Here is a 56120-nt window from a genome sequence, read left to right as displayed (position 1 = left end):
ATGCGCAGCGTAAAGTCAGATTGCAAATCGCCCGTAGAGGCAGAAACAACTTGACCGATCCCCAGCATATTTTCTAACAGAGTTGCGCCTTGGAGATCGCCACGCTGCACGATAATCTGGGTCTGAGGCTGGCGATCGGGCCAATCTTCCACGACGTAAACATTGCTAAATCCCTGAGACTGAAGATATGCCGCAGCACGACCGCCCAATTCGGGATCGCTGGAGGCGTTTTGAATTGCAATCCGGGTGTTGGTGAAGTTACTTTGCTGACCCACATCCGCAATCGAGCTGATGCTGAAGAATTCATTCATGACCTGATCTTTGGCGGTTTCATCCATCAACCAGTAGCTGGCGACAAATTCATCAGGTGTACTGAAGCGACCGGGCAGCATTACCATCCGCAGATTGTCTTTTTGCAACCCCAGCCCAAAGCTAGCGAGAGACAGCATTTCCTCTGGCGATAAGTTCGTGTCAATGTATTTCTGAAATAGCGCGATCGCCTGAGGCAAACGAGTCACCATCGCCGGACTGGCTAGATTCTCCCGCAAGGCACGAATCAGCTGCTGCTGCCGCTGCACCCGTCCAATATCGCCTTTATCATCCTGGCGGAAACGGGCAAATTGCTCAGCCTGCTTGCCATCTAGCGTTTGCCATCCTTGTTTCAAATCGATATAAAGACGCTGGGTTTCGTCAGTGTATTTCATGTCTTCTGGGACAAATACCCGCACGCCCCCTAACAAATCAACCAGCCCTCGGAATGCCTCTGTACTTACCCGCACATAGCGATCGATGGTCACACCGCTCAGATTTTGGCTAACCACTTGAGCCGCCAGCTTAGAACCTCCCACCACGTTGGCGTAATTAATTTTCTCAACGCCCTCTCCTGGAATGGACACCTGTGTATCGCGGGGAATCGATAGAACGCTCACCGTTTGACTTGCCGGATCGACGTGTAGCAGCAGCATGGTGTCGCTCCGTCCTGCAAAGACATCGCTTGAAACTGCATTGTCTGGCAGGTCTAGTGGTAGATCGATGCCCATGACCAAAATGTTGATGGGGCGATCGATGCGATATCCCCCCAGACCCTGCTGCCAGATATTTTCTAGGGATACAGGCTTGCTGCTCTGAGGCTCGATCGCCGCTGGCAAGGGCGTAGTCAGTGCTAACAGCCCTCCCACAGCTGCTGAAAGCACGGCTGTTCCGCCCAGCATCAGACTGCGCAATAGCCAAGGCATAAAGCCAAATCGTGGATTTGGGGATACAGCGGGAGGAACAAAAACTGTGACACGGTTGCCGCTTGTCTGACTAGAACTGGTCTGACTAGAAATCGTTTGACTAGAAACAGCCTGACCAGGGACTTTAACCGAGCTTTGCTGCGAACCAGCTTTGTTTTCCAACTTTAGATTCTCCCACTCACTTAGGCTGCGAAACCTCAGATTCCGCATCTGTAATGCAAACTACCTGACTAAAAGTTCAAAAATAGTGAACGTTTATACTTTCAGGCTCTCAAAACTACAGGCTCTCAAAACTACAGGTTCTTAAAGCTACAGGTTCCTAAAACTACAAGGCACTACAGCTTATTCCGCCCAAGAGAATATAGATGCAGCTTTACACCTATATGTAGTTTTGTGTTTAACATTCCGAGATTATAGCTTGCTGATGAGCATATCCTTATCTTTCCTTGGAGACAAAAGCATTCCACTTCAGATTGACGGTCTTTAGAGTGCAAAATTTATGTTCTCCCATATGCGAAACCCTGACTAGCATCTGTCTGACTAGCATCTGTCTGACTAGCATCTGTCTGACTAGCATTCTGGACTGAGGCGATCGTCCCGGAGTTCCATCATCCGCAGGCTTTGAATGTTCATAATCCCTTAGCTAAGCTTAAAGATGCCATAAAAAGCCGCTTTTTTAGGCAGGGAAGCGAGAAAAACCCTGATAGGATGGGGCGGAATTCTAAAAAACGGTTGAAGACAGCTATGATCCCTGTAATCCTTGCTGGTGGGAAAGGAGAGCGCTTTTGGCCCCTCAGCCGCAAACAGCGCCCGAAGCAATTTTTGAGTCTGGATGGTAGCGGCAAGAGCTTACTCCAGGCAACTGCCGATCGCCTTCTAGATTTAGCAGGAGGCTGGCAAGGATTATGGGTGATCACCGCTAGCCATTTAGAAAACGGCGTTCAAGAACAGCTGCCCCAGTTGCCGACCGAGAATCTGCTGGTGGAGATTGAAGGGCGGGACACTGCGCCTGCTGTAGCCTGGGCAACGCTAGAGATCGCCCGTCGCCACGGGGAAGATGCCATGATTGGCTTTTTCCCGGCTGATGCCTGGATTGACGATGAAGCGGCTTTTCGTGAAACGCTGGCGGCGGCTTCGGAGCTGGCAAAAACAGAGGGGGCGATCGCCACACTCGGCATTGCGCCCACCTATCCTTCGACAGGCTACGGCTACATTGAGCAGGGTGAGAAGGTGGGCTTGTATGGCGCAGAGGCACAGCCCTTCCCAGGCTATAAAGTCAGTCGCTTCACCGAAAAGCCGGATCTGGCTACTGCCGAGCAGTTTCTCACCACAGGTCGGTTTAGCTGGAATGGCGGGATGTTCATTTTTCCAGCCGGGGTGATGCTTGCCGAATTGCGCGCTTACGCACCCGAAATTCTCTTGCCTTTAGAAGAGCAGGGCGCGGCTTGCTATCCCAAGTTACCCAAGCTCAGCATTGACTATGCAGTCATGGAGAAAACCCAGAAAGCCTATGTTCTGCCTGTCTCCTTTGGCTGGGACGATTTGGGCGATTGGAATGCGATCGATCGCCTGCTAAAGGATGGGAAACCCAACGTAGAGCTAGCCCAGCATATCGGACTCGATACTCAGGGAGCTTTGCTTTACTCTTCTGATGAAGAAGATCTGATTGTGACGATCGGACTGGAAGACACCGTTATTGTCCGAGATGGCAAGGTGACACTGATTGTTAAGAAAGACCGCACTCAAGATATCAAACAGGTGCTGAAGCAAATCCAGGCGAATCCTAAATTGACAGACTTGCTCTAGAGATTGCCACTAGAGATTGCCATTTGTAAAGACAGAGCGCTGTAAAGACTAAGAGAATTGGAAGCTATTAATTGCGGTTAAATGCCCAAAGTCTAGGCAATGAAGGACTTTGGGCATTTGACCATGTGAAAATGCGGTAAAGACAAAGAGCTATATTGTCAAGCAGCGTGTCTTACCTGGTATGAAATCACTACAAAGCTATGTCTTGGTTTTAAGCCAAGACTTTGACTCTCTTCAAGGGCTAGAGTTTTTGCTCACTCAATTGAGATACACCTGGGTTGCGGTTCATTCAACCGCTCAGGCGATCGCGAAAATGAGTCAGGCTTCCCCCTATTTGATTATCCTGGCAGGAAATCAGCCAAGCTGGTCGAACCCGGTTCATGAGCTGCGACGGCGATCGGATGTTCGTAAAACCACGATCGTTGCGTTGACCGATTCCTATGCGCCGAGCTGGCTATACCAGGAGGAAAATCCAGGGTTAGACGGGTTTCTGGTCAAACCCTTGAATCGAGATGTCTTGACTTCAGTGGTACAGTCGGCCTGGGCGAGGCAAACTTACGGAATTGCTACGAGCTACAGCGTCACCCACAGGACGATGGACTGCTGTGGCGCTAGCAACGCTACTCATGCTTACAGCACCAGAAGCGAAGCATGATTTCGTAGCTATATGATTTTGAGCTGAGCTATGGCTGAGCAGTCAGCTTAGTAAGTTTTGCTCCTTGCAATCAGTACAATAGTATTTATGCAGTTTGCACCGATTTATCCCTTCATCCATAAGTTCCTTAAGCCTACTTTCCCAGGCTGTCTCTGGGCAGGCAGGGGCAATGCCAAGACGATCGCCCTCACCTTTGACGATGGGCCTCATCCGCAATTTACGCCGCAGCTTCTAGAAGTGCTAGCGCAATATCAGGTTCGAGCCAGCTTTTTTTGGCTGGGCGCTTGTGTGGAGCGATCGCCAGAGGTAGCCCTGGCGACCTGGCAGCAGGATCACTGGATTGGTTTACATGGCTATCGCCACACCTCATTTCCGCTGCTGTCAGAGCAGGAACTGAAACAATCTCTAGAGGCAACCCAGAGGGCGATCGCTCAAGCCTGTCAGATCGACCTAACCTACGTGCGGCAAAATATTCGAGATGTGCGTCCGCCCAACGGCGTGTTTACGCCCCAGACGTTGAATTATTTAGCTCAATGGCACTATCGCCCGGTGATGTGGAGCGTCGTGCCAGAGGACTGGGTGCGACCTGGAATAGATGTGACAGTTGCACGAGTGGTTCAGCAGATACAGAACGGTTCGTTGGTTGTGCTGCATGATGGCTCCTGTGGTGGTGAAGATGTTGCCGCTTCAGTCGCGCAGTTGATTCCACGATTGCAGCAGCAGGGCTATAGCTTTGTGACGATCGATCAACTGTGGCAAGAGCGATCGCCTTCTCAAAAGGCAGGGTAAAGATCAGGAGAGACAGTTGCAAGATTCGTTGCAAGATTCACACATTACGCTAGCTATCCGCCACCTCAGATGTTGAGGAACTCACACAGATCATTTTGAAGCCTTAGTTTTTGAAGCCTTAGTTTTTGAAGCCTTAGTTACAGTCGTCCCTCTATCCTGTTCGCAGGCACACCATGATAGTCACGTCGTCTGATTGCGCCCACCTTGAAACAAATCTTGTGGAACCCATTGTCCGAGCGGCTTTGGAGTTTGGCGAACTAACTCCCGGTGCAGAAGCTCAGGTGCGGTGGCTGTTGATATGTGGAAAATTGGGAGCGCGCGATCGCTCCTTGCTCTGCCTACTGCAAGACGCGATTCAAGACGGCTGCGTACGCCGAATCAGCTTAGGTGAAGATGCTTTTCTTGATGAAAAAACTCTATAGTCGATCGCAGTGCTGAGCTTACCTAAAGGAGTAGAATTCTGGCTCTAAAAGTGATTTCTATTGCCGCAAAAAGCGTCCAGCCCAAAGGACTGCTGGTGATGCTGCATGGCTGGGGAGCCAATGCTCAAGACGTAGCAACTCTGGCAAACTATCTGGATTTGCCCGACTATCAGTTTCTCTTTCCAGAAGCGCCGTTTCCCCATCCTTACTCATCTGAGGGAAGAATGTGGTATGGACTGCCCAATGACTACAGCTTTTTCAGTCGCCCGGAGTTTCGGCAGCAGCCGGAGCTGCAAAAAAGCCGTTTGGAGCTGATGGAATGGCTGCGATCGCTAGAGTCAACTACAGGAGTTCCCCTAAGCCGAACAATCCTGGGCGGATTTTCTCAAGGCGGAGCGATGACTCTGGATATTGGCTTGCAGTTGCCCTTTGCCGCGCTCATGATTCTCAGTGGCTATCTCCATGCTCCTCTAGAAGTGGACAAGCTTGCGGCACCCATTTCTCCGGTTTTAATCGTTCATGGTCGTCAAGATCAGGTAGTGCCGTTAAGGGCAGCTCAACAAGTGCATGAGATCTTGGTGAAGCTGGGGGTCAGGGTGCAATATTACGAGCAAGACATGGGGCATGAAATTCAGCCGATTGTGTTAAGCCATATGCAAAGTTTCGTGGAAGAAATCGGGACACGAACCGAATAACCACGGAGTAGCGAGTAGGATGTAGAGAGGTAGCTCTGTACAGCAGTGATACCGATCCGCAAAACTGAGGGGGTTAGCGATGAAAACGTTGCATATTTCAGAAGAGCATGTCGTCAGTATTACTGAACAAGAGATTGCAGATCTGGCTATACGGCTAGAGCAAGACGAATACAGCAATGCTTTTGAAGGATTAAACGATTGGCATCTGCTTCGAGCGATCGCGTTTCACCGTCCAGAAATGGTAGAGTCCTACATCTATTTGCTTGATCTAGAAGCCTATGACGAAGCCTAGCGCTCTGCTAGATTTCAGATTTTGGTGCCAGAACAATTGGATGCAAAAGGCTGAGTAAATTGCTCAGCCTTTTGTTTGCTCAGCCTTTTGTTTGAACTCTATTCTGTGATAGCCGCCTTAAGCGTGCGGCAGAAATTCTCGATCGCCTGTAGTCCCTGCTCAGGAGAGCCTTCAGCTAACCGCTTAACGAAGGCGCTACCTACAATTACGGCATCTGCGCCCCATTCCATCACCTGCTTAGCTTGACTCGCCTGAGAAATGCCAAACCCCACGCCGATCGCCTTGTCGGTTACGCCATGTAGTTCGGTGAGCAAATCTTGTACTCGCGACTGAATCTCGGTGCGGATGCCCGTTACGCCCGTGACGCTGACCAGATAGATAAAGCCCTGAGACTGAGCGGCGATCGCTTCAATCCGCGCCTTGGGTGAAGTAGGAGCCACCAGCAAGATGATCTCAATCTCGGCTTTAGCAGCGGCTTTTGACAGACTTTCCACCTCTTCTAGAGGCAGATCTGGTACCACTAGACCACTAACTCCTGCTGCTGCCACATCTTGCAGAAATGCCTCTATGCCCCGGTTAAGGATGGGATTGTAGTAGGTGAAGAGAATGATCGGCGACTTGAGCCTGGGGCTAAGCGCCGTCAGCATTTTCAGCACATCCTCTAGACGCGTGCCCTGCTGAAGAGCGCGTGTCGCTGCCGCTTGGATTACGGGCCCGTCTGCCAAGGGATCAGAGTAGGGCACGCCCAACTCAATCAGATCTGCGCCACTGCGATCGAGTAATTCTAGAGCTTTTGCCGTGGTTGCCAGGTCAGGATCGCCTGCCGTAATGAAGGGAATCAGCGCACATTGACCGCGATCACGGAGCGCATTGATGCAGCTAGAAACAGAAGCCATATCTAGAATGTTTTAATGCTGAGATCTTTAACCGTCCCCTATTTTACGGGACTTCGGTTAGGAAAGGGGAATTGCCCTTGAATCTCAGCAGCTCTCATTGTGGATTCTTTGTTGGGGGAGTTCGCGCCCTCAGAGCGCGAACTCCCCCAACAAAGAATTGCTGCTCGAATCTCGCAGATCTCGCTGTGGCAGATCTCACTGTGGCAGATCTCACTGTGGCAGATTCAGCTTCGTTAGAAAGTATTTAGAATCCTTGTTTATAATCTTTACAGGAATCTTTGTATTTCTACTGCTTTTTAGGCTATAAATCGTATCAATTTTAAATTTAGTGATGCCTCGTATTCTCGTCATTGATGATGATCCAGCAATCTCAGAATTAGTTGCCGTAAATTTGGAAATGGCGGGCTACGATGTCAGCCAAGCCCCAGACGGCATCAAGGGTCAGGCTTTGGCGCTTCAGCTTTTGCCCGATCTGGTTATGCTTGACTTAATGCTGCCTAAAGTGGATGGATTTACAGTCTGCCAGCGTCTGCGGCGCGATGAGCGCACTGCCGACATCCCCGTGCTGATGCTGACGGCTCTGGGTCAAACCCACGATAAGGTAGAGGGCTTTAATGCAGGGGCAGATGACTACATGACCAAGCCCTTCGAGCTAGAGGAAATGCTGGCTAGGGTTCGGGCATTGCTGCGGCGCACCGATCGCATTCCTCAAGCCGCCAAGCATACTGAAATCCTGAATTTTGGATCTCTAACGCTGGTGCCAGAGCGCTTGGAAGCCATCTGGTTTGAGAAAACCGTCAAGCTGACGCATTTAGAATTTGAGTTGCTGCACTGCTTGCTGCAACGGCATGGTCAAACGGTTTCGCCCAGCGAGATTCTTAAGGAAGTCTGGGGGTATGACCCTAATGACGATATTGAAACGATTCGGGTGCATGTGCGTCACCTGAGAACCAAGCTAGAGCCAGATCCACGCCATCCGTGCTATATCAAAACCGTCTACGGCGCGGGCTATTGCCTGGAGCTACCTGCAACGGCTCAAAACCTGATGCCCTCAGTAGAGATGCAGCCTCCTGAAGCCGTCTGAGGGCGATCGCTCCAGCCCATTTCAGCTCAGAACAAATCGATCTCTGCCTTGAGATCGCGATCCATCAGCGCTGCCAGCGCCCTTTGCGGCGTGGTTTTGCCGTTGAGCACTTGATAAACCTGCCAGGAGACAGGCACCGGAATCCCCTCACGCTGAGCTAAGTCAACCAAGACATTGCTGGTGCTCACGCCCTCAGCCGTACTTTGCAATTCCTGCAAGATCTGCTCTAGGGATTTGCCTTGAGCCAAGCCATAGCCTACGCGGTAGTTGCGGCTAAGCGGACTGCTGCAAGTCGCCATCAGATCCCCCAGACCCGACAGCCCAAAGAAAGTTTCGGGTTGTGCTCCTAAATGCGTGCCGATGCGAATCACCTCAGCAAGCGATCGCGTTATCAGAGCCGATCGCGCATTAATGCCCAAATGTAGACCGTCACAGACTCCGGCAGCGATCGCAATCACATTCTTCAAGGTTCCGCCTAGCTCTGTGCCGATCGGATCGGTATTGGTGTAAACCCGGAAGCGATCGGAGGCAAATGCTGCTTGCACCTGCTCGGCAGCCGCCATGTCCTGACTGGCAACCACCGTTGCCGTGGGCAAGCCCTGCCGAATCTCTTCAGACAGGTTAGGGCCTGAGAGTACCACCACCGAATTCTGAGGAAATTCGGCTTGCCATATTTGGGCAGGTGTTCGTCGCGTTGCCGGATCTAAGCCCTTGGTAGCGCTAACCAGAATGGCGGTTTCGGCTAGCCCCACCGACTGGAGCCGCAAAACCGTATCAGACACACCCCGCATCGATACCGCAGACACAATGATTTGCGCTCCTGCGATCGCCTCTCCCAGCATTTGTTCACTCTGTCGCGACCACAGCCGCACTGGATGACCACCGATCGCCGCCAGAGATGCCAATGCCGAACCCCAGGCACCTGCCCCTAGAATGGCGATCGTCGCTTCAGCTTTTACCTGTCCTGCCTGATCTGTAGACGCTACACTCACGAAAACCCGCCCCTACAACTTGCCGATGCGACTCGCCAATTGTAGAGCCTGGATGCGCTATGCCGCCAGACCGTTGTGGCGCAGGAGAGCCGCTGTATTGGGTTCGCGTCCTCGGAAAGCTTTGAACACCTCCATCGGATGCTGGCTACCTCCCGCCGCCAAAACCGTATTGCGGTAGCGCCGACCCACTTGAGCGATCGCCATTTCATCCTCTAGTCCAGCTTCTTCAAAGGCAGCAAAGGCATCGGCGCTGAGAACCTCCGCCCACTTATAGCTGTAGTATCCTGCCGCATAGCCTCCGGCAAAGATATGTCCGAACGCGCAAAGGAAGGCATCTTCCGGCAGGGGTGGCATCACGGTCGTGTTTTGGGCAATCCGCTGGCGCACATCTGCTGCCGTCTCACCCTGACCCGGACGGTAGCGGTGGTGCAGCTCTAGATCGACCCAGCTAAAGTGAATCTGTCGCAGGGTGGCGCTACCGCTCATGAAGGTACGAGCCGCCCAGAGCTTCTGATAGTATTCTTCTGGCAAAGATTCCCCCGTCTGGTAGTGCTTGCCCAAGCTGAGCAGAGTAGCGCGATCGTAGCACCAGTTTTCCATGAATTGGCTGGGTAGCTCGACCGCATCCCATTCCACATTTCGCGTCCCGGCGGCTTTAGCATCGTCCACTTGAGTCAGCATATGGTGCAGCCCATGCCCGAACTCATGGAACAGCGTTTCCACTTCGCCAAAGGTCATCAGGCTAGGCTTGTCGTCTACGGGCGGCGTTTGGTTGCAGACCAGGTAAGCAACGGGCAGCCGCAGCGATGCCGAATCGCCCTTCAATACCTTGGAACGGCTCATGCAGTCCCCCATCCAGGCTCCGCCCCGCTTTTCTGCCGGACGGCTGTAGGGATCAAGATAGAAATGGGCGATCGCTTCTCCCTGCTCATCTGCAACCTGGAAATAGCGCACGTCGGGATGCCACACCGGAGCTTCGCCATCGGCGGGGATAATGGTCACGCCAAAGATGCGATGGGAGAGGGCAAACAGTCCGTCTAGAACCTGAGCCAGCGGAAAGTAGGGGCGCAGCTCTTCGGCATTGAAGGCAAACTTTTCTTCTCGCAAGCGTTCTGCCCAGAAGGTGACATCCCAGGGCTGCAACTCGGCGGTTTCGCCCTTAGCGATCGCAAATTGGCGCAGTTCTTCCAGCTCTTTCTGAGCTGCCTCATAGCTGGCGCTGCGTAGCTCCTCCAACAGCTTTTCGACAGCCTCAACGCTGGGAGCCATCTTTGCCGCCAGACTAACCTCGGCAAAACTGTTGTAGCCCAGCAGCTTCGATTCCTCTAGGCGTAGCTCCAGAATGCGGTCGATCAAAGGCTGGTTGTTCAACTCGCCGCTAGAGGCACGGCTAATGAAAGCCCGGTAGACTTTCTCTCGCAAGTCGCGGCGCTGGCTGTGCTGCATTATGGGCAGGTAGCTGGGGAAGTCGAGGGTCAATCGCCAGGGACCTGACTCAGGGGTTGCCGTTTCGTCTCCGGCGGCACGGGCAGATTGGGCGGCAAGAGATGTCCAGCTGGGCGGCAGTCCAGCAATTTCTTCGGGCTGGGTTAGGGTCAGGCTAAAGGCTTTAGTTGCATCTAGGACGTGATTGGAAAAACGGGTCGAGAGTTCGGCAAGCTCCAGCTGAATCGCATTAAATCGGTTCTTAGCTTCGCCCTCCAATCCGACTCCCGAAAGCTGGGCATCGCGTAGCGCCGACTCCACAATGCGCTGCTGACTTGCGGATAGGGTTTGCCACTCGGCACTCTGCTTCAGGGCTTTGAACGCCTGGTAGAGGGGCTGACTCTGGCTGAGGCGATTCCAGAATTTGATGACTTCCGGCTGCATCGTTTCATACGCCTGTCGTAGCTCTGGACTATTTTTCACGCCCATCAGGTGCGCGACAATACCCCAACTCCAGCCGATGCGCTCCTCAAGCTGCTCTAGGGGCTGCACCAAGCCTTCCCAGGTCGGCACCGCATGGGCTTCCAGGTCAGTCAACTGGGTATCTAGTTCTGCCAAAAGCTGCGTAATGGCAGGAACCACCTGTTCAGGCTGGATAACCTCAAACGGAGGAAGTCCTTTGCCGACGAGAAGGGGATTTTCAGGAGTTGTGGCGATCGCGTTCATATGTAACGTAGGCTCTTTCAAGATGGCACTGAGCGCAGGTTGGGGCGCTTTCTTCACTTTAGCACTGGGGGCATGGAGTAGGTTTTACCTGTGCAACTGTGGAGGCAAAGACTATTTGCGTACAACATCGCCTTGTGTGAAACGTCGCCTGGGAGTTTTAATTCACTCTTCAGCACCCACAAGCTGATCTTTGCCGCCATCCTGAATTTCCTGCCCCGATCGCACTCGCCACCAGGCTAACAGCGTACTAGCAATAAAAATACTGGAGTAGGCTCCCATTAAGAAGCCAATAATCAAGGCTAGGGCAAAATACTTAAGGGTTTCGCCCCCCAGAAAGAAGATGGCAACGAGGGGCAAAAGCACCGTCAGCGTTGTGTTGATCGATCGCGCTAAGGTCTGGTTGACGGCAGCATCGACAATGTCGTTGATGGAGCGATCGCCGCTGGTCTGAACCGTTTCTCGGATGCGATCGTAGATCACGACCGTGTCATTTACCGAGAAGCCAACAATCGTCAGCAGCGCCACGATAAACAGGTTATCAACTTCAATGCCCAGCGCCAGCCCCAACATTGAGAAAATGCCCACCGTAACCAGAACATCATGCAAGAGAGCAACGATCGCGAAAACAGCGTAATCGAGCTGGAAGCGGAAGCTCAGGTAAAGCCCGATGCCTACGAAAGACAGCAGCAATGCCAAGAGGCCAGAGGTGAAAAGCTGTCTACCCAGCGTTGGCCCCACCGTATCAATCTGAGTTTTCTGAGGATCGAATGCGCCAATTCTTTCTGTGAGCGTCTTTTCAAGCTGAGTCCGCTGATCGACGCTGAGCGCCGAAGTGCGGATAGACAGCGCCTGCTTTTCATCGCCCAAAACCTGAATTGTGCTGCCTTCTAGCCCTTGAGCTGCCAGTACTTCTCGTACCAATGCCGGATCGATTGGCTTAGCACAGTTGCTAGGCACAGCACAGTCCAGTTCGATTTGAAGCCGGGTACCGCCCACAAAGTCAAGACCAGGGCGAAGGGGTGCGCCGAGCTGACTCCAGGAGATGATCATGGCAACAATGCCGCTGAGGATAATCGCTGAGGAAAGAGTCCACCAGAGCGATCGCTGGCGGATAATTTGCAGTTTCATGATGCTTTCTCTGGCTGGATTTTATTGGGCTGAGTTTTGCTGGAGGGGGGAACATTGGGGCTGAAGAGTTCGGGCTTCTGCCTGAGAGCCGGGTAGCTAAGCACCAACAGCATCAGGAAAGTGCGGCTGCAAGTCAGCGCCGTAAACATACTCACCCCAATCCCCAGAGCCAGGGTCAGCGCAAAGCCTTTGACTAAGCCTGTACCCAGCACAAACAGCGCTAGACAGGAAATCAGTGAAGTGACGTTGCTATCCAGAATGCTGGAAAAAGCGCGATAGAATCCGGACTCCACAGAGCGATAGAGCGTCTTGCCAGCTTGCAGCTCCTCGCGGGTGCGTTCAAAAATCAGCACGTTAGCATCTACTGCCATACCGATACTCAAGATGAATCCCGCGATTCCAGGCAGGGTCAGCGTTACGCCCAGCATATTAAACAACGCCAGCGTAAACAGCGAATACAGGAGCAGCGCCAGATCGGCAATTAAACCGGGCAGGCGATAATAGACCACCATGAAAACCAGGACCAATGCCAGACCCAAGACGGCAGCATAAATGCTGCTCTGGATGCTGTCTTGTCCGAGGGTTGCCCCGACGGTGCGGTTCTCCACGATTTCGACGGGCACGGGTAGCGCCCCGCCGCGAAGCTGAATGGCGAGTCCGCTGGCTTCTTTCGTGTCAAAGCCGCCAGTAATTGTGGCTGTGCCGCCCGAAATTCCAGTTTCGGCGTACTGAGCGGCGACTGTGGGTGCGCTAAGAAGCTGATTGTCTAGGAAAATTCCCAAACTGCGCCCGGTACCTGCAACATTTTTAGTGAGTTGTGCGAACTGTTCGCCGCCCTGATCGCTGAAATTCAGCACCACCTCCCAGCGATCGCCCCCTACAGGCTGAGGAAAGGCGTTCCTTAGCCCTTCGCCTGTGAGTCCCGATGGCTTAAACAACTCGGCAAGCACCTTAGCACTACTATCTACTTCGGCTTTCTTGGCATCAATTTGGGCTTTGTCGGCTTTGCTGTCCTGAAGCGCTTTCAGCTCATCTTCTTTCTGCTTTTGCACCTGAAACTCAATTGGCAAACGAGCTTCGGTTCCCGGAATCTGCTCCCGGAAATCGAGCTGAGCCGTGCCGCCTAGCACCCGCTCTGCCTGAGCCGGATCGCTGACTCCCGGAAGCTGAACGACGAGCTTGTCCGGTAAGACGGTTTGAACGATCGACTCAGAGACTCCTAGACCGTTAATACGGTTTTCGACGACGCGCTTGACGGCATCAAGCTTGTCTGGAGTAATTTCTGTAACGGTTTCGGTGGTTTGCACCTGAAGCGTGAGCTGAGAGCCGCCTTGCAAATCTAAGCCCAGCCGCACGGGGACTTTGACCAGGACGACGATCGCAGCGATCGCCAAAACCAAAATAAGCGCCAAAATTGAACGTTGTCTGCCCATAGCTGTAGCCGATGCGACAATCGCTATGATAGCCGGATTTCGATGCTCAAGGGGTAGGTTCGTACCTAAAAGATGTTTTGAGATAGGATATACAAAGAAGCATTTGCTCAGTCAATGTACTGAAGCCGATGCACCGATTTGAACCCAGACTTTGAAGGTGCTGGGGTTAAGTTCTTCACTCCAGCTCTTTCCAGGTAGGGGCTTCGTTTGACCGACACACGAGAGGAACGAAACACCATGGCATTTGAACAAGCCCCACTTCCCTACGATCCCGGCGCTCTAGAGCCACATGGCATGTCTGCCAAAACTTTCGAGTTCCACTACGGCAAGCACCACGCTGCCTATGTTGCCAACCTCAACAACTTGGTCAAAGATACTGAACTCGCAGATAAATCCTTGGAGGAAGTGATCAAAATTTCTGCCAAAGACCCTGCTAAGGCTGGTATTTTCAACAATGCGGCTCAGGCTTGGAACCACACCTTTTTCTGGAACAGCATGAAGCCCAACGGCGGCGGCGCTCCCACAGGCGACTTGGCGGCTAAAATCGATAGCGATTTGGGTGGGTTTGACAAGTTGAAGGAATCTTTCAAAACTGCGGCAGCTACGCAGTTCGGTAGCGGCTGGGCATGGCTTGTGTTAGACAATGGCGCACTGAAGGTGATCAAAACCCCCAACGCAGAAGACCCGATTCCTCTGAACCAGGTTCCTCTGCTGACTTTAGATGTCTGGGAGCACGCTTACTACATTGATTATCAAAACAAGCGCCCTGACTTTATCCAAAACTTTTTGGATCAGTTAGTGAACTGGGACTTTGCCGCCGCGAATCTAGCCGCAGCTTAATCTCTCTTCTTCTTGGCAGCTTCGTATTGCTGAACTCACATATCGGTGACCATTTAGCAAGTTCGCTTGCGAACATCGCAATTTCCTAATCTGATGCGAGACTACGGACAGCTATTTTCTAGCTGTCCGTTACATTTTGGAGAATATCTATCAAGACGGTTCCTCTGAAGCCATAACCTATCGTGAAATTAGTGGTAATGTAGATGACTCACTAAAACCTGAGGTCAGAGTCAGGTGCTAACCTCTATGGCTATGGACTAGAGATAGCTGTGGACTAGAGTACGATCGAGCGCCGATAGCGCGAAAATCTCATCCCAGGGCAAAGTTTTTTATTTCTGTATGAATAGTCACGACCTAGCTCAATACATTGAATCGACCAATGGCATCTCTAAGCCCTGGCTTCTGGCACAGCTACGGCTGAAAAAACTGCAGGAACGCAAGTCTCAGCTCTCTGATGAAGAATATGCCAAGGCTTTAGCAGATATTCATCAGGATGTGATGAACTTGGGCGAATGGTGGATTGGTATTGAGCAAGAAGAGTTTTGATGCAACCTCTTTCATCGTTCAGCCGTATAGTTCAGCCGTATAGTTCAGCAGTATGTTGCGGCTGTGCCTGAGTCCAAGCTGTACCTAACTTCATAAGCTCTGCCTAGTTCAAATTATGCCTAAGCGCAAAAAAGTCACGCCAGAACTGAGGCTAGCCGATCCTCAGCTTTACTTTAATCAGGAGCTGAGCTGGTTAGACTTTAATTCTCGCGTTTTACAAAATGCCATTGATCCTCGAACTCCCCTTTTAGAGCGCTTGCGGCTAATCGCAACATTTAGCTCTAACCTAGACGAGTTCTTTATGGTGCGGGTGGCGGCTTTGAAGCAGCAGGTGGAAGCTCAGGTGAGCCAGCACTCGCCTGATGGGCTGACTCCCTTAGAACAGCTCCGGGTGATCGCTCAGCGGTTGCAGCCTGTCCTAAGCCATTGTCAGCAGTATTTTGAGCAGTCTCTTCATCCTCAGCTGGCGGCAAAAGGGATTTACCTGTTGAATTATGCCGAGCTGAATCCTGACCAGCAGCTTTACCTCCAGGGGCATTTTGAGAAGCAAATTTTGCCTGTCCTGACGCCAGTGGTCTTGGGTCAGAGCCGTGCTTTTCCCAATATTTCCAACCTCAGTCTGAATCTGGCAGTAACCGTCAAAAATATGGAGACGGGAGTCAGAGAATTTGTCGGGGTGCAGTTGCCTGCTGTCCTGTCTCGATTTATTGCCTTGCCGCGATCGCTCTGGTATCGGCGCAAAGGTCGGCTCACCGTCTGGACAGGCTTGCCGCTAGAGCAGGTGATAGCCCATAACTTGGCGGCGCTTTTTCCAGGCATGAAAATTATGGGCTATTCCTTATTTCGTGTGACGCGAAACACTGACCTAGAGCTGGTTGAGGAAGAGGCCGATGACTTACTGCTGGCGATCGAGCAGGAGTTGCGTAACCGCAATCGGGGTGGCGTGGCGGTGCGCCTGGAGGTGCAGGCTTCTATGCCGCGCAATCTGCGGAAAACCTTGATGCAAGAGCTAGATCTTTGCGAGCGCGATGTCTATGACTTAGAGGGTTTGATGGGGCTTAGCGACCTGATGAGCTTGGCTTCATTGCCGATCCCCCGGCTCAAAAATCTTCACTGGGCACCCCTTACCCCTGCTCCTTTGCAAAAGGTGAAAGGGCTGAACCCCGAAGAGTCTGTCACTAAGAACAGGCACCGAGAAGATATTTTTTCTGTGATTCGGCGGCAGGACATTTTACTGCATCATCCCTACCACTCTTTCAGTACGTCAGTGCAGCTTTTCGTTGCTCAGGCTGCCATCGACCCCGATGTTCTAGCGATCAAGATGACGCTCTACCGTACGGCTGGGGATTCATCGATCGTTACTTCTCTAATCGTGGCGGCTGAAAACGGTAAACAAGTTGCCGTGCTGATTGAGCTAAAAGCCCGTTTTGATGAAGAAAACAATATTCAGTGGGCACGCAAGTTAGAGAGTGCAGGGGTGCATGTGGTGTATGGCGTAGTGGGTTTAAAGACTCATACTAAAGTTACCTTGGTGGTACGTCGAGAGATGAGTAGTGGCGCTTCTCCCCACGAAATTATTCGCCGCTATGTGCATATTGGTACCGGAAACTATAATCACCGCACGGCTCGCACCTATACCGATTTGGGGCTGCTGAGCTGTCGAGAAAGTCTAGGAGCAGATCTGACTGATTTATTCAATTCATTGACCGGCTATTCCCATCGACAAACCTATCGCCAGCTGTTAGTAGCTCCGTTTGATCTGCGCGATCGCCTCGTTAGCCTGATTCGCCGAGAGATTGAACATAGTAAACGCGGACGGCATGGAAGAATCGTTGCCAAAATGAATGCTCTGGTTGATCCCCAAATGATTCAGACGCTTTATCAAGCCTCTCAAGCTGGGGTCAAAATTGACTTGGTGGTACGGGGCACCTGCTGTCTGCGTCCCGGCATTCCCGGCATCAGCGAAAATATTCGGGTCATCAGCATTATCGGACGGTTTCACGAACATTCCCGCATCTGCTACTTTCACAACGACGGCAAAGAAGAGATTTATATCGGCAGTGCGGATTGGATGCCCCGTAACCTCGATCGCCGGGTTGAAGTGGTGGTACCGCTCGAAGATCCAAGTTTGGTTAAAGAAGTAGCCGCGATGCTGGGCATCATGCTGGCAGACAATCGCCGCGTCTGGGAACTTCAGGCAGACGGGCAATACATCCGCCGCAGACCGCGATCGCAGCCCACAGAGCAAGATTCTCAGGCTATTTTTATGCAGGCGGCAATTCAGTCTCTAGAGCTGAAGTAAAGAGCTGAAGTGAGTGTCTTGGCTGCTTCTGAAGTCAATGAGAGCAAATTTACAACTCAATGCGGATAGCGTAGCTGCGGCTCTGAATGATCAGTCTAAGTTATGAAGTTGTTATGAAAATCTGTCCTAATAGCCGATGGGGTCAGACCCCTCAAAGCAAGGTTTTCTGCTGTTCAACAAGTGATGATTGAATAGCAATTCTCATGGCAACCGCCAAGGCGGTTAGGACGGGGCATTTTGGGTGGGGCGCTGCGAGCCCCACCCAAAATGCCCTCAGCAAACTGACGACAGCCAAAACAGATCGGTAAATCAGATCGATAAATGCATAATTTCTATGATTTGCCCTGAATAGTGTGTAATGGCGAATGCCTCTGTAACAACAAATGCTCTCAGCATTTCATTCCACCTTTCTAACTTTTAGGAGCGTCCCCATGCTTCCCCAGCGCCCCCCCGTTGTCATCCTCGCCCCTCGAATCGAGCAAGACGTTATAGAACAAGATTTGGCGATCGCCGTAGAAACACCTGCCGCTCGCCACTCTACTCAGTTGGGCCGGATCTTGCTCAAAAATCGCATGGTCTTGCCCTCCCAGCTCGGCGCTGCTCTGGCGGCTCAAATGCTTTACTCAAAAAAATTAGGCGAAGTTTTAATAGAGCGGCAGCTCATTTCAGAAGAGCAGCTTGGGGACGCTTTGCGCGAACAGCTATTGCGCCGTAGAGGACACTGGGTGATCTAGCGCTGTGACTAATGAACTTCCTTCGGCTTCGCAAGCGCCTGACGCTGTGCTGTGAACTGCCAGGTTTGCGCTGTAGACGCTACCTTTCCAGTCTGAACTCCGGTCTGCGACCCATAAGTCATCTCTCCGGTGAACGAAGTAGGAGCGACCTGACCCTGTAGCGCGATCGCCGCACCTGTTCCGATCGCCCCACCTTCAACAGCACAGCTCATTAGCGCATCTGTCTCGCCCGATAAGTTAATCTGTTCCGGCTTCCAAAGTCCCGTCAGCGAAAATTTCTCCTCAGAGGTGGCGTCTGTGCTTTGAGGAGTTTGAACCAGATCGGCTGGCTCCAGCGTCAAAATTCCGTTGACATAAATGCCAGACTGTTGAAGCGTTAATACTAAGCGATCGCCCTCTCGACAGCCCGGTGGCGCTGAGGCGCTGAAATAGCGACCATTGAGGTCAGGAGGCGCTTTGAGATTAGCTTCACCATAGACACTAACCATCTGGAAGAGTGTCAGGACTGAGCCAATAATCGCCACATAGAATAGGATATGCCTGGAATGAGAAATACGGCTCATGTTCTAGCTCCTGACTGATCTTTACGTTCTGATGAGTCTTTACTTTTTGGCGGGTCTTCGCTCAAAGGATCACTGCCTGCCGGGTCGCGGCTCAGCGCTGAAGTCGAATCTGAATTGAGAATAGCTGCTAGGTGAGTTGTAACCTGGCTGTAGCGCCGCAAAATTAGGAGCGGCGACTGACACTTCACCGCTAGCTCGTCAGTATACTGACCCAGCGTCTGGCGCTCAATTCCCCACTCTCGGCTCGCTCCGGCAATGGTTAAATCTACATTTTTAGAAGCTTCGACCACTGTTTGTACCGTGTCGACAGAGGTAACCACGGTGAGGTTAATCCGATCGCAGATATGGGGCGGCAACTGCTGCATCACCGTCCGAAATTCGTAGCTAAACTCGCCTACCGCGCGATCGGGCTGGGTAACTCGCAACACCGTTAGGCAGCAAGTCGGACGATTGACCAAAATCCGAATGGCTAGCTCTAGACCCAGGTCGTTGTGGGTACCCACCATGTAGGGCACCAACAGCGTATCAAAGCCTATTTCTTCGCGAGGAAGATCTATAAATACCGCTACATCAGTTTTTGCCGTACTGAGAATTTGCCCGACCCGTCCTCCCAAACGATTGCTGTTGAAGGCAGGACGATGCCAACCCAACAGGATCAGATCAGCCTGCTCAAGCGCCGCAATTTCAGCCGTTTCTCGCGCTACGTCGTTGGCAATGCGCACAATGGGATGCACGAGCGGACGAATAGCGGGTTCTAAACTCTGAACGAGCTGCTGAAGCTGTGCCTGCCTTGCCGCAATTTGACGCTCTGCCTCGATCGGCATACTCTCAAAAGCGTATTCTTCCTTAAGCTGAATCAGGCTGAGTGGATTGATGATGGCGGTTTGTAGGTTCGCACCTGCGATTGCGATCGCCAGCTGTACCAGACCTCTCTGTGTACTGGGATTAGCCACAGCAACCAAGATGCGATAGGTTGGCGCATTGTTCAGCGGCACAGTTTCTAGGACAGGGGATTTTGCCATGTCCTGTTGAATCAAGCGTTTCGGGAAAGTCCACTCCAGCAAAGGCGAGGTCATAAAGGTGGTTACGAGCGCCATGATCACGAGCATGGTGAACAGCAGCGGCGAGATTACGCCCAGGCTCAGACCAATGTTCAGCACAATGAGTTCGGTCAGCCCCCGTGTATTCATCAGCCATCCCAGAGCCGAAGATTCACGAGAACCCATCCCCGATACTCGCGCAGCCACATAGGTGCCCACATACTTACCCACAATGGCAACCAGCAGCACTGCCAAACAGAGCAGCCAAAGCTCAGGACGGTTGAGCAAGCCAATTTGAGTCCGCAGACCGCTATAGGCAAAAAAGATAGGCAGCAGAAACGTTAGGACAAAATCCTCAGTTTTTTCAGCCAGCTCTCGCGTTAGCCCTTCGTTTTTGGGCATTGCTGCGCCTATTAGAAAAGCGCCAAAGATGAGGTGAATGCCAATGATTTCAGTAATCAGTGCCGAAGCCACGACCCCCATATAGATCAAAGCCAGCGTTAGCTGAGATAGCTTGCCCGTACGTTCATACAGCCTTGCCAGACGCTTAAGAAATGCCCGCCCTAGGGTCAACATAAAGCCAATATAGAGCGCAGACGCAATCAGAGTCGGAATTGCTGCCATCACGCTATTAGTGCGGGTGACAGCGATCGCCAACGCCAACAAACACCAGGCAGTAACGTCATCTACGGCCGCACAGGTCAGCGCCAAAGTGCCAAGTCGAGTGCCCTGCAAATTATTTTCAGTCAGGATTCTTGCCAGAACAGGGAATGCCGTAATAGACATTGCCGCCCCTAAAAATAGAGCAAACGCCGTGAAAGAAACGCTGGCGTTTGACACTAGAGGATACAAAAGCAGTGCCAGAAGAGAGCCTAAAGAGAAGGGCACTACAATACTGACGTGGGAAATCAGCACAGCTTTTTCCATCTGTCCTTGAAGGTACTTAGGGTTAAGCTCTAAGCCAATCAAGAACATGAAGAAAATTAGCCCGACTTGAGACAGGATGTCTAGGAATGGGATGGTTTCAGCTGGAAATAATGTCGTTGCTAACTGGGGAGCAACCAGCCCAAATAAGGAAGGCCCAAGCATAATCCCAGCCACAATTTCACCGATAACCAGCGGTTGCCGAATCCAGCGAAACCCCAATCCCACCAGTCGCGATAGCCCAATTACCAGAAGTACCTGAAATAAGACAAGAACAATAGTATTGGACATAGGTTTGAGAACAGCTCAGCACGGCAAATGCAGGATAGACAAGTAGCTTGAATCTGAATTAGAAGTAGAGTAGATACTTAATATTAGGTAAGGCAGATCAGCAATTGAAAGCATTTTCTGAAGACTCTAGAACCTGATTCATCTCGAGCCAGAATTCTCAACGATATCTATATCCTTTGGCATAGGTTAAAATTAAAGCAAAAATCATAAAACCTTTAAGCTTAGAGCAGTAAATCCAACCCATTGATTAATCACAAAATAAGAGCGCTTTAATGGCAACTTTAAAGCTTATGGGCACTAACAGATTCAAGAATAGATTCCGGAAACGATCGCATTAGATTCAGAGGTGTTACGGCTGTTGCCAGTTTGCTTAGGGCATTTTGGTTGGGTGGGGCGCTAAGCGCCCCACCCAACCAAAATGCGCCCGCCCTAACCGCCTTGGCGGTTGCTACACCTATCCAGCGTTGAAATCGCAGTTTGTGATGCCTTGATACAAAGTAGATTTAGCATACCTCACTTCTGGCAAGCATCTTATAGACAACATCATCCAAATTTGAAATCAATAGCAGCACAGGTAGGATATTTAAAGAGAAACTTCTCTTGTTCAGCGTTTTAGCGTTTTTTCTCAAAAAGCGTTTAGAGCACTAGAACACTGTTGAACCGTAACGCTGCTGCGGGCAACCGTATTTTCCGCCGCTTAATATCAGCCATTATGCCAAATAAATCCTTATGATTACCCTTGACAAAGCTAACGCGCCACCTTTCATAAATTGGCAAGCCGTCATACGAGATTTTGAAGCTGTTTTGGGAGCCAGAGGCGTTGTGCAGCGCAAAGAAGAGCTTCTGGTTTATGAGTGCGACGGGTTGACCAGCTATCGCCAGCGTCCGGCGGTGGTAGTGCTGCCTCGAACGACTGAGCAGGTGGCAGAGATTGTAAAAATTTGCGATCGCCATCACATCTCCTTTATTGCCCGTGGAGCAGGCACCGGGCTTTCGGGAGGAGCCTTGCCCGTCGAAAACTGCGTGCTCATTGTCACAGCGCTGATGAACCAAATCCTAGAAATTGATTTTGAAAATCAGCGGGTAGTCGTGCAGCCAGGAGTGATCAACAACTGGGTGACGCAAGCCGTCAGCGGTGCAGGTTTCTACTATGCGCCCGATCCCTCTAGCCAGGTTGTCTGTTCGATTGGGGGTAACGTTGCCGAGAATTCTGGTGGGGTGCATTGCTTGAAATATGGTGTGACGACAAATCATGTCTTGGGGCTGAAGCTGGTATTGCCGGATGGGGCGATCGCGGACGTAGGCGGTATGTCTGAAATGCCGGGGTATGACCTAACCGGGGTTTTTGTCGGCTCAGAGGGGACGCTAGGCATCGCTACCGAAATCACGCTCCGTATCCTCAAAGCTCCAGAAGCCATCCGTGTTTTGCTGGCAGACTTTACCCATGTCGAAGCCGCAGGGCAAACGGTGTCGGACATCATTAGCGCGGGTATTTTACCGGGCGGCATGGAAATCATGGACAACTTCAGCATCAATGCCGTTGAGGATGTGGTTGCCGCCAACTGCTATCCGCGAGATGCAGCGGCTATTTTGCTCATTGAGCTAGATGGATTGGATGTGGAAGTAGTGGCGAATAGCCAGCGTGTGGAGGCAATTTGTCGGCAAAACGGCGCTCGAAACATTACCTCTGCCACAGACTCCCAAGAACGTCTGACCCTGTGGAAAGGGCGCAAAGCCGCCTTTGCCGCCGTCGGCAAAATTAGTCCAGATTATTATGTGCAGGATGGGGTGATTCCTCGAACCAAGCTGCCCTATGTCCTAGCAGAAATTGAGGCGCTTAGCCAAAAGCACGGCTATCGGGTTGCCAATGTTTTCCATGCCGGGGACGGCAATCTGCATCCGCTGATTCTCTACAACAACGCGATTCCTGGTGAACTGGAAGCTGTAGAGGAGCTAGGCGGCGAAATCCTCAAGCTCTGCGTCAGGGTGGGGGGCAGTATCTCTGGAGAGCATGGCATCGGAGCTGACAAGCGCTGCTATATGCCGGAAATGTTTACTGAGGCTGATATGGAAACGATGATTTGGGTGCGGCAGGTGTTTAATCCTAAAGGTCTGGCGAATCCGGAAAAGATTTTCCCCACCCCGCGCACCTGTGGCGAAGCGGCAAGAGCGCATCAGCAGTTTCCCTCTGTAGAGAAGTTTTAAGAGAAAAGTTTGGTATCGGCTAATCTGGGTATAAATTTTTGAGATCGCGTGCGATCTCAAAAATTTATACCTTTTGAAGACTACCCTCAAAAAACCTGTGCTTGAAGTCAGCAGCACCGTGAGTTTTTGGGAAAAGTAATGTATCCAAACTGCATTGAGTTGAGGTACATATGAATGATCCATTGAACAGAATGGATGCTCAGCAAACAAAGCTATATCAGCGGATTCAGCACTTTTCGTTAGATCAACCGGAGTCTCCCCTATCCTTTAGCAAACGGTTAGCGCGAGAGAACGGCTGGTCGCGGGATTATGCTCAGAGAGTAATTGAGGAATATAAGAGATTTGTCTTTCTGGCGATCGCAGCAGGGCATCCCGTTACGCCATCCGATCAGGTGGATCAGGTCTGGCATTTGCATTTGAGCTACACGCGATCGTATTGGCAGGAGTTTTGTCCAAAAGTTCTGCAAACCCCGCTGCATCACGAGCCAACTCGCGGCGGCAGCTCTGAGCAGACAAAGTTTGATGATTGGTATGGCAGGACATTAGAAAGCTACGAGCGGTTTTGGGGTCAAGCACCCCCAGTTGATATCTGGTCTGCACCCAAGGATCGATTTGGGCGCGACTTGCATTTTGTTCGGGTCAACACGCAAAAAAACTGGCTTGTGCCTAAGCTATCTGTGAGCTGGAAACCTCAAGCTCAGCTGCTCCAGCTACAGCAGGCAGCAGTTTTAGCTCTTGGGTTCACTTTGACATTTGCGATCGCGGGTTGTCAGGCTGCTAACTTGCCTAATCCATTGGACTTTGGAGGCGCAGAGTTTCTAACTTTTTATCTGCTGCTGTCAACGGTCGTCATCATCTTAGCCGCTCGCCTCCGAGCCTTTCTGCGCCTACCGGATGGCGATCCAAAACAGCGACCTGTATCGCTCGATATTTATGAAACAGCTTATCTTGCAGAAGGTAAAAGCCGCGTTGTGGATACGGCGATCGCGAGTCTAATCCAAAAAGAATATGTCACTGTGCAATCGGGACAGAGTAGCCTGACCCTAAATCAACCTGTCAAAGGGCTGTCCCATCCTATGGAACGTGCCGTTGCCAATGCGATCGCGTCAGATGGACGGCTTGTTAAAGTCCGGAGTGCTGCAACTCAGGCAAACCATGCGGTTCAAGATCGATTGTGCCAGCTTGAGCTTTTGGTTAGCAAAGACCAATCCTTTAAAGCCCAAACTTATCCAGCTCTCTTGATTGCTGCTCTCCTCGGATTGGGCATTGCCAAGATTGGGATAGGTCTCTCGCGCGGCAAGCCTGTGGGATTTTTAATCATGATGTGTATGATTGTGGCGATCATTGGGTTAGCATTTTGGCGAAATCCGGTTCGCCGCAGTCGTTACGGCGATCGCGTTTTCCAATCGCTCCAGGGTCATATTCGCTCAACAGTCGTTAATCCTGCCGATCCTCAGCTGCCGCTGGCATTTGCACTTTGGGGAGCATCCGTTTTGCCAAACGAGATGGTTGGCTTAAAGCAGCTATTGATTCCAGTATCCGCTGGTGGCGGTGGTGGAGAGGGTGGTTATGCCGGGGGCGATAGCGGCGGTGGGGGCGATAGCGGCGGTGGAGATAGCGGAGGCGGCTGTGGCGGCTGTGGCGGTGGAGACTAAAATTATTGACGAGTAGCTTGTTTTCTCGAAACTTTGACCCGTCATTTGAAATTCATAATGCGATCGCTCCTTTTCTGCCTGACGCTTTTTGCCGTCCTCACCGTTTCAGCCTCACCGATTCGCTCAGAGCAGGGCTTACCCTTGCAGCCTGTCGCCTCGCCTGGTTTAGCCCAGGGGCTAGACAATCGCCTTTGGGGAACAGGTGGCAATTCTGGCGATCGCTCAGCGCTAATTCAATCGATCGATCGTTCCCTTACCTATCTGGCGAGTCCGGCAGCTAGAACCGCCTATCGGCAATATGCGATTCCAGCTTTTACGGCTGATCGGGTCTATCGGAGCTTAGAGCGGTTTCGAGAGCTGTTGCTGGGGGCACGATCGCCTGAAGAGCTTCAAGCGTCAGTGATACAAGAGTTTGTCTTCTATCAATCCGTGGGCAAGGACGGGCAGGGAACCGTGGGGTTCACGGGCTATTTTGAACCGACCTATGCGGCTAGCCGAGTGCCCACCGCAGAGTATCGCTATCCGCTCTATCGCCTGCCGCCCAACATGAGGGACTGGTCACGCCCTCAGCCTACGCGACTTCAGCTCGAAGGTGCAGATGGGCTGCAAGCATCTCAGGGAAAGCTGCGAGGATTAGAGCTGGTCTGGCTACGCGATCGCCTAGAGGCCTATCTGGTGCAGGTGCAAGGCTCGGCTCGGCTCCAGCTCAAAGAGGGCGGCACAATGTCGGTGGGCGTGGCAGGGCACACGGACTATCCCTACGTCAGCATAGGACGAGCCTTGGTGGATGCGGGCAAATTTAAGCTGGAGGAGCTAACCCTACCGCGTTTGATCCAATACTTTCGGGACAATCCAGCCGATCTTGATTTGTATTTGCCGCGAAACAATCGGTTTATCTTCTTTGAAGAAACGGGCGGCGCACCTGCAACAGGCAGTTTGGGTTTAGCCGTGACGGCAGAACGATCGATCGCCACCGACAAATCTCTAATGCCGCCCGGAGCATTGGCGTTCATCCAGACGCAGCTGCCTACCAATAGTCAAGGACAGCTTGTACTAGAGCCTGCGTCTCGCTATGTGTTGGATCAGGATACAGGGGGTGCTATTCGAGGAGCCGGACGGGTGGATGTGTTTATGGGTACGGGTTCCCAGGCGGGCGATCGGGCGGGGCTAATCAACAGCAACGGGCAGCTTTATTATTTACTGCTCAGAGAGTAGTCTCCATAGCTGTCGCCAGTTTGCTTAGGACATTCTTGGTGGGGGGCTTCGCCCCCCACCAAGAATGTCCCTGTCCTAACCGCCCTAGCGGTTGCCATATCAGAATCAGGCGTTTCTGATTTTATGTATGAATTTTTTGGGAAAGGTTACGGAGCGTCCCTTTCCCAAAAAATTCATGCCCAGATTGAGTAATGCCCAGAATCCTATGGGTATAAATGAAGTGGAGGTTTAAGGTCAAGACTTTTCGTAAAAGCTTCAAGCAAATCTTTTTGTCTGCTTCTAACGTTCCTGATTTTGTAACTCTGATTTATGGATGCGGCTCCTGAGATTACCCTGCAAATCGTCATTACCGTAATTGCGGGCATCAGTGCTCAAGTCCTGGCAGACTATTTGAAAGTCCCCAGCATCGTTTTTTTGCTGTTGTTTGGCATGGTTCTGGGTACAGATGGCATTGGCGTATTGCATCCTAACTTGCTGGGCACCGGGCTAGAAGTGATTGTTTCGCTGTCCGTAGCGCTAATTCTGTTTGAAGGCGGGCTTAATCTAGAGCTACGTGATTTGGGTAGAGTATCAGGCAGTTTGCGCAATCTGGTGACGTTTGGATCGCTGATTACGCTGATGGGTGGCGGCATGGCGGCTCACTGGTTGAGCGAATTTCCTTGGGCGATCGCCTTTCTCTATGCGGCGCTGGTCGTAGTCACTGGCCCGACAGTGATTAGCCCGCTGCTCAAACAGGTGAAGGTCGATCGCTCCATTGCAACGCTGCTAGAGGGCGAAGGCGTTTTGATTGATCCGGTGGGCGCAATTCTGGCGGTTGTGGTGCTGGATATTATTCTCAACGGCGATGCTGATCCGCTGTCGGTGATTAGCGGTCTGCTGCTGCGGTTGGGTATTGGCGGAAGCATCGGGGCGATCGGCGGCTGGGGGCTGGGGCTGGTGCTTAAACATGCAAAGACACTCTCTGATGATTTAAAGAATTTAGTGGTGCTGGCAGGGGTTTGGGGGCTGTTTAGCACGGCTCAGCTGATTCAGAGCGAGTCGGGATTAATGACGATGGTGGTTGCCGGACTGGTCTTGAGTTCCTATTCCCTACCTGAAGAGCGGCTATTGCGGCGATTCAAAAGTCAGCTCACGGTGCTTGCTGTGTCGGTGCTGTTTGTGCTGCTGGCAGCTGAGCTATCGATCGCCAGTATTTTTGCCCTTGGAGAAGGGGCACTGTTCACCGTTGCTGCTCTGATGTTTGTGGTGCGCCCCGTCAACATCTGGTGCTGCACCTGGAATAGCGGACTCAACTGGCGACAAAAGCTGTTTCTATGCTGGGTGGCTCCGCGAGGCATTGTCTCGGCTTCGGTGGCTTCTCTATTTGCGATCGTGCTGACCGAACGCGGCATCAACGGCGGCGCTTCGATTAAAGCGCTAGTGTTTCTAACGATTCTCTCGACTGTGTTTTTGCAGGGTCTAACGGCGGGTTGGGTGGCGCGGCTGCTGGGAGTGACTTCAACTCAGGCAACTGGAGCTGTGATTGTGGGCTGCAATCCGCTAAGTTTGCTGGTCGGAAGGATGTTCCGCGATCGCAACGAGTCTGTTGTGCTGATCGACACCGATCCTGAAGCTTGTCAACAAGCTGAACAAGAGGGCTTCAAGGTTTTCTCAAGCAGCGCTTTAGATGCCAATGTCTTAGAGGAGGCAGGTCTGGCAACAGCCGGGACGTTCCTAGCCATGACGAATAATGGTGAGGTAAATCTGGTGCTGGCTCAGCGTGCCGCTGAAGAATTTCAGCCGCCTAGAGTGCTGGCGGTTTTTCCAAGTGGCGATTTGCAAGCTAACGGCAGCGTCATTAAAGTGCAGCAAGCCTTTGCTGCCCAAATTTCCCTCAAGACCTGGAATAGCTACTTGACCGATAAAGCCGTAAAGCTAGGCGAAACAACGCTGCGGGAAGACAGCTTCCAGTTCCAGCAGGCTCATCTCAGGGCGCTAATCCGGGCTGAAGAGCTGATTCCCATCTTGATGGAACGAGACGATCGCCTTATGGTGATTCCCAGTGCCGAAGAGTGGCAGATGGGCGATCGGATCATTTATCTGCTGCATGATCCACGACCGAAGCTACTCCGCCAGCTTTCTGGCAGCAATAGTCAGCCGCTCCTAATCGCCGAAAAACTGCCGCGTGTCGAGGAAATCCCGATGGCGGCATTATCTCTAGATCTGGGGGATTAGATTGAGTCTAGATCTCCTCTCCGAGCTGTCGCAGTCGTTCGGCTAGCTGGTCTGCTCTTTGCTGCTGCGCATCTGCTCTTTGTCGTTCTGCCTCTGCTTCGCTCAGCCAGCGATCGCCTTTCGAGTCATACCAGCTCAATACCTCTCGCTCCAAGGGATCGGCTGGCAATCGACAGCGCCCAACTCCTAACCCTATTTCCGGCATCCAAAACGGTTCGCCAACCTGTAACTCATAAACATCGTTGACCAATCGATAAACCTCAAACGGTAGATGCCCATCGCGCCGCCAAAATTGCGGATTGTAGACTATATAGTACAATACGCCCAATCTGGCATAAATCTCTAGTTTCTCGTCGTACTCACCGCCTGGGGTTTGAGACACGACTTCCAACGCCAAGATAGGCGGAATACCATTTTCTTCCCACGTAATGTAGCTCTTGCGCGCTTTACTGCCCTTACGCCGCTCCACGCCTAAGCTCAGAAAACCATCAGGCACCACGGGCACTTTGGGATGCGCTCCGGTCGTGTGATAAACCCCCATGTCTACCGCAAAAAACCAGTCATTCCGGTGTTTCCAAACGTGTTCCAAGAGAAACAGCAACACGTTGGGGATAAAATTCTGCTCCTCGTTATCCACAGGAAAATCGTCCGAATCAACTAATTCGTCACTGCTCGGCAATCTAGATTTCAGGTCAGATGGCAGCATTGTCCGCCCTCCCGATAAGCAACTTTACTCTAAAAGGTTTTTGGGCACCCCAAGATTCAGATTCCAGGACTGACCCTTTCCAGCATCAGTATGCCCGAACCGACTACAGGGCTACGAGCCAAAAGCACTCCTTCTGGATCAGTGAGTTCGAGCTGATCAAACTTCAGTTTGTACGATCGCTTCAAGACCTCATTGGCAAGTTTATCCTGCTGTCCTGGCTCCAGAGCATACCAAGCATCGCCGACTGTCACTTTCAGGCGACTATGGCGATCGACCTGCACAGATTCCACCAGACCTTCAGCATAGGATGCTGTGATTTCGGCGAGCTGATCCTGGATTTTGGTCAGCTTATTTAGGCTGACGGCATTGGGAAGCCTCACAGGCGCTGGCTCATTAGGCAGATTCGGCACGTTAGAGCTAGGAGCTTTGACCAAGGAAGGAGGCTTTCCGGGCAGCAGCGCCAGTGTGACCGACAGGAAAGACAAGAGAAAGAGGAGAGCGATCGCCGTTAAAATCTGCTCAGGCAGCTTAGTTTTCCAGGGTTCTGGAAGGCGCGATCGGATTTTGGGCAAAGTGGCGACCCACCAAACCTGAATACTTCTCAGCCCTTTTAATCCAAGCTGGGCAAGCTGACGCAGAAGATTAAACGCCAACGGCAGCGCAGCAAGCACAATGCCTAAGATCTGCCCCAGCATCCGAAAAAGTGCCGCAACTTTATTGCTGGACTTGACTTGACTGCCAGATTGGGCTTTATTGCCAGACTGGATAGTGCCATGAACAGGTTCGGCAGGTTCTACGGGCTGCAAAGGTAGTTCTGTTGAGCGATCGTCAGGTGGTTGCGACATAGCGGGTTCCCTTAAAGTAAGGCAATGCTGACTCTATTTCTTGTCCACCTCGATTTTGCCTTAGATGTCGGAGAATAAGGTTAAGAAATATAGCTTCAAACGAATAGATCTCTAAAACATAGACTTCCAAATGGCAGTCCATAGGTCAGAATCGCAGAATTGGGACATGAAGTTTCAGGAGTCGGAATTCCACTATGACACAGGCACTTGAACAGCAAACCTACACTTGCGAAGAGTATCTAGAGTTTGAAGTTGTCTCAGAGGAACGCCATGAATATGTCGGTGGAGCAATTAGGCTCATGGCAGGGGGTACACCTGCCCATAACGAACTAGCAATTAACCTTATAACCCTTCTAAAATCTGCTTTGCGAGGGAAAGCTTATCGATTTTTTGGTGCCGATCAACGGCTTTGGATTCCGCATCGCAATCTCTATACCTACCCTAATGTCATGGTTGTCAAAAAGCCGCTGCAACTCCAGCCTAGACGAACCGATACCATCATGAATCCTTGCTTCATAGCTGAAGTGTTATCTCAATCGACACAAGATTATGACCATGGCGAAAAGTTTTCTGCTTACCGGGCGATCGAAAACTTCTGTGAATATCTCCTTATCGATCAGTATCGCATTCATGTAGAACACCATGTAAAGACGGCTGCCAATCAATGGCTGTTCTCAGAATACGATGATCTCAATATCACGTTGTCCCTCAACACATTTGAAGTTCAAATCCAAATTACTGATCTCTATGAGAATATTGATTTTGCAAGTCTTTGATATTCTTTGATATTTAAACAATCAATATGCTTGGGACTCATAATTTATCGGCGTTTCTCTTTTCCAGTTTTCTACTCTGGATCACGCCAGGATCAGATACTTTGTATATTCTCACCCAAAGTATTGCACGAGGTCGCCAAGCAGGCTGGATATCAGTATTAGGGGTTAGTACGGGAATACTGATTCACACATTATTTGCAGCATTTGGATTATCTGCTATCCTGGCAACCTCAGCCTGGGCGTTTTTGACCGTTAAGTTTGTTGGAGCAGCATACCTGATCTACCTCGGTGTTCAAGCTCTGCTGAAAAAATCTCGACCCTCAGTAACTCCTGAATTTCACACCGTTTCAGAACTCCATTCAGTAAGTTGCTGGAAAATTTATCGTCAGGGCGTTTTGACCAATGTTCTGAATCCTAAAGTAGCCATTTTCTTTCTTGCCTTTCTGCCTCAGTTTGTGGTGCCAACAGCTCAACTTGGCGCATTACCCTTTCTCTTTCTGGGCACTGTTTTTGTTGTAGGCGGTACGTTATGGTGCTTGCTCGTTGCACTGTTTGCTGCAACTGCCTCCAGAAGGCTACGAAGGGAAACAAGAGTGATGAAAGAACTGGAACGAATTGCAGGATGCGTGTATATTGCGTTAGGTTTCAACCTTTTGCGAAGTCAATCTCAATCTACCTAGCTTTGAAAGAGCCGATCGCCCTATGCCGCTAAATCGCCGTCAGTTTTTGTTGTTGGGTGGAGCCTTTGGCGGGGTGGGCTTATCTGTCGTGGCTCAGAGATGGGCAGCAGGTCAAAGCGCACTGACTGAGGCTCGTAGCTCCATTGATCTCAATGAATACAGCAGTCCAGCCAGCCAGAACCCTGTGGCTGCTCCTAGCCCAAGTGCGGTGCCTGAGATCACCGATCCCCTTAATCCCCCTAGAGGGGACGTGCGGATTGTCGTCATTAGCGACCTCAATAGTCAATATGGCTCTACGGATTATGAAGTAGAGGTAGATAACGCGATCGCCCGAATCCCCTCTTGGCAGCCCGATCTGGTGCTGTGTGGCGGCGACATGGTTGCCGGACAGCAGCCTTCGCTGACGCGCTCGGAGATTGAAGCGATGTGGGCAGCGTTTGATCAGCATGTCAGCGCACCTCTGCGCACCGCCAAAATTCCCTACGGCTTTACCTTGGGTAATCATGATGCTTCTTCGGCTCAGGCAATCAATGGCGGCTTGCTGTTTGGCGCGGAGCGCGATTTGGCAAACGACTACTGGAATCAGCCTCAGCATGATCCGGGGCTAAACTTTGTCGATCGCGCCAAGTTTCCTTTCTACTACACCTTCCAGCAAAAGGATATTTTCTTTTTGATCTGGGATGCCTCTAGCGCTCAGATTCCGGCTGATCAATTGGCTTGGGCAGAGCAAAGTTTATCGAGTCCCGCAGCAAAGGCAGCAAAACTACGGATTGTAGTAGGACATCTGCCGCTCTATGGCATCACGGTCGGGCGAGCTGATCCGGGTGAGTATCTGGAAAACGCGGAAGGACTGCGATCGCTCCTAGAGCGCCACCAGGTTCATACCTACGTTAGCGGACATGATCACGCCTATTATCCGGGGCACAAGGGTCAGCTTGAGCTGTTGCATTGCGGCATCTTGGGTTCTGGTGTGCGACCTTTGCTCAATGGCGACCTGCCCCCTCGCAAAACTTTGACGATCGTTGATATCGATTCAGCATCCGCACACACACGCTACACCACCTTTGATGCCTCCACGATGGAGCGAGTCAACCAGCAGGAATTACCCAAGCTCATTGCCTCACCTGGCGGCAAGGTGCTACGCCGCGATCTGGCTTGGGAAGATCTGACTCCGGCAGAGCAAGCTGTGGACTATGTGCCGAGAGGCTAGGGGGCTACGGTTTGGTAAAATTTAAGCTTCGCCCCCAACTCCTCAGGGAGCCTTTTCTATGGCAGTCAACACGCAACAGCTCACTCGCTACAAGAAAGAAGGACGGCTCATTACCGTTTTGACTGCCTGGGATTACTTGATTGCCCAGGCGATCGATCAAGCCGGGGTGGATGTGATCATGGTGGGCGATTCTCTAGCCATGGTTGCCCTGGGCTACGACACGACCATTCCTCTAACGCTGGAGGAGATGATTCACCATGCCAAAGCCGTGCGACGAGGCGTAAAAGCGGCGCTTCTCGTGGTCGATCTGCCGTTCATGACTTATCAAGAAAGCCCAGAACAGGCAATGCGATCGGCAGGTCGCATCCTCAAAGAAACGGGAGCACAGGCCGTTAAGCTAGAGGGCGGCTATCCCTTAATGGTGCAAACCGTGGCGCGGCTGGTGCAAGTTGGAATTCCGGTGATGGGGCATGTAGGTTTAACGCCGCAGTCTGTGCATCAGTTTGGCGGTTTTCGTCAGCAGGGCAAGTCGTCAGAAGCTGGAGAGCGAATCTTGCAGGAGGCGATCGCTCTAGAGCAAGCTGGAGCTTTTGCGATCGTGCTAGAACATATCCCAGATGATCTGGCGCTACGCATCTCCCAAAAACTCATCATCCCGACAATTGGCATTGGAGCAGGTGCCCATTGTGATGGTCAGGTGTTGGTGACGGCAGATTTGCTGGGCTTATCGGATTGGAGTCCGCCTTTTGCCAGGGCTTATGCCAACTTGCGGGAAACGATCGCTCAGGCAGCTCAGGCTTTCTGTACCGAAGTGCGCGAACATCAGTTTCCTGGATCAGATACCCGAAAACCAGATACCCAAAAATAGGTCTAAAAATGCCGCGAATTGGGAAAATTAGAGTCTTGGGAAGGATCGTTGGATTGATCGGCACAGGGTTAATCGGCAGCCTGTGGCTATGCAGTGTGGCTCAGGCGGCTTCAAACCCTATCCGACGAGCGATCGCCTGTCCTGATCGACTAGAAGATTTGATGCCACTGCTGCTGCGCGATTTGCCTAGCTACGCCAATCGAGTCAATCAGAGGGCTTATCTCACGCCCCCCGCTGCCCGTAGAGAAAATGACCCGGATACACCAGGATATGTCTTATTGGCTGGGCAACCCGACTATCAGGCATTGCCGCTCAACTCTAATCGCTTATTGAACGAATCCTCATCCGGCGAACCTTCACTCAGCGAGCCACCGCAGATTTTTTTCACAACTCTAGAACGCCAATATGCTTCAGGTGAAGCAGTTAAGCTTCAGCATTATCACTGGCTGTTTCTCACTCAAACGCAGAGCTATAGCTGGCAGCTTGTGCTGATGTTTTCGGCGATCGGGGATTATCCTACTCAGCAGCAACCCACCCAGCACCTTACCTCTGCACCACAAGATGCGAGTCAGGGCGTAATCGCTCAGGCGATTCGACTCTGGCTGACCGATTGCCGTGCGGGTGCAGTAGAGGGCGACCTGTAGCTTAAAGTCTACTAAAACTATACTGCCCAGTAGTTCTCCTTATTTTTATATCGGAATTTTTATATCGGAGAGTTCGCGCTCAACAAAGCCCGAAAAAAGCCCGTTGTAGGCAGGCTTTTTTCGAGCTTTGTTGCAAAATGAGCATTACTGCATACTGTCTAATACCAATTTGAATTGGAACCACGACAGATCCCGGTAGGGGCTTGGCAGTGCCAAGCCCCTTCTGAGGTTCGATGTGCCCACAAATTCGTTTAAATCGGTATAAGAATCACTTGACATCAGCTTCTGTCAAATCTGCTTCCGTCATCTCTTGCAGCGATTGCCAACCGGACTGCCACAGCCGTCGATCCTTAAACTGCTGGGCATTAAGCCAAAATCGAACGGTTGGATCACAAGCTGCGACCATTTCGGCAAATACCCACTGACCCTGATTTTTACGGTTCATCACCTGAAAATGTCGCCATCCCCAGGTGGTTTGTTGTGCCGTCCACTTAGAACCCACTAAGTAGGGAAACTTCTGCTTTTTAGACATTTTTGATGGGATTTCACCTTGCTTTTTCGATTGCGAGTTTTTGAAGGTCTTACCGTAAATTTTGTATTGAGAGAATACATGAATTAACTGAAGAGCCTAATAAACACTCAACATGAAGCTAATGTTACTTCTGCTAATAAGTATTACTAATTATTAAGGCATTTAGCATCAAGGTATTTGGCATTTAGCTCATCTAAAGCCCGACCTGCATAACGTCCAGCTTTAATTAGCGAAAAGTTTTGAGCCGGAGCTAGCACAAAAACTCATAGTTTTCATCTCTAGGCAATTTGTATGTAATTGTGCTGAACTTATTAAAATAGCGAGTGTAGGCTACATGCCTTCGTTATATCTGCCGCATAGTTTAGCGCTGTCCCATGGTGAGGTCTCGTAGTTGGGATCTCGTAGTGCGACAGAAGCAGGACGGTTTAACATCTAACTCGGTAAATCTGACTGGGTACCTAAGTCGCAAATTTTTTGTTAAGTCACTCTTGAATGCTAGATTTTAATCCTGAATTGAACATTATTGCGATCGCTTCACGCCAACTTCAAGCATTTCCGTCACATGGCTGTGACAAAACGTGCGAAAAAGACGTGCAAGTTTTGTGAGAAAAGTTACAATCGGAGAGATATTAGCATCATCCGTTACAGGCAAAGAATTCCGAATGGGTTGCTTCTGCCCAGCGCTCTCGTGTGGCTGTGGTGAGGTGAGATGTGCCGAAGGATAGCTATGAACAATAATCTACTGAACCTGTTTTCTGTGGATTCTGCATTTTCTGTAGATTCTACTGGCAGATGTTTCGCTTTTTGCAAAATAGCTTAGCCAGAAAGAAATCTGTTAGAAAGAGGGAATTTCGTCAATTTCCTTGTATTGATTGACCTGAGATTATCTGACACCAAGGAGCATGAGGAGCGCGGCATGACCCAACAAAATGGCGTACTCGAACTGGAACTAGATCAACCTGAGGCGGAAGATCTTGATGCCTTAATAGGAGATGACGGAGACGATCGAGACGACTCAGATGCCCAACCTGGAGAGGAAGACACTAAGGCGGCGAAGGGAGCTTCCCGTCGTCGGGCGCCCGCAAAGAAGAAGCACTATACCGAAGACTCAATTCGGCTATACCTCCAAGAAATTGGCAGGATTCGTCTGCTTCGGGCTGATGAAGAGATTGAGTTAGCGCGAAAGATTGCAGACCTTCTGGAACTAGAGCGGATTCGCGATCGCCTGTCTGAGCGTCTCGATCGTCCGGTACAGGACTTCGAGCGCAACATGGAACTGTGGGCAAATGAGGTCAACCAAACTTTGCCGAAGTTCCGTCGTCGCCTCTATGAAGGGCGCAGGGCGAAAGAGAAAATGGTGCAGTCTAACCTGCGATTGGTGGTGTCGATCGCCAAGAAGTACATGAATCGAGGCTTGTCCTTCCAAGATTTGATTCAGGAAGGTAGCTTGGGTCTAATTCGGGCAGCTGAAAAGTTTGATCACGAAAAGGGCTACAAGTTCTCGACCTATGCCACCTGGTGGATTCGTCAGGCAATTACGCGGGCGATCGCCGATCAGTCTCGCACCATTCGTCTCCCTGTTCATCTGTACGAAACCATTTCTCGGATCAAAAAAACTACTAAGCTGCTCTCTCAAGAAATGGGGCGTAAGCCAACGGAAGAAGAGATTGCAACTCGGATGGAAATGACGATCGAGAAGCTGCGGTTCATTGCCAAGTCGGCTCAGTTGCCTATCTCTTTGGAAACTCCGATCGGTAAAGAAGAAGATTCTCGCTTGGGCGATTTCATCGAATCGGATGGCGAAACGCCTGAAGACCAGGTGTCGAAAAACCTGCTCCGCGAAGATCTGGAGAGCGTATTGGGTACCCTTAGCCCCCGCGAACGCGACGTTCTGCGTCTGCGCTACGGTCTGGACGATGGACGCATGAAGACGCTTGAGGAGATCGGTCAAATCTTCAACGTCACTCGTGAGCGAATTCGCCAAATAGAGGCGAAGGCCTTGCGCAAACTGCGTCATCCCAATCGCAACAGCGTTCTTAAGGAATACATCCGCTAGGGTGACTTCATTCTTCAATGAGTGAATTACGGAAAAAATTCCCTTCATTGATTAAGTTTTTGAAATTTACAGACCTACCAGAGCAACTGGTAGGTTTTTTACGTCTGTAGTATGGCTGTCGCCAGTCGCTGTGCTCAGTCATGTTGAGAATTCTAGTCTCTCTGCCGAAACAATGCAGCGCGCGGCAGCCTACTTACAGACGATTGCAGATTCCTGAGATTGGGCAGACTAGAGCTGACGACTTGCAATTCCTGGAAGCTGGGTTTAGCGCTATGAATCGGGCGATCGCACAGGTGAATGGAGACGTTGATAGTATCCTGGCAAAGTTGCCAGCAGAAGCGCGTGTTTGGGTAGAAAGTCTGTCCTGGCATCAGCGGCGCTATATGCTGTCTTTGTGTCATCTCATGTGTGCCTCTACACCCGAAATTCAGGCAGAATTTCTAGATGACTATACGGCTGACGGCTTGGTTTCGCGCAAGTTGGAAGATCAGGAAACAAAACAGCGCGTTGGGCAATACCTCAGTGATTTCCATATCCAAACTGAGTTATCAGAAGCAGTTTTGCGGAGCTACATCAAGCAGTTCTATATTCACTCTGCTCAAGACACCCGGAGACAGCCCGATCAATACCTTCAATCAGCGCTGAGACTGGTTTTTAGCTCCGAGGAACGCAACAATGTGTTCAATTACATCTTGGGGTTTGAGCTGCTAAAGATGATGTTTTGTATGAGCTGGCTCCAGCATGAGCGGCTTTATCGGCTGCAACGAAGCCAGGATGAATTTATCAACGTTTACATTAGACCGATTCAACATGCCCATCGCATCAACGGCATTGTTGTCCCTAAAGATGAAGGCGTGTTTTTTGCCAAACGGAACTACTTTGTTCAGCAGCCTGAAATATCGCCCAAGAAACTCATAGAGCTGGTGATTGCCACTTTCACGACAGAAATGACCTCTAGCTTTGGGTTTAGCGTGATTCGGCATGGCAATGCGCTTTGTTTTGACTATAGCTACATTTTTCAGCCAGAGTCAGACATTATTTTTGTACCTGAGTAGGGGATTGATCGAGTGGCAGTGGGGCGATCGCCCATCCTGTAGCCACGATAATCGCGACGAGAATGCTGAGTCCAGCGCTGAGAGTATAGAGTGTGGCGGGTCGCATAGAGAACCCTCTGAATCTTGTAGTGTGATACCTTAGCTGACGATTCAACTCAAAAAGGGGTTCCTTAAATCAGGGCTGCGATCATCCGATTTGCCTGAGATTCATAGCTGCCCCCAAACAGATTGAAGTGATTCAGGATGTGATAGAGGTTGTAAAGAGTTTTGCGCCGTGGATAGCCCGGATCGATCGCCCAAACCTCTTCATAGCCCTTATAAAAAGGTGCCGGAAAGCCGCCAAACAGCTCAGTCATTGCCAGATCAACCTCGCGATCGCCATAGTATGCCGCCGGATCGAGAATCACAGGCTCTCCTGCCATCGTGACTGCTGCGTTGCCCGACCACAAATCACCATGCACCAGCGAGGGCAAGGGGCTGTGGGTCAGAATTTCGGGGACGATCGCCAAAAGTTTCTCCTGCTGAGGGAAATAGCCGCCGCGACGCTGGGCAAGCTGAAATTGATAGCCCAGGCGATGCTGGGTAAAAAACTCTGCCCAGGTTGATGTCCAGGGATTGGGTTGAGGGGTGGAGCCAATCACATTGTCATGATGCCAGCCAAAGCGATCGCTCGTGACTCGGTGCATTGCGGCGAGATTTCGCCCCATGAGTTCCCAAGATTGGGCATTGCCGGAGCTGAGATCGAGCCATTCTAGTACGAGATAGGATGAACTCTCGGCTATGCCGTGACAGATTGGCTGCGGTACTCGAATGGTATGAGAGTCTGCGATCTGTTGAAGCGCGAAGGCTTCAGCCTCAAACATAGCGATCTGGCTAGCTTGGTTGAGTTTAACAAAGTAGGTTTGGTGCCTATCAGCAACCCGGTATGCCTGGTTAATGCTGCCGCCGCTGACCGATTGGCGATCGCTAATCTGGAAATCTTGGCAGGTAGCTTGGCTAATGGCTTGGTTAATGTGAGGCGCGATCGTGTGCCACATAGGAAATTAACGAATATCGTAGCCAAATAAGTTGAGATCGACTTCGCCCAACTTCAAGTTGGCCAAGCCATACTCTGCCCAACGCCGCTCTACCATCGCCGCTACTGCCGGATCAGCCTCCAGCGGCGCTCCCCAAGGATGATCGGTTTCGGGCGCAACTTTTGTGGTGGCATCAATGCCCATGCGTCCGCCCAAGCCGACCCGCTCGCTGGCAAAATCTAGGGTGTCAAACGGAGTTTCGGGCAGGATGAAGACATCACGCACGGGATCGACTTTGGACGTAATCGCCCACACGACCTGGCGCGGATCGCGAATGTTGATGCTCTTGTCCACCACAATCACAAACTTGGTGTAGGTGAACTGCGGCAAAGCACTCCAGAATGCTAGGGCTGCACGGCGGGCTTGTCCCGGATAGGCTTTGTCGATCGAGATAATGGCTGCCTTGTAGCTGAGCGCTTCCATTGGCAGAAAGAAGTCCACGATTTCGGAGACTTGCTGCCGCAAAATCGGCGTGTAGATGCGGTTGAGGGCGATCGCCATCATTGCCTCTTCCTTGGGTGGACGACCGCTGAAGGTGGTCAGGTGAATTGGATCTTTGCGATGGGTCATACAGTGAAATCGCACGAGCGGCGAATCTTCTACGCCGCCGTAGTAGCCCATGTGATCGCCAAAAGGACCATCTGGCAACACTTCGCCAGGAGTAATGGTGCCCTCTAGGACAAATTCAGAATCGGCGGGCACTTCTAGATCGACAGTTTTGCACTTTGCCAGATTCACGCCCGAACCGCCGTATAGTCCGGCAAACAGCCACTCGGAAAGGTCAACGGGAATTGGGGTTGCGGCTGCCATGATGATCAGCGGATCGACCCCTAGGGCGATCGCCACCTCCAGTTTTTGCCCCCGCTCTGCCGCCTTGCGCAAATGCCTTGCGCCCCCTCGCACCGAGAGCCAATGCACCGTCATCGTGTTTCTGGACTGGAGCTGAAGTCGATACACGCCGACATTGGGGGTTCCTGTCTCGCAGTCCCGCGTGATCACCAGACCTAGAGTAATGATCTTGCCCGCATCACCGCTGTAGGGACGAATCATCGGCACGGTGTTCAAGTCGAGATCGTTACCTTCTACCACCACCTGATGGCAGGGCGGAAAAAAGTCGCGATTGGGTTTAGCCTTAACCACATCAAACAAGACCTTGCCAAAGTCGATCGCCTGAGAGATTTTCTTAGGAGGTTTAGGCTGTTGCAGCATTCCCAGCTTTTTGCCCAGAGTCTCCAACTCTTCGGGATGCTCCATATTCATTGCCCAGCAAATGCGCTGCACGGTGCCCATGACGTTGATGGCGATCGCATGGGGAGAGCCTTTGACGTTCTCAAACAACAGAGCTGGGCCGCCCTGCTGCAATAGACGATTAGAAATTTCGGCAATTTCCAGATCGGGATCAACTAGAGCGCTGATGCGGCGCAATTGCCCTCTCTGTTCAAGCTGTTTCAAAAAGCCCCGTAGATCTCTCGCCATAATTCAGTCTTATAAAAATAAAGCTTGCAAAGATGAAGCGTTCAAAGGTGAAGCGCTCGAAGGTGAAGCGCCCGAAGGTGAAGCTATGTAAAGTGTCTTCTTATCATTATGGAGGAGATAGGGCATCTGAGGGGGAGCCGCAAATTTTTCTGAAGCTTCGCCCAATATGCTCTATTCAGAGGTTGCAAAGGTACTATTGGCTATGGCGTTTTCACATCCACTTTTCACATCGATTTTTTGCAGGAGTTGCTCCATAATATGAAGCTACTTTTTGGATCGTTTCTTGCCTAATTTTGCGGCAGGAGCGCAGCCTTGGTTTTTGGTTGTTTGACTATCCCCATCTATGGGTTTTGAGGTATTTGTGGACGATACGACTGCCATTCAACAAATGAGTCATCAAATTAGCCTGCTGATCCACAAGGCGATCGTGTTTGTGCAGCAGCAGCAGATGAATTTTTTGGTTGAAAAGTATCGTTCACTTGACTGGAATCAGCCTCAGCGGCAATCAGATTTTATTCAGGCTGTCTCTACGCAAATTGTTAAGGGAGTAGAACGATCGCCCGATTCATTGACCCAGCAAATTGAAAAGATCTTGAGGGCGGTATTTGTCCCTGAGTTTTTCAAGCTCAATATTTACCGATCGCTGCTAGAGAAAATTGAGCGGATCAAAGCCGCGTTTTTCATCCCGGTTGACGGTGAACCGCAGGAGGATCGATCACAGGACGACAAGCCGCAGGAAAAAGCGATCGCTATTCTGCTGCTGGATGCCGAAAATATCAAGCTTTCTGTTGAAGAAGAGCGCTTTTTGCAACATAGCTGTGATTACTCGATTCCCATCAAGATCGCCTTTGCCAACTGGCGCACGATGGGCAGATATGATGCGGCGTTTCACGCTCGCGGCTACCAGTTGATTCATGTGCCGCTGGGTAAGAATAGCGCAGACATGAAGATGACGGCGATCGGTTCCTCCATTTTCGTCCATTATCCCCATGCCAAAGCCGTATTTATCTGCTCCTCTGATCAGGATTTGAGCCATCTCAAAAATGCCCTGCAAGCTCATGGACTGACGGTGTTCTCGGTTCGCAAGCGGGCACAAATGCTGATTGTGCGCAACTCGGTAACGGGAAAAACCGAAACCTACAGCCTTGAAGCGATTCGGGAAGTACCGACGATCGCCCGAACTCTAATCTGGCTGAAGGAAATTATTCAAGCTGAACATGAGGCTACGGGAACTCCTTGGGTGAAACTATCGCGCATTTCTTCGCTATTTGCCGCTGCCCACGGCATGACCCTCAGCGACGTGACGCGGATTCAGTCGGGCAAGCGCGTCAAGGATATTTTTCTAGAAAATCCCCAGTTGTTTAGGGTTCACCAATTTTTTGAAAGAGGTGAACTCCATATCTGTTTGTTTATTCCGCCGCAGCCAGGAACCATTCCTGTTGCCTCTTTACAGCCTGAGGAGGAAGCCAAAGTCTATGAGATTATTACCTCAGCAGAGCATCTGGAAGAGGCACTGCTCAGCATTTTGGAAGACTTGATCGCCCAGTCTAAAAAGGAGGCTATTTCGATCTCCGAGGTTCACACCTATTTTCAGATAGATTATGGTCAAACCATCAAGCAAGTGTTGCAGACCCTCAATATCAAGCAGCGATACATTACCTTTTTGGCGGCTTGCAATGCGTTTAATCTGACCAAAACTGAGAAAGGATGGCTGATTTCACCCGCGAAAATCTGATCGGGCTAACTGAAGCTCTACCTTTCGCATTCTGGCACTGCTGGTTTTATGGAGCGCTACGCATTTAGATCCAATGAGATATTTTTTGAGAGCCGCGCTCCGCGCGGCTCTCAAAAAATATCTCGTCCTAACTCAACGAACCTCTTGCAGATTAAAGCTTTGGGATTAGGTTTAGTGGGAGCTGCGCCCCACTAAACCTAATTTGCAAGAGGTCTAAGCGTGAACTAAGCAGAAACCGCTTTATCAACGTGGTGAGCTTTGTCTGGATTGTAGTCGGCACTCATGGGTTCATGCTCCACCACAAAGACATTGGAATAAAGATTGGCAATCACCTGTTTACCTTGCTGCGTTAGCTCCAAATAGCGCAACCCATCTTTGACGTAAGGATACACGCCATTCCAGTAAAACTTGGGGTAATTCTGCCGCAAATCTCCAGGATGCCGATATCCCAGAGCTTTCGCAACACCCGTCTCTTCAAATTCGTAATACAGTGCCCCAATTTTTTTCAGGTAGCGCGGATCGCTGAGCTGCCCGATCAAATCTGAAGCGCGAATCAAGCCCGGAAAGTTTAGAGTGTCCTGATGATCTTCGGCGTTGGGAACTGGAAACCGCGTCAGCTCAATATTTTGCTTTACCCGACTGGCATCAATTAGGCTGTGTCCGCCAAACCGCTCTTCTACGAATAGCTTGGCGCGATCGACATGATAGGGAGTCAGGCTAGCATCGGAACAGCCCGGTGCCAAATACACCATTTCACCATTGCCTTTGTCGTACCAGGTTTCCTGATCGTTACGGCAGACTCCTTTCACATAGCCTATGTCGTGACAAACCAGGGCAATCACAAAATGCAGCCAGTCTTCGCAAGATACGCCACCCTCGCGGATGTGCCGTCCCCGCAGAATTTCTTGCCCGACCAGCGTCACTAAAATTGTATGCTCGACGTTGTGGTAGAGCGCATCGCTATTGGCGATGTTTTCTAACGCCATGGCTCCGACCCAGCCAATAATGTCTTCATAATCGTGCTTCCAGCCGCCATAGGTGCGACGGTAGCCCTCTTTGAGCTGGCGCACGAAGTCATCAATCAAAAGCTCAGTAGCGTTATACATTCTGGATACTCCCTTATCTGAGTCAGGGGGGGCGAAAATCGGGCTAGGACTCGCATCAGCCCAATGGATCAGTTTGTGTTAAAGAATCTGTGTTGGAAAGTTTTGTTTTAACGATTTTGACTTTGACAATGTGCGGATCAGGGTTATGCGGATCGGGGTTATGCGGATCAGGGTTGTGCAGACTTAGAGTTGTGCAAATTAAACTTTTGCGATCGCCCCTATGGAATACAGCCTCAATTCCAGGGTACCCATATCTAGCGATACCTGTACCTTATCGCAGTCCGATTCTTAATAGTGTGAGCGGATAGACACTTAGGTGTGAGTTGGCTCAATTCTGTAATAGCTTCTGTCGCCTACAATGCGGGGGAGCTGATCAGCATGGGTGCCACTGTAAACCTCTGTAAAGTATGAAGCTGGTTTCTATTGCTGGGCGCGTCAGCAGTCTCGGTTCCTAGGCAACGGGGAAAATCAGACATTGAGTATCTCATTGAGAAAATTGCTGAGTTGGGCAGTAAGCATGAACAGCAGTCGGAGTTGTGGCGGCGGATTCTTTTTGCTTACTTACTCGCGGGTGAAGTGCGCTATGATGTTGACCTGGTATAAACATTGATCTACGAAATGCGGGCGTAATTCAGTGGTAGAATGTCACCTTCCCAAGGTGAACGTCGTGGGTTCGAGTCCCATCGCCCGCTTGGTTAAAGAGTCTTAAAGCTTGTAGTAAGGATCGCGAAGCAGATGCGATCGAGAATTTTAAACAACCTCGAAGCAAACGACGACATTTTTGGGTGAGCCGATGAGTTTTCCCAATCTTTGACGGTAGGCTTCTGCTTCGTTGCGAGCTTCGACGTGAGCGCTCAGCCGAACAGTGTTGAAGCGATCGACAAATTTACGCTCACCGTTGGGCGTGTAGAACCAAACTGACCACATAGGGCAATGTCCCGTGCTAAATGTTTTGTGTTGAACGTTCTGGAAGTCCCAACACTACCCTTAAAGTTTTAAGGCTGTCAATACTTTAAGGGTAAAACTTTAAGCTAAAGACTTTTAGGGCAATATATTGGTATTAATCCTTTATGGGAAAAGTGCCAGTGTCTAAAGTTGCCGAACTCCGTAAGCGTGTTGGATTGACCCAACGGCAATTAGCCGATGAGGTGGGTGTCACGGAGTCTACAATTTCTAATTGGGAACAGGGGCGGAACTCTCTGGTTTGGCTTGAGCGTGTTGCGAAGCTCTGCCATGCTTTGAAATGTACGCCGGATCAATTGATTGATTACATAGATCCTGATTCTGAATCAGTGTCGAAGTCTGAGTTAAAGTAATCTGCATCAAAATCACTGGAGGTCAGCATGGTCTTGACAGCTAAGGATCTTCAAAAGCTTCAGGCTGAACATCCCGACTTCAGAATGGAATTGGTGAGTGGGGAAATTATTGTTATGAGTCCGTCTGGGTATGAGTCGGAAGAGGTTGCCAGCCGGATGCTGGGCAAGATATTTCCTCATGTCGATGCAAATCGATTGGGACGGGTAACAGGTTCTAGCGCTGGGTTTACGCTGCCGAACGCTGATACTCGTGCGCCAGATGTTTCTTTTGTGGTGGCTGAACGGCTGCGGCGGAGTCCGCGATCGTTTGCTGAACTAGCGCCTGATCTGGTGGTGGAAGTGAAGTCTCCGACGGATAGTGTGGCGAAACTGGAGGCGAAAATCCTGAGCTTTCTAGAATTGGGGACGCGAGTGGGAATTTTGGTGAACCCTGACGACAAAACGGTAAGGATCTATCGTGCTGGACAGGAAGCTATAGCGCTAAGAGATGGCGACATGCTGACGGTGCCTGAGCTACTTCCAGGATGGGAGGTGGCGGTGTCTGACTTGTGGCCACCTATATTTGAGTAAGCAATGTAGGGTTGAATGGATAATCAGGATTTCTGCTCGGCATAATCACTAAACCTCTCACAAATTAGGTTTGGTGGGAGCCGTGCCCCATCAAACCTAATCCCAAAACTTTAATCTGCAAAAGGTTCACTATATTGGACGAAGCCGAGTCAGCTTAAGTTTGAAGTCTCCAAGCCCCTGCCCTGCATAAGGACTCACGCGAATGATGTAATTTCCCGGTCGCGTAATGCGAGAAAAAAGCAGGGAATTAGTAGAGCCATCAGGACCGTCATCGTTTTCGCTCACGGTCGAGCCGTCTGGGGCAATCAGCGCAATAATGGGGTCAAAAGCTTCAGAAGAGAGATCCAGTACAATCTGATCGCCTACTGCAAAAGTCACCACATAGTCTCGGTAAAAGCCGCCAGAACCCGTCGGAATATCTTTGTCGGTCAGTGTGCCCGAAACTTCGTTGCTGGCTGGCATCTGGATAGGGTTATAGAGAGGCGTTTGGGCACCCGCAGATTCGACATTGGCAGATAATGCGCTCAGGGCGATCGCCAACGCGGTCATCGGCACCAGCAGCGGCAGACTCAATTTCGAGACGAGGGGTTTGCTCATGGAAGATCTCATAGAAAACAGTGCGTTATCTCAGTAAAACAGTCAGATTTTGTCAATTATGCCCCATCTTACTCAGCAATTCTCATTTTGAAACAAAGCCCGAAGAAAGCCTGCCTGCGGCAGGCTTTCTTCGGGCTTTGTTGGGGAGGAGTTCCCCGATATGAAATCCATAACAAACGCGATGTGCAACTTGGTCTAAAAGTCTTGTAGGATAGGCTTCTTACCCGTCCGAATCTGGGCAGGCAAGATGGCTGCTCCGCGTAGATCAAGAGCTTTAGAAAAGAAGTCGCACATCGCGTTAATGAGGACTGCTGCATCTTGCTGGCAATGAGCATCAAGAAACGAGCATCAAGAAATGAGCATCAAGAAACGAGCATTGAGAAACGAGCATTGAGACTGGTGAAGCGCACCCAACAGCAGCTAGAACCTGGATTGAATTAAGATAAACAAGGATTGCTACAAGGAATTTTATGGCTGCAAACGTTGAGATTTATACCTGGAGTACCTGTCCTTACTGCATTCGGGCGAAAGCGCTGCTGAACCGCAAAGGGATAGAATTTGCTGAGCATTGTATTGATGGGGATGAGGTCGCGCGGGAAAAAATGGCGCAACGGGCAAACGGCAAATTCTCTGTGCCCCAGATTTTTATCAACAATCAGCACATCGGCGGCTGCGACGACATTCATGCCCTAGATGCCAAAGGCGGTCTTGATCCGCTTCTGCAAGAGGCGGGCTAATGCCCCGAAAGTGAACTGCCTTTTGGATCGACCTGCCCAGCGCTGAGCCATTTTTTTAAGGAGTTACGCGGTGAAATTTGCGTTTATTATTGACCCGATCGCCAAGCTTGATCCGGGGCATGACACCAGCGTGGCGCTGATGGAAGCCGCTCAGGCTTTGGGGCATGAGGTGTGGATTACAGAAGCTCATGGGCTTAGCGTAGTCAGGGGAAATGCTTGGGCGATCGCCCAGCCTGTTTTGCTGAAGCCCGTGCAGCTTGAGAGCAGTCTGGAGAGCGGCGCTGAAAACAGCAAGTGGGTGGCAAAACTCGACTGGTTTACGCTGGGCGATCGCGTTTCCGTTGCTTTAGAAGAGATGGATGCCGTGTTCATGCGGACTGACCCGCCTGTCACCATTCCTTACCTTTACGCTACCTATATCCTTGACTATGTTGATCCCGCGAAAACTCTGGTGGTCAACTCACCTAGCGGCATTCGGGCAGCCAACGAAAAGATGTATGCGCTTCAGTTTGCCGGGGCGATTCCAGAAACGATCGTCAGTCAAGATAAGCAAATTATTCGGGAGTTTGTCGAGCGGCAGGGCATGGCGGTAATCAAGCCCCTAGGCGGCAAGGCGGGAGAAGGCATTTTGTTGATTGAAGCCAGCGATCGCAACTTCAATTCCCTGATCGAAATTAGCACCTTGGGCAAAACGCCGATTATGGTGCAAGCCTACCTCCCTGCCGCCAAAGACGGCGACAAGCGAATTATTTTGCTAGACGGAGAGCCGATTGGCGCAGTGAATCGGATTCCGACGGGCAAAGAGTTTCGTGGCAATATGGCGGTTGGTGGTCGAGCGGCACAGGTGGAAATTACGGAACGCGATCGCCAAATTTGCGATCAGGTGGCTCCGGCTCTACGCCGCGACGGACTATTTTTTGTCGGCATCGACGTAATCGGCGGCTACCTAACAGAGGTCAACGTCACCAGCCCCACCGGAATTCGGGAGATCGATCGCCTGGATGGCGTGAAGTTGGGCGATCGGGTGATGGAGTGGGTGGTAAAGCGATCGCAAAAGTGATGCGGACAGAAAGCAAGAGGGCATCTAAAATCACAGTTAGGATTATGGATTAAATAGGGCCTAGACTACTATGACACCACGCTACCCCTCAGACAGATCGCCCAAAATTACCCAGATTAATCGCCGCAGGTTTATTCAATATGGCGCGATCGCCCTTGGCACAGGTGTAGTTACAGCTTGCGCTGCCAATTCACCTGTGAGTTCACCTAGCAGTTCACCCAATCTGGGTGCTTCTCCCAGCCCCACAGGAGCGCTAACAAAAGTCGGATTTGGCACAAACTGGTATGCCCAGGCAGAACATGGCGGATTTTATCAGGCGATCGCGACCGGAATCTACAAGTCGTATGGGCTAGATGTGACGATTAAAATGGGCGGTCCCCAGGTGAACGGAACGCAGTTGTTGATGGGCGGGGCGATCGAGTTTTTCATGGGCTACGGCTCAGATGCCATCAAAGCCATTGAAGAAGGCATTCCTAAAGTCACCGTCGCGTCTATCTTTCAAAAAGACCCGCAAATTCTGATTGCTCATCCTGAAGCAGGAGCTAAGGATCTCAAAGATCTGAAAGGCAAACCAATCTTCATCTCATCGGCTGCAAATGTCACTTTTTGGCCCTTCCTCAAAGCCAAGTACGGCTTTACTGACGGTCAGAAACGCCCCTACAACTTCAGCCCTGCCCCCTTCTTGGCAGATAAAGCCTCGGTGCAGCAGGGTTACCTCAGCTCTGAGCCGCTCTCCATCAAAAAGGAAGGAGGCTTTGAACCGACGGTATTTTTGCTGGCAGACTACGGCTACGATCCCTATTCCACAACGATCGAGTGCAAGCAGGAGCTAGTGCAGCAAAATCCTGATCTGGTACAGCGTTTCGTTGAAGCCTCCATCAAAGGCTGGTATAGCTACCTAGAGGGTGACTCAAAACCGGGCAATGACCTGATCAAAAAAGATAACCCAGAGATGACTGACGATCAGCTTGCCTTTGGCATTGCCAAAATGAAGGAATACGGAATTGCCACGTCAGGCGATGCCGAAACCAACGGCATTGGCGCTATGACGGACGATCGCTGGAAGTCCTTCTTTGACACCATGGTGGCACAAGGCGTCTTCAAACAAACCACGGATTACAAGCAGGCGTATACGCTCCAGTTTGTCAACAAGGGTACAGCCGCCTACAAGGGGTAGAGCCAGCATCCCCAAACCTACGCCCTATCTTCTGACAGCCATGCTCCAGCCCGTAATTAGCCTCACCGATGTCAGCAAAGTTTATGCTAACGGCACGATCGCCCTTAAAGCGCTGGATCTGTCGGTGCAGACCGGAGAGTTTGTGAGTTTGCTAGGACCTTCAGGCTGCGGCAAAAGCACGGTGCTGCGGCTGATTGCCGGGTTGGGGCAAATGAGCACTGGCCAGATTTATTGGGACAACGGGCAAGCGCAACGGAAGCTGGCGTTTGTGTTTCAAGAGGCGGCATTGATGCCTTGGGCAACGGTGCAAGAAAATGTGTATCTGCCGCTGAAACTGTCAGGTATTTCCAAGCGGGCTGCGGATTCGGCGGTTGCAGAGGCGATCGAGCTAGTGGATTTGCAGGGGTTTGAAGCCGCCTATCCGCGCGAGCTATCTGGCGGCATGAAAATGCGGGTGTCGATCGCCCGTGCTTTAGTCACCCGTCCAGATGTGCTGCTGATGGATGAGCCGTTTGGTGCCCTTGACGAAATGACCCGAAGCCGTCTGAATAGCGATTTGCTCAACCTCTGGAGCCAGAAGCATTGGACGGTGGTTTTTGTCACCCACAATGTCTACGAAGCTGTCTACCTCTCTAGCCGAGTGGTGGTCATGGCAGCTCGTCCGGGGCGGGTGGTGGCTGAGGTGGCGATCGAGGCTCCCCAACCCCGCACCGAGGAGTTTCGGCGATCGCTCCTTTTTAACGACTACTGCCGTCAGATTTCGGCGGCTCTGTCGGGTAGCCAACCTGAACTGTTTGGGTCTTGAATGGGTATAGCTGTCGCCAGCTTGCTGAGGACATTGGGGGTGGGGCGCTTCGCGCCCCACCCCCAATGTCCCCGTCCTAACCGCCTTGGCGGTTGCTATAGCCCTACGCAATTGAGTTAGGAAGAATTATTTTTTGAGAGCCGCGCTCCGCGCGGCTCTCAAAAAATAATACCAATTTGAATTGGAACCGCGACAGATCCCGGTACGGGCTTGGCAATGCCAAGCCCCTTCTGAGGTTCGATGTGCCCACAAATTCGTTTAAATCGGTATAACTCATTGGAGCTAAGCGCGTAGCGCTATACATAAGCCTCCAAAGTGAAGCTTGAAGCAAAACGGGCTAGATGTGTTAGCTGACACACTTTACCAGAGAGGCTACGTTATTCTATTAGAAGGCTAGCTCTAGCCGCAGCTTTCTCTACTCCTTCCTTGAGGTCGATATCCTATGGTTCCCTCTCCTCCACCGAGTCAATTTTCTGAAGATCTCACTTGGGATAGCTTGAAACGGGCGATCGCCTCAAGTTCTGGGTTTCAACGATGGCACGCTGAGCGGGTGTTTACCCAGGCTCAGCTGCAAAACTCCAGCTTAGAGCAGTTGGTCAGCAGCTATTTGCGAGAGACTCTAGAAACCCTAGCGTACTAGAAGCTAGACCAGTAAAAGAGGGCGTGAAAATCAGTTGAACAGGCGAATCCCTTCTAGGAGGCGGTCTAAGGTACTGCTTAACCCCTGTAGCTCTTCGTAAGCGTCAATAATTTTATCTCCATCCAGGATCACTTCTTGGGTGGGATAGTTTTGCAGAACTTCCAAAATGCTAATCTCATTGTCTCCGTTAGCCGACAGCACCAGAGCGGCTCGGATTGCCTTGTCGTCGTCTTGGCGAGAAGAGGTGTAAATATATTGGCTCAGCTGACCCAGGGCAAGATCTCCCACAAAGCTATTTAGTACCCGGTCGAGTGTCACCAGATTCACCGCAACGGGTTTAGTTAAGGTTTCCCGAATTTTTTCGGGATCTTGCCCCGACATCCGCAGATAGGTGCGCAAAGGACGAGAAGTTTCACCTGTTTCAGCAAACTGAGTCAGATCAGCTACAGCAACCGATCGCCGGAAAATTTGATACTTCAACACAACTTTTTCAGCGGCAAAGGCAGGAGAAGTGGCGCTCGGCACCAGTAGCCCTAACCCTACGACCAGCAGGCTGAAGCCCTTGAGCAAACGAGACTGATTCGATCGCCATCTCTGTAAATTCATGTTTTCCCTGAGATTATTTTCCCTTAGATCAATAGTCTTGGCAGCAGTGCTGAATCTGGCTATGAATTTCTTGAAGGGGTCACTCCGCGCCTTCAAAAAATTCATCCATAAAACCAGATAGCCTGCAAGGTTTGCATCACGAACCCTGCAGGCAAGAAGCACTATTGCTGTCTTAGCGTAATCTGCGTCGTGGGGCTAGTTTGATTGCCTTCACGAGCCGTTGCCTGAATCCTATAGCGCAGCCCAGGAACAGATACTGGAATAGAAGGTACCTGGACTTGAAATCGCCCGTTAGCGTCAGCAGTGACCGGATCATCTACGAGAGTTTGTCCGCCAATACTGACTCCCAAAATGGACGCACCTGCCACAATCTTGACATCAACAGTGGCGTTGGGACGGGTCTGTCCTACGAGCGTAAAGCCACTGCTGCCCACCCGATCGCCCTCCTGATGGCTAGTAAAGCGGGGCTGTAGCGTTGCGGCTGGTGGTGTCGTGCTGCCGCCCGAATTACCGCCTTCAGTGCTACCCGTGTTGAAGGCAACTGCCTGAGAAGCCGCCGCAAAAACGCCGACATTTTGACCCTGACGACGCAACCGACCGACTACAGCGCCTTCAGTAAGGCGATCGCCTCGCTGCACTACTAGGCTTGCCGTATACACCCCAGAAGCGGTTTCCCGTGCCGGAATTTCGCGGACTGTGCGGCTGTCCTGCACCAGCAGAAAAGCTCCCTGCAAGCCCGCTGTGCCGTTCATAGTCATGGTTAAAGTTTGTCCGGTGGTCAATACAGCACCGCCGCTATCCTGCGTCACCGCAGAAATTTGTCCGGCGGGTTGGGTTTGCTGCACAGTAAACGCCCAGCTAGCCGATCGAGGCGTACCGTTAACATTTCTAAACTCAACCCGTACCTGCACCTGACCGGGCGGCAAAGGCTGAGGAGAGAGATAGGTGAAAAACTTGCTTGTAATAGTGCTTTGGCTAGTCACATCTCGCCCATTCACAAATACCTTAACGGTGCTGAGGTCAATACCGATGCCTGTTGTTGTGTCAAATTGCCCAGAAATAGAGGTGCTAGGTGACACATTCACACTATTGGAAGCCGGACTAAAGTCTGAAATGCGCTGAGCCAGTAGAGAAGGTGAAAGATGAGGTGAATTTAGCGGTGAGGACTGCGCCAAAAGAGCTTGAGGCATCACGAGAGGAGCCAGCACTAGGCTTGTGGATGTCAACAACGTAAACAGGGAGGGTTGCATCGTAGATACTCTGTAGATATTTTGTAGATATTAGATCTCTTGCAGGTTCAGTAGATTGCAAAGTTCACACTTGATCCCCCCAACCCCCTTAACAAAGAGGGCTTCAGAACTCAAAGTCCCCCTTTTTTCTAGCGCAGCGGCGCGATAGCGCGGGGATTTAGGGGAATCAGACATGAATATTTCTAACGTGAGCATTGGTTTGCGATCTACTGAGGTTAGAGCTTTGGGATTAGGTTAGGTAGAGGCTGTGCCCCTACCCAACCTAATTTACAAGAGGTTTATCGGACAGATGCAGAGATGGGATAGATTCAGGGATTGGATAGATTCAGAGCCTTTACAAATACTTTTTCAGCAGCAGACCTAGCCGTTCTTTAGCAGCGATCGGAGCCTTATCCAGCGGGGTAATAATGGCATATTTAAGCGCTGAATGAGCCTCTGAGGCAGGCGGATCTTGGCTGAGACGACGCACGGTTTCTTGAATGATGCGCTGGGCATTGACCGCATTTTTCATCAGGTTGCCAATCACCATTTCCACCGTGACGCTGTCATGATCGGGATGCCAGCAGTCGTAATCGGTCGCCATAGCCAACGTCGCATAAGCCATTTCGGCTTCGCGGGCTAGTTTGGCTTCTGGGAGGTTGGTCATGCCAATAATGGTGGCTCCCCAGCTTCGATACAGATGCGACTCGGCTTGGGTCGAGAAGGCAGGGCCTTCCATACAGACATAGGTGCCGCCCTGATGCAAAGTAACGTCAGGCAAATCAAGCGAGGCGATCGCCTCTGTCAGCACTTTCGCCAGAGCCGGACAAATCGGTTCACCAAACGCAATATGTCCCACAATGCCTTCGCCAAAGAAAGTCGAGATGCGGTTTTTGGTGCGATCGATAAACTGATCCGGTACCACCATATCTAACGGCTTCACCTCTGCTTTGAGGGAGCCAACTGCCGAAGCAGAAATCAGATACTCCACACCCAAGCTTTTCATAGCGTAGATGTTTGCCCGAAACGGTAACTCAGACGGCATCAGCGTATGATTGCGCCCATGCCTTGCTAAAAAAGCTACGCGGTTCCCCTCTAGCGTACCTAAGATCAGTGCATCCGAGGGACTGCCAAAGGGAGTATCAATTTGTACCTCTTCGACCTCCTTCAACGCATCCATCTTGTAAAGACCGCTACCGCCGATAATCCCAATTTTGACTTGTTCCATACTCACGCCCTATGCTGCATTGACAAGCTATTTTACCGGGAAGTGAGGAGGGAAAGACGGATAAGAGTCGAGAGAAGTTCCTGAAGGAGAAGGAGCGATCGCCCTAGCGGCATGATTGTCTCCTAGAATGCAGGTGCAGACCGATCCTGGTTGATTATGACCTCATATGATTACGACCTGGTGATTGTGGGCGGCAGCGCTATAGGTCGTTATGCCGCAGCCCAAGCTGCGCAGACCGCAAGAGTAGCCTTAGTAGAGCCTGAAACCCCCAATTATCTGAGCGCCCTATACCATTCCACTTTTCTACACGCAGCCCAGCTCAGCCACCAGATCCGCCGATCGCCCCACTGGGGTCTAGGCTGCAATCCGAAATGGGAAGAATCGGGATGTTTGCCTCTGCAATGGCAGGAGACATTAGCCTGGGCAAAAGGAGCCGCCGACAGCCTAGAAGATCAGTCAACCGAAGGCAATTTAGCTTTACTAGCGGCATCTGGAGTCGATGTCATCGTAGGACAAGGCGAATTTTTGCGCCGTCCGCGCTGGGGATTCAGCGTCAAGGGGCGATTGCTGCGATCGCGATCCTTCCTCCTTGCCCCTGAAGCCCCCTGCAGCATTCCAGACCTTGCCGGACTTGAAACGGTGCCCTATCTGACGCTCGAAACCCTGTGGCAGCAACCTTGGCAGACTTTGCCCGATCGCTTGGCAATTGTCGGGAGTGACCCCAGAGGGATTGAACTGGCTCAAGCCTTCAATCGATTAGGAACACGGGTCGCGCTCATTAGTCCGCATCCTCTACTGCCCTCTGAAGACCGAGAGGCAGCAAACCTAATTCAAGCCCAACTAGAAGCAGAGGGCGTGGATATTTTTACTCAGGCGATCGTCCGACAAATTCACCTCTCCGATCGTTCTTCTGAGATCCAAGTTGGTTTGGAGTGGAGCGATCGCGAACTTCATCACACAGTAAAAGCTGATGCTCTACTGCTAGCCACTCCGCCGCAGATTGATCTTGCCTCTCTCAATCTGGACTCTGTGGGCGTGGAGTGGCAACCCCACGGCATTATCGTCAATCACAAACTGCAAACCCGCAATCCTGACATTTATGCTTGCGGCGCAGCGCTGGGGGGCTATGCAGATCTGGCAATAGCACGACATGAAGCGACAGTTGCCCTCAAAAATGCTCGATCGCCGCGATCTTTTCGATCGCTTTTTCTCAAAAAATCTACCGTTCGCTATGAGCAAGTGCCCTTTGTCCTGAACACTGCCCCAGAGCTAGCGAGAGTCGGACTCACCGAGATTCAGGCTCGACGACATTACGGCGCAGATGTAAGGCTCCTAAAGCAGTTCACCAAGACGCTGCCCAAAGCCCAAATCCAGGGAGAAACTACTGGCTTCTGCAAGCTGATTGTGCGTCGCAACGGCGAAATTTTGGGCGCGCACTGGATCGGGACTCATGCTAGCGAAGGCATTGGCACGATCGCCCTAGCAATCCAGCAGAACATCAAAATACAGGCGATCGCCCAACTTTCACTGCCGGGGTTTACCCATGCTGAGGTGCTGCAAGCGATCGCCCAGCAGTTCGCCTCCTGTAAAAGCCTGAGCTTGTAGAATAGTTGAGCTGACTCATTTAGCTATAGCTGTCGCCAGTTTGCTTAGGACGTTTTTGGCGGGGCGCGCCCCGCCAAAAACGTCCCCGTCCTAACCGCTTTGGTGGTTGCTATATGTGGACGGTTTCTGAATGCTTGTTACTGTAGGGATAAACTATCTAGGTATTACTCATGCCTTTAGCAATCGTGGCTGAATCCGCACCACTCGAAACCGATGCTGATGGCGTAGTTAGAGTTGGTAAAACTCGCATAACCCTTGATACTTTGATTGCTGTCTTTAAGCAGGGCGCAACGGCTGAAGAAATTGGCTATCGCTATCCATCACTTCAGCTAGCTGATGTGTATGCAACGATCGCCTTCTATCTCAAACACCAGCAAGAGGTGGAAATGTATTTGCAGCAGCGGCAGCTAGAAGCTCAAGAAGTTCGCAGAATAAATGAGGCAAGGTGCGATCCGCAAGGGTTGCGTGATAGATTACTTGCTCGTAAAGCTGAACAGGAGGCATGTTGAGGCTGCTTGCTGACGAAAACTTTGATAACACTGTCGTTAGGGGACTATTGCGACGTAGACCCAGCATCGATATTATCCGAGTTCAAGATGTTGGTTTATCGGGGAAAGATGATCCAGCGATCTTGGCATGGGCAGCCGAAGAAAACAGGATCTTGTTGACTCATGATGTCTCTACTATTACCCGCTTTGCCTACGATCGAGTAGTGCAAGGTCTATCAATGCCTGGTGTGATTGAGGTTAGTACTGATATACGAATTGGGCAAGTGATAGAAGATATCTTACTCATTGTTGACTGTAGTTTAGAGGGTGAATTGAAAGGTCAGATCCTATATCTTCCTTTCTGAGACACAGCCTAATAGTCGTGCTGCACCGGAATGTAGCAATGTGGTCGGCTGGTATGCAAAAGCTACTGCATCCGGTGAGCAAGAACAGTCAGCGCTAAACCTTTGCTAGGGTCACTTTCTGCGGCTGGTCTTGATATTTGCCAGAGCGATCGGCGTAAGTGGTTTCGCAGGGTTCGCCCTCCAGAAAGAGAAGCTGCACAATGCCTTCGTTGGCGTAAATGCGGCAGTCGGCGCTGGAGGAATTGCTGAACTCTAGGGTCAGATGTCCGCGCCAGGAAGCTTCGACGGGCGTGAGATTGGCAATTAGCCCGACCCGCGCATAGGAACTTTTGCCGATACAAATAACCGTAATATTGGGTGGAATCTCTAGATGCTCTAGGGCAACGCCTAGCCCGTAAGAATGGGCTGGGATGATGAAATAGTCGCCATCTTCGTCCGAATGCAGCGGCACAGATTCCAGATTTTTGGCGTTAAATCGCTTGGGGTTGACCACGGTGCCAGGAATATGGCGGAATACCAGAAACTCCTCTGGCGAGAGGCGAAGGTCGTAGCCGTAGGAAGACATGCCAAAACTTAAAACCTTGCGTCCTAGCCCGTTACCTTCCGCCGCCACCGTGCGAATCAGCTTTGGCTCAAAGGGCGAAATCATTCCCTGTAGCGCCTGTTCGTGAATCCAGCGATCGTTTTTCAGCATTTGCTCATTTCCTTGGGGTCAATATCAAAGGAATTATAGGGAGGCTGGCGGAGATTGGAAAAAATATTTTGCGATGCTAGCCCCTTTCTCTCTACATTTCTGATTTCAAGGCACAGCGGGAAAGGGCAATT

Annotated in this window: 56 protein-coding genes and 1 tRNA gene (2 of these 57 cut by a window edge); 36 read left to right on the top strand and 21 right to left on the bottom strand. The window is 51.1% G+C overall.

The features are described 5' to 3' along the window. Positions 1 to 1397, bottom strand: the 5' portion of a protein-coding gene (locus tag AC5JMP_RS13540; protein ID WP_495852003.1) for an LCP family protein. It extends 34 nt beyond the left edge of the window; 1397 of the gene's 1431 nt are visible here — the first part of the coding sequence; the start codon lies at positions 1395 to 1397; the stop codon falls past the left edge of the window. 582 nt (positions 1398 to 1979) lie between these two features. On the opposite strand from AC5JMP_RS13540, the gene AC5JMP_RS13535 reads away from it, so the two are divergent. The 6 genes from AC5JMP_RS13535 (at position 1980) to isiD (ending at position 5894) form a co-directional block, all read left to right on the top strand. After that, positions 1980 to 3041: a mannose-1-phosphate guanylyltransferase gene (locus AC5JMP_RS13535; RefSeq protein WP_495852002.1), complete on the top strand. Its 1062-nt coding sequence runs from the start codon at positions 1980 to 1982 to the stop codon at positions 3039 to 3041. Between the two features lie 181 nt (positions 3042 to 3222). Then, positions 3223 to 3696, top strand: a complete 474-nt coding sequence (locus AC5JMP_RS13530) for a response regulator (protein WP_495852001.1) — start codon at positions 3223 to 3225, stop codon at positions 3694 to 3696. Between the two features lie 87 nt (positions 3697 to 3783). Continuing rightward, positions 3784 to 4485, top strand: a complete 702-nt coding sequence (locus AC5JMP_RS13525; RefSeq protein ID WP_495852000.1) for a polysaccharide deacetylase family protein — start codon at positions 3784 to 3786, stop codon at positions 4483 to 4485. 173 nt (positions 4486 to 4658) lie between these two features. After that, complete coding sequence (locus tag AC5JMP_RS13520; RefSeq protein WP_495851999.1) at positions 4659 to 4907, top strand: hypothetical protein; 249 nt, start codon at positions 4659 to 4661, stop codon at positions 4905 to 4907. A 50-nt stretch (positions 4908 to 4957) separates the two neighbouring features. Then, positions 4958 to 5602, top strand: a complete 645-nt coding sequence (locus tag AC5JMP_RS13515; RefSeq protein WP_495851998.1) for an alpha/beta hydrolase — start codon at positions 4958 to 4960, stop codon at positions 5600 to 5602. Between the two features lie 79 nt (positions 5603 to 5681). Beyond that, positions 5682 to 5894, top strand: a complete 213-nt coding sequence (isiD, locus tag AC5JMP_RS13510; protein ID WP_495851997.1) for a protein IsiD — start codon at positions 5682 to 5684, stop codon at positions 5892 to 5894. A gap of 98 nt (positions 5895 to 5992) precedes the next feature. Here the strand turns inward: isiD and trpA are convergent, their stop codons facing one another. Then, entirely contained in the window at positions 5993 to 6790 is a 798-nt protein-coding gene (gene trpA, locus AC5JMP_RS13505; RefSeq protein ID WP_495851996.1) for a tryptophan synthase subunit alpha, read from the bottom strand. A 331-nt stretch (positions 6791 to 7121) separates the two neighbouring features. Between trpA and AC5JMP_RS13500 the strand changes: the two genes are divergently transcribed. Beyond that, a complete protein-coding gene (locus AC5JMP_RS13500) occupies positions 7122 to 7874 on the top strand; it encodes a response regulator transcription factor (RefSeq protein ID WP_495851995.1) in 753 nt (250 codons plus the stop codon). Between the two features lie 26 nt (positions 7875 to 7900). On the opposite strand, the gene AC5JMP_RS13495 is transcribed toward AC5JMP_RS13500, so the two are convergent. The 4 genes from AC5JMP_RS13495 to secD form a co-directional block, all read right to left on the bottom strand. Then, positions 7901 to 8866: an NAD(P)H-dependent glycerol-3-phosphate dehydrogenase gene (locus AC5JMP_RS13495; protein WP_495851994.1), complete on the bottom strand. Its 966-nt coding sequence runs from the start codon at positions 8864 to 8866 to the stop codon at positions 7901 to 7903. Between the two features lie 57 nt (positions 8867 to 8923). Continuing rightward, positions 8924 to 11017, bottom strand: a complete 2094-nt coding sequence (locus AC5JMP_RS13490; protein WP_495852165.1) for a M3 family metallopeptidase — start codon at positions 11015 to 11017, stop codon at positions 8924 to 8926. Positions 11018 to 11179: 162 nt separating this feature from the next. After that, positions 11180 to 12145 carry a protein translocase subunit SecF gene (gene secF, locus AC5JMP_RS13485; RefSeq protein ID WP_495851993.1) on the bottom strand — a complete coding sequence of 322 codons (966 nt, stop codon included), beginning with the start codon at positions 12143 to 12145 and terminating at the stop codon, positions 11180 to 11182. Continuing rightward, positions 12142 to 13578 (bottom strand): protein translocase subunit SecD, encoded by a 1437-nt coding sequence (gene secD, locus AC5JMP_RS13480; RefSeq protein WP_495851992.1) that lies wholly within the window; start codon positions 13576 to 13578, stop codon positions 12142 to 12144. The genes secF and secD overlap by 4 nt, the downstream gene beginning before the upstream one ends. Positions 13579 to 13815: 237 nt before the next feature. Between secD and sodB the strand changes: the two genes are divergently transcribed. The 4 genes from sodB to AC5JMP_RS13460 all read left to right on the top strand — a co-directional run bounded on the left by sodB (position 13816) and on the right by AC5JMP_RS13460 (position 18000). After that, entirely contained in the window at positions 13816 to 14418 is a 603-nt protein-coding gene (sodB, locus tag AC5JMP_RS13475) for a superoxide dismutase [Fe] (RefSeq protein ID WP_495851991.1), read from the top strand. Positions 14419 to 14757: 339 nt separating this feature from the next. Continuing rightward, positions 14758 to 14964, top strand: a complete 207-nt coding sequence (locus AC5JMP_RS13470; RefSeq protein ID WP_495851990.1) for a hypothetical protein — start codon at positions 14758 to 14760, stop codon at positions 14962 to 14964. Positions 14965 to 15079: 115 nt separating this feature from the next. Then, a complete protein-coding gene (gene ppk1, locus AC5JMP_RS13465) occupies positions 15080 to 17266 on the top strand; it encodes a polyphosphate kinase 1 (RefSeq protein ID WP_495851989.1) in 2187 nt (728 codons plus the stop codon). Positions 17267 to 17697: 431 nt separating this feature from the next. Then, positions 17698 to 18000 carry a cyclic di-GMP-binding domain-containing protein, MshE-related gene (locus tag AC5JMP_RS13460; protein ID WP_495851988.1) on the top strand — a complete coding sequence of 101 codons (303 nt, stop codon included), beginning with the start codon at positions 17698 to 17700 and terminating at the stop codon, positions 17998 to 18000. Positions 18001 to 18008: 8 nt separating this feature from the next. Here the strand turns inward: AC5JMP_RS13460 and AC5JMP_RS13455 are convergent, their stop codons facing one another. Continuing rightward, positions 18009 to 18563: a hypothetical protein gene (locus AC5JMP_RS13455; protein ID WP_495851987.1), complete on the bottom strand. Its 555-nt coding sequence runs from the start codon at positions 18561 to 18563 to the stop codon at positions 18009 to 18011. Continuing rightward, a complete protein-coding gene (locus AC5JMP_RS13450) occupies positions 18560 to 20818 on the bottom strand; it encodes a cation:proton antiporter (RefSeq protein ID WP_495851986.1) in 2259 nt (752 codons plus the stop codon). The genes AC5JMP_RS13455 and AC5JMP_RS13450 overlap by 4 nt, the downstream gene beginning before the upstream one ends. 729 nt (positions 20819 to 21547) lie before the next feature. Here AC5JMP_RS13450 and glcD point away from each other — a divergent pair. From glcD to AC5JMP_RS13430, 4 genes are all read left to right on the top strand, one after another. Beyond that, positions 21548 to 23023: a glycolate oxidase subunit GlcD gene (gene glcD / locus AC5JMP_RS13445; protein ID WP_495851985.1), complete on the top strand. Its 1476-nt coding sequence runs from the start codon at positions 21548 to 21550 to the stop codon at positions 23021 to 23023. Positions 23024 to 23193: 170 nt separating this feature from the next. Beyond that, positions 23194 to 24678 (top strand): TIGR04222 domain-containing membrane protein, encoded by a 1485-nt coding sequence (locus tag AC5JMP_RS13440; protein ID WP_495851984.1) that lies wholly within the window; start codon positions 23194 to 23196, stop codon positions 24676 to 24678. A 57-nt stretch (positions 24679 to 24735) separates the two neighbouring features. Continuing rightward, positions 24736 to 25893 (top strand): murein transglycosylase A, encoded by a 1158-nt coding sequence (gene mltA, locus AC5JMP_RS13435; protein WP_495851983.1) that lies wholly within the window; start codon positions 24736 to 24738, stop codon positions 25891 to 25893. 309 nt (positions 25894 to 26202) lie between these two features. Further along, complete coding sequence (locus tag AC5JMP_RS13430; RefSeq protein WP_495851982.1) at positions 26203 to 28107, top strand: cation:proton antiporter; 1905 nt, start codon at positions 26203 to 26205, stop codon at positions 28105 to 28107. A gap of 7 nt (positions 28108 to 28114) precedes the next feature. On the opposite strand, the gene AC5JMP_RS13425 is transcribed toward AC5JMP_RS13430, so the two are convergent. Beyond that, complete coding sequence (locus AC5JMP_RS13425; RefSeq protein ID WP_495851981.1) at positions 28115 to 28813, bottom strand: Uma2 family endonuclease; 699 nt, start codon at positions 28811 to 28813, stop codon at positions 28115 to 28117. Positions 28814 to 28869: 56 nt separating this feature from the next. Continuing rightward, positions 28870 to 29658 (bottom strand): hypothetical protein, encoded by a 789-nt coding sequence (locus tag AC5JMP_RS13420; protein WP_495851980.1) that lies wholly within the window; start codon positions 29656 to 29658, stop codon positions 28870 to 28872. 194 nt (positions 29659 to 29852) lie between these two features. On the opposite strand from AC5JMP_RS13420, the gene AC5JMP_RS13415 reads away from it, so the two are divergent. From AC5JMP_RS13415 to AC5JMP_RS13395, 5 genes are read left to right on the top strand one after another with little or no spacing between them, the layout of a single operon-like run. Next, a complete protein-coding gene (locus AC5JMP_RS13415; protein ID WP_495851979.1) occupies positions 29853 to 30434 on the top strand; it encodes a Uma2 family endonuclease in 582 nt (193 codons plus the stop codon). A gap of 26 nt (positions 30435 to 30460) precedes the next feature. Then, the gene (locus tag AC5JMP_RS13410) at positions 30461 to 31114 is read left to right on the top strand and encodes a LysE family translocator (protein ID WP_495851978.1); all 654 of its coding nucleotides are present in this window, start codon (positions 30461 to 30463) and stop codon (positions 31112 to 31114) included. A gap of 22 nt (positions 31115 to 31136) precedes the next feature. Beyond that, on the top strand, positions 31137 to 32324 hold the full coding sequence (locus AC5JMP_RS13405; protein ID WP_495851977.1) for a metallophosphoesterase family protein: 1188 nt from the start codon (positions 31137 to 31139) through the stop codon (positions 32322 to 32324). A gap of 58 nt (positions 32325 to 32382) precedes the next feature. Then, entirely contained in the window at positions 32383 to 33192 is an 810-nt protein-coding gene (gene panB / locus AC5JMP_RS13400; protein WP_495851976.1) for a 3-methyl-2-oxobutanoate hydroxymethyltransferase, read from the top strand. A gap of 35 nt (positions 33193 to 33227) precedes the next feature. Beyond that, positions 33228 to 33836: a hypothetical protein gene (locus AC5JMP_RS13395; protein ID WP_495851975.1), complete on the top strand. Its 609-nt coding sequence runs from the start codon at positions 33228 to 33230 to the stop codon at positions 33834 to 33836. Positions 33837 to 34104: 268 nt separating this feature from the next. Here AC5JMP_RS13395 and AC5JMP_RS13390 read toward each other — a convergent pair whose 3' ends face one another. Then, on the bottom strand, positions 34105 to 34368 hold the full coding sequence (locus tag AC5JMP_RS13390) for a TIGR02450 family Trp-rich protein (RefSeq protein WP_495851974.1): 264 nt from the start codon (positions 34366 to 34368) through the stop codon (positions 34105 to 34107). 916 nt (positions 34369 to 35284) lie between these two features. On the opposite strand from AC5JMP_RS13390, the gene rpoD reads away from it, so the two are divergent. Then, complete coding sequence (rpoD, locus tag AC5JMP_RS13385; RefSeq protein WP_495851973.1) at positions 35285 to 36424, top strand: RNA polymerase sigma factor RpoD; 1140 nt, start codon at positions 35285 to 35287, stop codon at positions 36422 to 36424. Positions 36425 to 36696: 272 nt separating this feature from the next. After that, positions 36697 to 37479, top strand: coding sequence for a cobyrinic acid a,c-diamide synthase (locus tag AC5JMP_RS13380; protein WP_495852164.1), 783 nt, complete (start codon positions 36697 to 36699; stop codon positions 37477 to 37479). Here the strand turns inward: AC5JMP_RS13380 and AC5JMP_RS13375 are convergent. From AC5JMP_RS13375 to AC5JMP_RS13365, 3 genes are all read right to left on the bottom strand, one after another. Beyond that, positions 37460 to 37585, bottom strand: coding sequence for a hypothetical protein (locus tag AC5JMP_RS13375; RefSeq protein WP_495851972.1), 126 nt, complete (start codon positions 37583 to 37585; stop codon positions 37460 to 37462). The genes AC5JMP_RS13380 and AC5JMP_RS13375 overlap by 20 nt on opposite strands. A gap of 64 nt (positions 37586 to 37649) precedes the next feature. Beyond that, on the bottom strand, positions 37650 to 38516 hold the full coding sequence (locus AC5JMP_RS13370) for a fructosamine kinase family protein (RefSeq protein ID WP_495851971.1): 867 nt from the start codon (positions 38514 to 38516) through the stop codon (positions 37650 to 37652). 6 nt (positions 38517 to 38522) lie between these two features. Further along, on the bottom strand, positions 38523 to 40031 hold the full coding sequence (locus AC5JMP_RS13365; RefSeq protein ID WP_495851970.1) for a UbiD family decarboxylase: 1509 nt from the start codon (positions 40029 to 40031) through the stop codon (positions 38523 to 38525). A 343-nt stretch (positions 40032 to 40374) separates the two neighbouring features. Here AC5JMP_RS13365 and AC5JMP_RS13360 point away from each other — a divergent pair, with 343 nt between their 5' ends. Then, on the top strand, positions 40375 to 41766 hold the full coding sequence (locus AC5JMP_RS13360) for an NYN domain-containing protein (protein ID WP_495851969.1): 1392 nt from the start codon (positions 40375 to 40377) through the stop codon (positions 41764 to 41766). A 224-nt stretch (positions 41767 to 41990) separates the two neighbouring features. Here AC5JMP_RS13360 and AC5JMP_RS13355 read toward each other — a convergent pair whose 3' ends face one another. After that, positions 41991 to 42872 (bottom strand): Npun_R2479 family HD domain-containing metalloprotein, encoded by an 882-nt coding sequence (locus tag AC5JMP_RS13355; protein WP_495851968.1) that lies wholly within the window; start codon positions 42870 to 42872, stop codon positions 41991 to 41993. 423 nt (positions 42873 to 43295) lie between these two features. Here AC5JMP_RS13355 and AC5JMP_RS13350 point away from each other — a divergent pair, with 423 nt between their 5' ends. After that, entirely contained in the window at positions 43296 to 43475 is a 180-nt protein-coding gene (locus AC5JMP_RS13350) for a hypothetical protein (protein ID WP_495851967.1), read from the top strand. Positions 43476 to 43492: 17 nt separating this feature from the next. Continuing rightward, positions 43493 to 43564 (top strand) — tRNA-Gly (locus AC5JMP_RS13345). A gap of 58 nt (positions 43565 to 43622) precedes the next feature. Here AC5JMP_RS13345 and AC5JMP_RS13340 read toward each other — a convergent pair. Beyond that, positions 43623 to 43799 (bottom strand): hypothetical protein, encoded by a 177-nt coding sequence (locus AC5JMP_RS13340; RefSeq protein WP_495851966.1) that lies wholly within the window; start codon positions 43797 to 43799, stop codon positions 43623 to 43625. Positions 43800 to 43942: 143 nt separating this feature from the next. Between AC5JMP_RS13340 and AC5JMP_RS13335 the strand changes: the two genes are divergently transcribed. Together AC5JMP_RS13335 and AC5JMP_RS13330 are read left to right on the top strand one after the other, a co-directional pair. Then, the gene (locus tag AC5JMP_RS13335) at positions 43943 to 44188 is read left to right on the top strand and encodes a helix-turn-helix domain-containing protein (protein WP_495851965.1); all 246 of its coding nucleotides are present in this window, start codon (positions 43943 to 43945) and stop codon (positions 44186 to 44188) included. 27 nt (positions 44189 to 44215) lie between these two features. Then, the gene (locus AC5JMP_RS13330) at positions 44216 to 44758 is read left to right on the top strand and encodes a Uma2 family endonuclease (protein WP_495851964.1); all 543 of its coding nucleotides are present in this window, start codon (positions 44216 to 44218) and stop codon (positions 44756 to 44758) included. A 129-nt stretch (positions 44759 to 44887) separates the two neighbouring features. On the opposite strand, the gene AC5JMP_RS13325 is transcribed toward AC5JMP_RS13330, so the two are convergent. Further along, positions 44888 to 45355, bottom strand: a complete 468-nt coding sequence (locus AC5JMP_RS13325; RefSeq protein ID WP_495851963.1) for a PPC domain-containing protein — start codon at positions 45353 to 45355, stop codon at positions 44888 to 44890. Positions 45356 to 45825: 470 nt separating this feature from the next. On the opposite strand from AC5JMP_RS13325, the gene grxC reads away from it, so the two are divergent. From grxC to AC5JMP_RS13300, 5 genes are all read left to right on the top strand, one after another. Continuing rightward, on the top strand, positions 45826 to 46092 hold the full coding sequence (grxC, locus tag AC5JMP_RS13320; RefSeq protein ID WP_495851962.1) for a glutaredoxin 3: 267 nt from the start codon (positions 45826 to 45828) through the stop codon (positions 46090 to 46092). Between the two features lie 70 nt (positions 46093 to 46162). Further along, on the top strand, positions 46163 to 47152 hold the full coding sequence (gshB, locus tag AC5JMP_RS13315; RefSeq protein WP_495851961.1) for a glutathione synthase: 990 nt from the start codon (positions 46163 to 46165) through the stop codon (positions 47150 to 47152). A 70-nt stretch (positions 47153 to 47222) separates the two neighbouring features. After that, positions 47223 to 48329, top strand: a complete 1107-nt coding sequence (locus tag AC5JMP_RS13310) for an ABC transporter substrate-binding protein (protein ID WP_495851960.1) — start codon at positions 47223 to 47225, stop codon at positions 48327 to 48329. Positions 48330 to 48369: 40 nt separating this feature from the next. Next, on the top strand, positions 48370 to 49134 hold the full coding sequence (locus tag AC5JMP_RS13305; RefSeq protein ID WP_495851959.1) for an ABC transporter ATP-binding protein: 765 nt from the start codon (positions 48370 to 48372) through the stop codon (positions 49132 to 49134). A 442-nt stretch (positions 49135 to 49576) separates the two neighbouring features. Beyond that, positions 49577 to 49774, top strand: a complete 198-nt coding sequence (locus AC5JMP_RS13300) for a hypothetical protein (RefSeq protein WP_495851958.1) — start codon at positions 49577 to 49579, stop codon at positions 49772 to 49774. A 30-nt stretch (positions 49775 to 49804) separates the two neighbouring features. Here the strand turns inward: AC5JMP_RS13300 and AC5JMP_RS13295 are convergent, their stop codons facing one another. From AC5JMP_RS13295 to AC5JMP_RS13285, 3 genes are all read right to left on the bottom strand, one after another. Beyond that, on the bottom strand, positions 49805 to 50380 hold the full coding sequence (locus AC5JMP_RS13295; RefSeq protein WP_495851957.1) for an alpha/beta hydrolase: 576 nt from the start codon (positions 50378 to 50380) through the stop codon (positions 49805 to 49807). A gap of 161 nt (positions 50381 to 50541) precedes the next feature. Next, positions 50542 to 51630, bottom strand: coding sequence for a hypothetical protein (locus AC5JMP_RS13290; protein ID WP_495851956.1), 1089 nt, complete (start codon positions 51628 to 51630; stop codon positions 50542 to 50544). 334 nt (positions 51631 to 51964) lie between these two features. Continuing rightward, positions 51965 to 52837, bottom strand: coding sequence for an S-methyl-5'-thioadenosine phosphorylase (locus tag AC5JMP_RS13285; protein WP_495851955.1), 873 nt, complete (start codon positions 52835 to 52837; stop codon positions 51965 to 51967). A 156-nt stretch (positions 52838 to 52993) separates the two neighbouring features. Here AC5JMP_RS13285 and AC5JMP_RS13280 point away from each other — a divergent pair, with 156 nt between their 5' ends. The 3 genes from AC5JMP_RS13280 (at position 52994) to AC5JMP_RS13270 (ending at position 55295) form a co-directional block, all read left to right on the top strand. Beyond that, on the top strand, positions 52994 to 54442 hold the full coding sequence (locus AC5JMP_RS13280; RefSeq protein ID WP_495851954.1) for an FAD-dependent oxidoreductase: 1449 nt from the start codon (positions 52994 to 52996) through the stop codon (positions 54440 to 54442). Between the two features lie 170 nt (positions 54443 to 54612). Next, positions 54613 to 54951 (top strand): DUF433 domain-containing protein, encoded by a 339-nt coding sequence (locus tag AC5JMP_RS13275; RefSeq protein ID WP_495851953.1) that lies wholly within the window; start codon positions 54613 to 54615, stop codon positions 54949 to 54951. Then, entirely contained in the window at positions 54945 to 55295 is a 351-nt protein-coding gene (locus AC5JMP_RS13270; protein WP_495851952.1) for a DUF5615 family PIN-like protein, read from the top strand. Before AC5JMP_RS13275 ends, AC5JMP_RS13270 begins: the two co-directional genes overlap by 7 nt. A 94-nt stretch (positions 55296 to 55389) precedes the next feature. On the opposite strand, the gene dcd is transcribed toward AC5JMP_RS13270, so the two are convergent. Further along, positions 55390 to 55989, bottom strand: a complete 600-nt coding sequence (gene dcd / locus AC5JMP_RS13265) for a dCTP deaminase (RefSeq protein WP_495851951.1) — start codon at positions 55987 to 55989, stop codon at positions 55390 to 55392. A 54-nt stretch (positions 55990 to 56043) separates the two neighbouring features. On the opposite strand from dcd, the gene AC5JMP_RS13260 reads away from it, so the two are divergent. Continuing rightward, on the top strand, positions 56044 to 56120 hold the start of the coding sequence (locus AC5JMP_RS13260; RefSeq protein ID WP_495851950.1) for a PadR family transcriptional regulator. 526 nt of this gene lie beyond the right edge of the window; only the first 77 of its 603 coding nucleotides appear in the window; it begins with the start codon at positions 56044 to 56046; the stop codon falls past the right edge of the window.

The organism is Drouetiella sp. (assembly GCF_059504425.1).
This window is presented reverse-complemented; position numbering and strand designations above follow the sequence as displayed.

What these genes read in the sequence shown, in the direction of transcription:
- AC5JMP_RS13535 (WP_495852002.1), top strand. Translation starts at nt 1,980, where the DNA reads ATGATCCCTGTAATCCTTGCTGGTGGGAAAGGAGAGCGCTTTTGGCCC.
- AC5JMP_RS13530 (WP_495852001.1), top strand. Translation starts at nt 3,223, where the DNA reads ATGAAATCACTACAAAGCTATGTCTTGGTTTTAAGCCAAGACTTTGAC.
- AC5JMP_RS13525 (WP_495852000.1), top strand. Translation starts at nt 3,784, where the DNA reads ATGCAGTTTGCACCGATTTATCCCTTCATCCATAAGTTCCTTAAGCCT.
- AC5JMP_RS13520 (WP_495851999.1), top strand. Translation starts at nt 4,659, where the DNA reads ATGATAGTCACGTCGTCTGATTGCGCCCACCTTGAAACAAATCTTGTG.
- isiD (WP_495851997.1), top strand. Translation starts at nt 5,682, where the DNA reads ATGAAAACGTTGCATATTTCAGAAGAGCATGTCGTCAGTATTACTGAA.
- trpA (WP_495851996.1), bottom strand. Translation starts at nt 6,790, where the DNA reads ATGGCTTCTGTTTCTAGCTGCATCAATGCGCTCCGTGATCGCGGTCAA.
- AC5JMP_RS13500 (WP_495851995.1), top strand. Translation starts at nt 7,122, where the DNA reads ATGCCTCGTATTCTCGTCATTGATGATGATCCAGCAATCTCAGAATTA.
- AC5JMP_RS13490 (WP_495852165.1), bottom strand. Translation starts at nt 11,017, where the DNA reads ATGAACGCGATCGCCACAACTCCTGAAAATCCCCTTCTCGTCGGCAAA.
- secF (WP_495851993.1), bottom strand. Translation starts at nt 12,145, where the DNA reads ATGAAACTGCAAATTATCCGCCAGCGATCGCTCTGGTGGACTCTTTCC.
- secD (WP_495851992.1), bottom strand. Translation starts at nt 13,578, where the DNA reads ATGGGCAGACAACGTTCAATTTTGGCGCTTATTTTGGTTTTGGCGATC.
- sodB (WP_495851991.1), top strand. Translation starts at nt 13,816, where the DNA reads ATGGCATTTGAACAAGCCCCACTTCCCTACGATCCCGGCGCTCTAGAG.
- AC5JMP_RS13470 (WP_495851990.1), top strand. Translation starts at nt 14,758, where the DNA reads ATGAATAGTCACGACCTAGCTCAATACATTGAATCGACCAATGGCATC.
- ppk1 (WP_495851989.1), top strand. Translation starts at nt 15,080, where the DNA reads ATGCCTAAGCGCAAAAAAGTCACGCCAGAACTGAGGCTAGCCGATCCT.
- AC5JMP_RS13460 (WP_495851988.1), top strand. Translation starts at nt 17,698, where the DNA reads ATGCTTCCCCAGCGCCCCCCCGTTGTCATCCTCGCCCCTCGAATCGAG.
- AC5JMP_RS13455 (WP_495851987.1), bottom strand. Translation starts at nt 18,563, where the DNA reads ATGAGCCGTATTTCTCATTCCAGGCATATCCTATTCTATGTGGCGATT.
- AC5JMP_RS13450 (WP_495851986.1), bottom strand. Translation starts at nt 20,818, where the DNA reads ATGTCCAATACTATTGTTCTTGTCTTATTTCAGGTACTTCTGGTAATT.
- glcD (WP_495851985.1), top strand. Translation starts at nt 21,548, where the DNA reads ATGATTACCCTTGACAAAGCTAACGCGCCACCTTTCATAAATTGGCAA.
- AC5JMP_RS13440 (WP_495851984.1), top strand. Translation starts at nt 23,194, where the DNA reads ATGAATGATCCATTGAACAGAATGGATGCTCAGCAAACAAAGCTATAT.
- mltA (WP_495851983.1), top strand. Translation starts at nt 24,736, where the DNA reads ATGCGATCGCTCCTTTTCTGCCTGACGCTTTTTGCCGTCCTCACCGTT.
- AC5JMP_RS13430 (WP_495851982.1), top strand. Translation starts at nt 26,203, where the DNA reads ATGGATGCGGCTCCTGAGATTACCCTGCAAATCGTCATTACCGTAATT.
- AC5JMP_RS13425 (WP_495851981.1), bottom strand. Translation starts at nt 28,813, where the DNA reads ATGCTGCCATCTGACCTGAAATCTAGATTGCCGAGCAGTGACGAATTA.
- AC5JMP_RS13420 (WP_495851980.1), bottom strand. Translation starts at nt 29,658, where the DNA reads ATGTCGCAACCACCTGACGATCGCTCAACAGAACTACCTTTGCAGCCC.
- AC5JMP_RS13415 (WP_495851979.1), top strand. Translation starts at nt 29,853, where the DNA reads ATGACACAGGCACTTGAACAGCAAACCTACACTTGCGAAGAGTATCTA.
- AC5JMP_RS13410 (WP_495851978.1), top strand. Translation starts at nt 30,461, where the DNA reads ATGCTTGGGACTCATAATTTATCGGCGTTTCTCTTTTCCAGTTTTCTA.
- AC5JMP_RS13405 (WP_495851977.1), top strand. Translation starts at nt 31,137, where the DNA reads ATGCCGCTAAATCGCCGTCAGTTTTTGTTGTTGGGTGGAGCCTTTGGC.
- panB (WP_495851976.1), top strand. Translation starts at nt 32,383, where the DNA reads ATGGCAGTCAACACGCAACAGCTCACTCGCTACAAGAAAGAAGGACGG.
- AC5JMP_RS13390 (WP_495851974.1), bottom strand. Translation starts at nt 34,368, where the DNA reads ATGTCTAAAAAGCAGAAGTTTCCCTACTTAGTGGGTTCTAAGTGGACG.
- rpoD (WP_495851973.1), top strand. Translation starts at nt 35,285, where the DNA reads ATGACCCAACAAAATGGCGTACTCGAACTGGAACTAGATCAACCTGAG.
- AC5JMP_RS13380 (WP_495852164.1), top strand. Translation starts at nt 36,697, where the DNA reads ATGAATCGGGCGATCGCACAGGTGAATGGAGACGTTGATAGTATCCTG.
- AC5JMP_RS13375 (WP_495851972.1), bottom strand. Translation starts at nt 37,585, where the DNA reads ATGCGACCCGCCACACTCTATACTCTCAGCGCTGGACTCAGCATTCTC.
- AC5JMP_RS13370 (WP_495851971.1), bottom strand. Translation starts at nt 38,516, where the DNA reads ATGTGGCACACGATCGCGCCTCACATTAACCAAGCCATTAGCCAAGCT.
- AC5JMP_RS13365 (WP_495851970.1), bottom strand. Translation starts at nt 40,031, where the DNA reads ATGGCGAGAGATCTACGGGGCTTTTTGAAACAGCTTGAACAGAGAGGG.
- AC5JMP_RS13360 (WP_495851969.1), top strand. Translation starts at nt 40,375, where the DNA reads ATGGGTTTTGAGGTATTTGTGGACGATACGACTGCCATTCAACAAATG.
- AC5JMP_RS13355 (WP_495851968.1), bottom strand. Translation starts at nt 42,872, where the DNA reads ATGTATAACGCTACTGAGCTTTTGATTGATGACTTCGTGCGCCAGCTC.
- AC5JMP_RS13340 (WP_495851966.1), bottom strand. Translation starts at nt 43,799, where the DNA reads ATGTGGTCAGTTTGGTTCTACACGCCCAACGGTGAGCGTAAATTTGTC.
- AC5JMP_RS13335 (WP_495851965.1), top strand. Translation starts at nt 43,943, where the DNA reads ATGGGAAAAGTGCCAGTGTCTAAAGTTGCCGAACTCCGTAAGCGTGTT.
- AC5JMP_RS13330 (WP_495851964.1), top strand. Translation starts at nt 44,216, where the DNA reads ATGGTCTTGACAGCTAAGGATCTTCAAAAGCTTCAGGCTGAACATCCC.
- AC5JMP_RS13325 (WP_495851963.1), bottom strand. Translation starts at nt 45,355, where the DNA reads ATGAGCAAACCCCTCGTCTCGAAATTGAGTCTGCCGCTGCTGGTGCCG.
- grxC (WP_495851962.1), top strand. Translation starts at nt 45,826, where the DNA reads ATGGCTGCAAACGTTGAGATTTATACCTGGAGTACCTGTCCTTACTGC.
- AC5JMP_RS13310 (WP_495851960.1), top strand. Translation starts at nt 47,223, where the DNA reads ATGACACCACGCTACCCCTCAGACAGATCGCCCAAAATTACCCAGATT.
- AC5JMP_RS13305 (WP_495851959.1), top strand. Translation starts at nt 48,370, where the DNA reads ATGCTCCAGCCCGTAATTAGCCTCACCGATGTCAGCAAAGTTTATGCT.
- AC5JMP_RS13300 (WP_495851958.1), top strand. Translation starts at nt 49,577, where the DNA reads ATGGTTCCCTCTCCTCCACCGAGTCAATTTTCTGAAGATCTCACTTGG.
- AC5JMP_RS13295 (WP_495851957.1), bottom strand. Translation starts at nt 50,380, where the DNA reads ATGAATTTACAGAGATGGCGATCGAATCAGTCTCGTTTGCTCAAGGGC.
- AC5JMP_RS13290 (WP_495851956.1), bottom strand. Translation starts at nt 51,630, where the DNA reads ATGCAACCCTCCCTGTTTACGTTGTTGACATCCACAAGCCTAGTGCTG.
- AC5JMP_RS13285 (WP_495851955.1), bottom strand. Translation starts at nt 52,837, where the DNA reads ATGGAACAAGTCAAAATTGGGATTATCGGCGGTAGCGGTCTTTACAAG.
- AC5JMP_RS13280 (WP_495851954.1), top strand. Translation starts at nt 52,994, where the DNA reads ATGACCTCATATGATTACGACCTGGTGATTGTGGGCGGCAGCGCTATA.
- AC5JMP_RS13275 (WP_495851953.1), top strand. Translation starts at nt 54,613, where the DNA reads ATGCCTTTAGCAATCGTGGCTGAATCCGCACCACTCGAAACCGATGCT.
- AC5JMP_RS13270 (WP_495851952.1), top strand. Translation starts at nt 54,945, where the DNA reads ATGTTGAGGCTGCTTGCTGACGAAAACTTTGATAACACTGTCGTTAGG.
- dcd (WP_495851951.1), bottom strand. Translation starts at nt 55,989, where the DNA reads ATGCTGAAAAACGATCGCTGGATTCACGAACAGGCGCTACAGGGAATG.